Here is a 56,062-nt window from a genome sequence, read left to right on the forward strand (position 1 = left end):
TGGGTAAACAAATCGATATTATTAATCTTATTGCTGCGCATCTTTTCCTCTTTTTTGTTTATTCTCTTACAACGCTTTTCATTAAAAAGTTTTTAAATTCTGGATAATTTTTCAGAGGTTTCTTTTAAATAAATTAACGTATTATTCTAATAATAATTCAATCTACGGATTATTCTTCGAATGTAATCTTCAATTTTATAACTGCGCTTGATTGATTTATTCTTTATCCACGAAGTCTGTAAAAGGAAGTAAAAAACCACGATTATCTGAAATAGATTCAATTTTCTGAAAAATAGGTTCTACTATTTCTGAATTAATTTTTTTCATCTTTCATATCCTTTTATAATTATTGTCATATTTACTCTCTATTATTCTACAATGGATTGATATTTATTCACAAATTTTTTTTATGTCATTGAACTTATTAAATACATTAAATTAATATATAAAATACTTATTCTTCTAAGTACGAGGGAATATTAGGAGATAATTATAAACTTTATTTTTTTCATTTTTATGCCTATCTCGCCTTCCCGTTTCCCTTCTTATTTTTTTCCCTATTTATCACATATTCAGCAACTCCACTCAATCGAACTTGAGCTTACCTCACCTTCTAAATCCAGAGAACTAATTAAATGAAATTCTAACCGCTATAACACTCTATCTATTTTCTGCCTCCTATCTAAATCCACACTTCCCCAACCCCTTAACCACAAACTACGAACCTTAAACCACGAACCTTGAACCTTGAACAAAGAACCACGAACTTTGAACCTTGAACAAAGAACCACGAACCAAGAACTTCAAACTACGAACCTTGAACACCCCAACCCCTCTCCCCTAATCCCTAATCCCTAATCCCTAATCCCTAACCCCTAATCCCTAACCCCTAATCCCTAATACCGCGTATAATTACACACTTTGCTATAATAATTACTATATACAATAAAGATTTTCTTACAGAACTCATTTTATATTATTACGGGGGCTATAAATAGCCACAAATAAATCAAAAGGTCGGGAAAAAATTATTGTTAAAATATTACTCCTTCGTAAGGATAAACCCTCTTTTGTATTTAAACTTAAGTTCCAATAAAGTAAGAATTCCGCACTGCTCTTCTACTTTGTTAAGATTATTATTTAATCACTGTTAATCACGACAAAAATCGATTATTTAAAATATGAAATAGGTTAAATAACAGTACTCTTTAATTTTAATAAACGTTCAATTTTTTGCATTCGGTAGGAGTACAATTTTGAATGTATTAAACTATTCGCCACAAAATTCTATTATGCAAAAATTCATAATTAACGAACATATTAGAATTTATAAGTTGCTGACATAAAAGATCTTTACTAATCCTCCCAAAGGATACTAAGTACTGCATTATAATTAGTTAGATAAATATTCTGCTCATAAAGGAAATAATTTCTTCTATAAAATCTGTCCTGTAAAAACCAGGCATCAGCTAAAATTTTATTCACATCTGTATTCATAGTACCATTGTTAAAATAATCGTAGCAATAAGAATACTTATTAATTTGTGTGCCATGTGGTAACCATTTGAAAGTAAAATCTTTATTGATAACACTCCATTTTACTTTTTTATCCTGACTCAAAATTACCGCAGCTGGGTGTCTGCCAATTTCTGCATATCGAATGGCTGCAGAAAGCAGAGAAGTAGAGAAATATTCAGACATATCGATTATTAATTTTGCCCCTGGAATTTTTCCCCTGGTAAAATCCCATACCCATTCATCTTTCATTAATAGTTCTGCCGCAAAAACATTGGCATCTCTTTCCAATTCTTTTTTAGAATTCAGTCCCAACAGATCCTCTATAGAACAGCTGATTATATTTTTATTTCTTTCATTTTCAAAATGTCCAATTTCGTGCGCAATAACAAAATTTTTTTGTTTTTCATCCTTTATAGCAGAACTTATCTTAATTAATCCACAGTTTTCAGATTTATGTATTCTTGCGGCGTGTGATTTTATATCACATTCTTCAATAAAGATATTTTTATAGGCTGCTATTTTTTCCAGATCGATATGCTCCGGTTTTGTTATACTGCATTCGGCAAGTAATTTCCTTGCATTTGCACGAGCTAACTGGCTCATTCTTATTTAGAATCAATTATTTCTTTCAAGAATTTAAGTTTTTTCTCATCTTTAAGGATATCCTGGATATCCTGCTCTGTCAATGATTCTAATTTATTGAATTCAACTTGTAGTTTTTGCTCGATTTCACTATCACTAAGTTCAATATTTAATTTATCTTTAAGAGCAATTATGAGATCTTTATATTTATTTATTTTTTTCTGACTTTCTTGATAAATTAAATTTCTCTTTATATCGTCAATTTTATTTAATACTCTCTGCCTGAATTTTTCATAGTCAATTCCTGCCTCTTTTAGCTCTTTATCGATTTCTTCATCTGTAAGCTGGTCGGTATCGGCAAAAATTTCTGCGAGTATCTCGTACTCCCTTCGATGCATATTAACTCCTCTTTTTTTTCAATATTTAATTAATATCTAATTCTTCTTTGAAGATTTTTTTTAAGTATCTTCTAATACGTTTCTTTACTGCATCGACTTTTTCGGGGGGAATTCCATAGTCGGCTTCCATTTGTTTAGGAGTTCTTCCTTCGAGAATAAGTTCAAAAACAATGCCCATTTCGATATCATCTTTCAGAGCTTCCCTGCATCTTTCTATTAGATCCTTATTATCAAAATCTGATTCTATCTGTTCTTTGGTTCTGTCGTGTGCATTATCAAGTGCATCAGTTGTAATACCCAGTTTTTGATTTATTACTATATCATCTACCTTTTTACTATCCATTCCATTAGCAAGGTGCGAGATAATGCTTTTTATACAAGATTTTACAAATGCTTCTACATCTAATTTTTTAGTATCCCATTTACGTTTACCAATAATGGCGCTATATATTACTTCGTCAACAATATCCTCTGCTGTTTTATAATATTCTCTTTTAAAGATTCTATAGAACATTAATTGCCTCGTACAATAATAGAGCCACCTTTGAGGCGGTCCCCCTTCTTTTCTTAAGATCTCCTCAAATATTTTTAAAGCCTCATTGTTAATGTTCTCTTCTCTACTCAATATACCACCTTAATTTTATTTAACAATATATATACCGCTTAAAAGTCATTTTTCGCCATCTTAATTTTTAAAATTTTAGTCGGCGATTTTCTCACTTCCATCGGTATTTATTGTTAAAAATTCAAGGTACTTAAATGAAAACATTCTCAACGATAAATGATTTAGATATAAATCGTGAAATTGAATATCATTGTCTCGTTACAGAATCGTTACATACTTATATTAAAGTCGATTTAAAGTCGTTTAAAGGTCGTTTTTACTCACCTGTAGCACCGCTCACGGTTTGTTCCGAAATATCAAATAAGATAAAACAGAGAGCACCGCCTACTCATTATATTCGATATTCAATTTTCATTAGTCAATGTTCAATATTCACTTAATAATGAATGATCCGCTATGGCGGTGAAGTGAACAGCAATTTATTTGCCTTGAGAGCACTATTCGATCTATTGCCTCAAGGTACCTAACAGATTTATAAATCACAATGCTCAATTTGTTTAATCAATAAATCAATATTCACATAACTAATTGGAGGAAAATTATGGCACAGTTAGATAAAAGATTTTTCGGTAAACTTAAAGGCTCGCTTGGAGATATTGTATTTCGTTCGCGTAATGAAAAAAATTACATTGCTCACAAACCAGCATCATATACACCACCTGATACTCCAGAGTTCAGAGAACGCATTAGCAAATTCAGGATTGCAGTAAAGCTCGCTTCAGCAATCTATTCATTTCAGTCTCTCAAAAAAATATGGAAATCACTTGTCCCGGCGGGCACTTCACCCTTTTCTCATCTTGTTAAGATCAATTATCCATTTGTACTGGATAATGACATTACCAATATGATTATGATGACACCAAGATCATCTTTTGGTATAAAAGTGCAAAGTCTTAATATCAATAACAATGTTCTGAATATTGAACTGGCTCCTTTAACGAATCTCTCAAATGTTAATCCGGATATTGAAAAGAAAATTCAAATTCTGGCATTGATATTTCTTCAGCTACCTGTTAATTCAACTCTTCCAGCTTATGAATTTCTGCAGATATCCTCGCCTAAAACTTTAATAAATCTAACTGATCCGCTTGTATTCAATATCCCATTACTTACTGCTGATAGTGAATTGTTACCTAACTATACAAATAAAAAAGTGGTTTTTACTGCGATTACATTTGATGAGAATGAAGAAGAAGTCCAGTTTAGTTCAACCATTAATTATACACTTGTTTAATTTAAAGCTCTTTTAACTCTTAACTATACACCTTAACAATCCCTGCCCCAATCTTTATAGTGCGGGGCAGGAAATTTTCAGAAATTTTTTATTTCATGTATGCACGTTGCCAGTATATTACATCTCTCAAAACTTATTTAATGATATCGATTTCGACAGTACTTTATACTTAATTTCCGTGTTAAATATAGGATCATTAGTATTTTTTTCCTTGATCAACCAAACATCTGCATTAATAAATTACTTCAATTTTAGAACACTTAAAGAATCTTCGATTAGTTTATTTGCATTATTTATTTCAAGATCTTTTGTTTTGAGATTTTCGTTAAATTTGATGTCGGGAAGTATCCACGTTGTTTTTAATCAATCTGATTACCCATCAAACACCAACTAAACACTCGCTTAATATCCTCAGGAGAATAATTAGGTATATTTGTCAATGAGAATGTTAACTTAATCTATAATATGAAGTAGAATGGTTCGATAACTTCAGAGCTAAATTTTGTTTTATGCCTTACCTATCCCTCTGGAGAAAATTCATATTCAGAATTGGAAAATATAGATTCTTTACTTTGAATGATTTTGTAATCTCTTAATTGATTTACTGGCAAATGGGTTTAATTGTAAACTTACGATTGAGATATTTTATAATTTTATTGCAACTAATCAGTTATAGATTACAGTAATTTTTAATAATAGATAAAAATCTAGAAAAGTCAGAGAGTCTATTGTTTACTATATCGGTAAGAATGTTTAAGTCTAAGGACATATACTCGTGGCTAAGTCTATTTCTATATCCCGCCATTTTATTAAGTAATATTTTATCATCTTCACTTATAATATTATGATTATAGAGAAGTTCGCTTATATCAGTGTAATAATCCCATTTTTCATTAAAGTCAGCTGAAATAATGTGTGATAGCATGTCAAATAAATTTTGAATCAATAAATATATCCCTCTCTCTAATATCCATAATAAGTCTTTATCTTTTTTTAATTCGTCAACTGTAACATTTCGATGTTTTTTTAAATTCTCAAGATCCTCTATAAACGAAGAAATATGTTTTTCTATAATTTCTAGATCAGGCATTATTAATTTTTCTATTAAATAACGTCTTCTAATATTTCTTAAATTTGCAGCATCAATATAAATTTTACGTATGTAGTTTTCATAATAAATCCGTTTACGCTCACACTTGCTGAAGAGTAAAATTCCTTCATTAATAATTTTTTTTTGAATATAAAGTTCAGCATTATTCATTACAATAAAATCAATATTTTCTCTCACAAGAATATTAAGTTGACTGATCATTTCGCTTTCGTAGCCGTATGGAAACTTCATCAAATCATTTTTATCAAAATTATCAGCAAGATAAACAGCGACATCTACATCATGATAAAATTCTTTGTTAACAAACGAACCAAAAATGTAGGCAAAGATAACTTCCTCTCTTCCCCTTAAAAATTCTGTAACTTTCTTTTGAATTTGCTCTTTTTCCACAGCAATCTACTTGATTACTTTTTGAATATCGATATTATAATTACACTAAATTTTACAATATTTAATAGCCTTTTTCAAGTACTTTTAACAAGACCACCTGGATTATTCATTTAACCAATATTTTAATCTTTGTTTCAGCTTACAATTCTAAATTTTCTTTATTGTTAGCAGGAGTATCAACCAGAATGTCAACTTTTGTTAGTTGAAGTATGCTGGATTAATGTGATTATTTTTTCAATGTTCGTCGTTCAATGTTCAATGTATTTTGTTCTTTGTTCAATGTTCTTTGTTTAATGTTCTTTATCCACACTTCCCCAACCCCTTAACCACAAACCACGAACTTTGAACCAAGAACCAACCACCACGAACCACGAACTACGAACCTCGAACCTTGAACAAAGAACCAAGAACTAAGAACTTTGAACCACGAACTTTGAACCTTGAACTAAGAACTACGAACCAAGAACTTTAAACTACGAACCTTGAACACCCTAACCCCTATCCCCTAATCCCTCCTCCCTAACCCCTCATCCCTACCCCACTTCTTCTACCCTCCCATTTTCCAGCCTGTACTTTTTTCCGCTTTTAGGACATACAGCGAATCCACTTTTATCAAATTTTAGTTTAACTCCCGCTTCAGAAACCCAGCCGACTAACTTTGCTGGATTTCCTACAACCAGTCCATAATCAGGTACATCTTTTGTTACAACTGCGCCTGCACCAACAAATGCATAACGTCCAATTGTTATGCCGCATATTATTGTACAATTTGCACCCAGACTCGCACCTTCTTTAACAAGCGTTTTTATATAATACTCACTTCCTGCCTGAGGATATTTGCTTCGCGGATCCTTTATGTTCGTAAATACCATTGAAGGTCCGCAGAAAACATAATCTTCAAGTGTTACTCCCTCATAAACAGAAACGTTGTTTTGTATTTTTACATAATTACCAATTACTACATTATTCCCAACGTTCACATTTTGACCGAGTACACAATACTTACCAATTCTGGCTCCTGATTGTACATGAGTGAAATGCCAGATTTTTGTTCCCTCTCCAATTTCGACATTCTCGTCAATTACTGCATGTTCGTTGATGTAGTAGTTAGGCATTTGTTCTTTGTTCTTCGTTAAGTTACCTATTGTCAAAAGCTTATTTAAAAATCAATTTCATTTCTAATTCGATATGCAAGTTGAATTGAGGGACGTGCGTCGTTAATGCCATAACCATTTCCACTTATTATCTCTTTATATACTAAAGTATGTAAGTCCGTAAAACCTTCTGTAAATTCGAGTTCCTTTTCGTCAATTTTAATTGAACGGTAAGTTCTTTTTCCGATAGCTTTTATATTTTCTGGTAAGTCTTCGTAATTAATTGAAAGGCGCCATTTTACAAATGCATTTTCCAGTTCAAGTTCACCCTGCATGGAGCGTTTATTATTTTCAATAATTTGTGAATGGACTGGTTGACCAAAAATCCAGATTAACATGTCGAAAAAATGAATTCCAATATTTGTTGCCACTCCACCCGACTTTTCGATGATTCCTTTCCATGAAAAATCGTACCATAAACCTCGTGCAGTTATATAATCGAGACTTATATTGAATTTTTTTGATGGATTGCTTTTAAGTTCGGTGTCGACTTCGCTTTTTAATTTTATAATTGAAGGATGGACTCGCAATTGTAAAACTGTATAAACTTTTTTGCCGGTTTCTTTTTCAATTGTTTCAAGTGCATCAAGGTTCCATGGGTTGAGAACTATAGGTTTTTCACAAATAGCATTTGCACCAATTCTTAGAGCCAGTCTGATATGCGAATCGTGTAAAAAATTTGGCGAACAAATCGATAAATAATGCACGCGCTCTGAATCCGATTTTCTACGTAACAAATCGAGATGTCGTTCGAATCGTTCAAATTCAACAAAGAAACTGACTTCAGGGAAATAACTGTCCAATAGTCCAACTGAATCGTGTGGGTCTAACGCTGCAACAAGATTATTTCCTGTTTCTTTAATTGCCTTCAAATGTCTTGGAGCTATATAGCCCGCCACGCCTGTAATTGCGAAGTTCATGGGGTTATTTGTTCAATGTTCGTGGTTCAATGTTGGTGGTTCAATGTTCTTGGTTCAATGTTCTTGGTTCAATGTTCTTGGTTCAATGTTCAATGTTGGGAGTTCAATGTTCGTCGTTCAATGTTCAATGTTTGTGGTTTGTAGTTAATGGAATTTTAAGATGGTTAGTCAATACTTTTTAGATATTTGATGAAACCACCAAGCAAATTCTTAATCTTTTTAATGCGATTCTGAATCTGAATAAAATCTCCTTCTTCAATATAATTTAGATCTAATGCCAGATATATTAAAGATTCTACTTCTGATGACGACCTGTATGAATACTTAAGAAAATTAATAAATGATTTAGCTGAACCACTATCGAAACCTTCTGCAATATTACTCATTATTGAAATTGACGCTCTTTGTATTTGATCTTTTAATCCAAAGTCTTTACTGAATTTTGTCCCAGATGTTAATTTATAAATTTCGCTAACAAGTAACCTGGCTTCTTTCCAGGAATCAATATCAGTAAAATTATTTATCTTCATATAAACTTCAGCACTTCCGCACCTTGAACAAAATAACAAAATCACGCTTTAAACACATTCCCTTCACTTATACCTTTAGCTTTAAATGCGTTGCGAGTATCGAGAATTAGTCGGGCATGTTTACGTATGAAATCATAGTCATAATCGTCGTGGTCGGTTGCAAGTAAAACAAGGTCGTAAAGTCGTATTACATCTTTTGTTAATTCCACTGAATTCATATCAAAATTATATTTTCGTGTTGGAGGTAGCTTGGGCACATAGGGGTCGTTATAATCAACTTCGGCTCCTCGTTCTCGTAGTAATTCAATTAATTTGAGCGAAGGAGACTCTCTCATATCATCCACATTCTTTTTATATGCAACTCCAAGTATTAAAATCTTACTTCCTTTCATTGCCTTGTGTGCCTGGTTCAATACTTCGATAGCTCTTTCGACCACATAGTAAGGTTGAAATGTGTTTACTTCACCAGCAAGTTCAATAAACTTTGTGTTTACTTCATATTCACGTGCTTTCCAGGTCAGGTAAAACGGGTCAATTGGTATGCAGTGCCCACCAAGTCCTGGTCCCGGATAAAATGCCTGGAACCCGAAAGGCTTTGTTTTGGCTGCTTCAATCACTTCCCATATATCGATATTCATCCTTTCAAATACAACTTTCAATTCATTCACAAGCGCAATGTTAACAGAACGATAGATGTTTTCGAGTAATTTGGCAGCTTCAGCCACACGAGGCGAAGAAACCGGAACGGTAGTTTTTATTATTTTATTATAAAGAGCAACTGCTACTTCAGTACAATTTTCAGTAACCCCACCAATAATCTTAGGAATTGTAGAGGTCGTAAAATCTTTATTTCCGGGGTCCTCTCTTTCAGGACTGAAAGCAAGGAAGAAATCTTTACCTGGGGTGTAGGGATTAGGGATTAGGGATTGGGGATTAGTATTCAGGTATTGGGGATTAGTATTCAGGGATTGAGGATTAGTATTTTGAATTTGTGGTGCAGATTCGAATAATGGTAATAGTACTTCCTCCGTTGTCCCAGGATAAGTAGTACTTTCTAAAGTTATTAATTGACCTTTTTGTAAGTATTTTTGAATAGTAAGTGCTGTATCTTTAACAAATCTCAAGTCTGGTTCACGATGTTCGTCTAATGGAGTAGGAACACATATAATAATTGCATCACATTCTTTGAGTCTTGCAAAATCCGATGTTGCCTGAAATTTCTTTTTCTTTAAAATTTCTTTAATCAATTTTGAATCGATATGTTTAATGTAGCTTTTTCCTTCGTTTAATAAAGGAATTTTTTTCTCGTCAATATCAAAACCGATTACATTAAATCCATTATTAGCAAATGTAATTGTGAGCGGTAAACCGACATATCCCATTCCAATAACGCCCACAATGGCGCTTTTATTTTCGATCTTTTCGAGGAGATTTTTTTTGTAATTCATTTATGTCTCGAGTTAATTGGTTGATTTGTTGTCAGTTGAATAGTTATATGATAAGTTTACATTGCTTTGTTTTTTTATTACACCCAGGTTTATATTAGAGTTTGCTTCGCTCATTTCATTCGCTCGCAAAGACGTTTGTATCATTTGTTGAAAATACTGTCTCTTAATTGTTATGTCAAATCTCCTTACCATAGGCGGGGGACGACGCAATCTCATTTAGCTATAGTAAAGTGTGATTAAACTCACCGTGCGGTTGCTGAGTGCAAAGCAAATCAGAGCAACCGTAATTGTTATCTTCGTAAGTGGTAGTTTTGGGATTTCTTAGAGTTTGCTTCGCTCACTTCGTTCGCTCGCAAAGACAAGCGTGTGTATTGAGTTTGCTTCGCTCACTTCGTTCGCTCGCAAAGACAAGCGTGTGTAGTGAGTTTGCTTCGTTCGTTTCACTCTCTCGCAAAGACGTTTGTTACATTTGTTTGTAAAGACGAGGTTATGTGTTTTAAGTTTGCTTCGCTCACTTCGTTCGCTCGCAAAGACAAGCGTGTGTAGTGAGTTTGCTTCGCTCGTTTCACTCGCTCGCAAAGACGTCTGTATCACTTACTTTCAAAGACTGGTGTTTCAATCACATAAAAACCAAACCTTAAACATTCAACTCATAACCTTGAACGTTGAACATAGAACCATGAACCTTGAACAAAGAACGTTGAACTCCCTAACCCCTATTCCCTAATATCTACAGCTCCGCCACGTGAGTCACATGGCTCATAAATAGACACAGAGTAGAAAATTATGGGCTAATATTAAATCTTTTCTTTGGCTTTTGATAGTACTATAAATTCAATTTGATTGCGTTATATTGAATACGTTGCCCTAACTTACTTGCCCTAAAAAACGTGCACAAATATAGAAGTATTAAAATATCCTCGCAAGTAAAAAGTAATCATTAATTGATTACTTAATAAAAAAATAATAGTCGATAAATTTACTCGGAGCTACATGTCATTAAATTATACTCAAAGCATTACATCGGTCAATATTTTTTTGCTTTTCAAACTATATACAAACAACAGAATAACAATTAATTAAAGAGAGTTACTTATCAATTTTCAAAATAATATTTTCTTTTTTTCTTTTATCGAGGACATCCGATTTATACGTAGATTTGAACAAATCAAAGATATTAATTCCCTCTTTTCTTAACGTAGAATTAATCTTTTGTGATTCTTTATTTGCAACCGATTTTAAATCGATTTTATTCTTATCTACGGAGGGTTTATCTAATGATTGCTGAATTTCATTTTCTTCTTGAAGACTATTTAATTCATTGTCCAACTCGTGCTCTTTCGATTCTTCGTCCTTGAATGAAGGGTCGAGAGCAAAGATTGCGATTGCAAAGATTTTATCGTTTTGATTTTTTGCTTCGGAAGCGCGCATATCGAAGCTATAAATTTCTGTATAGTCATTTACCCTGCCGATATTGCTCAATCCTACCTGCTGGATCTTAAATCTAAATTGACTAAACGGCAAATTAAATTTCAAAAAAGCCAGATCTTTAATTGCATAAATTGGGTCGAAATAGATTAATTCCATTTCATTATCGATTTCGAGGAAGAAACCGTATTTTGTAGAATAAGCGTCGAGATGTGGATCATTAGTCAGTAGCCTGTAGACAATCATATTTTTAGCCACAGGCTCTTTGACTATATTGCAAACTTCCGTATAGCTTATCGGTCGGGGCTGTTTAATATTTTCCTGTTTATAAATGACTCTGAAATTATCTTCAAATCGGTTTTGTGAATAAATCAGAATATCTTTTCTACGGACATCGAGAGTTTCGAGATACATTTCTCAAGCCCATCTAATTAAACCGAGTTCAAACTGGTTAATCAATAAATCGTGTTTCGGGAGAATACGAAGAGTAAATCCGAATTGACCTGTATTCGTGCATTCGATTTCACCTTTATAGGTATATCTACCGTCTTTCGATTTTTTGGGAACGTATTTCATATTGACATTATTTTTCTCTTTGCCGCCGTTATCAATTTTACCGTAATAAATCTGAACGTCGACATCATCCGGCGTTAAATTTCCAAGTTCAACTTCGGCAGTAACGGGGTATTTATTACCTACTTTTAATTCCTTTCCTTTTAATTCTTCAGCAATACTAATAAACTTAACCTTATTCCAGTTATTATAGACGTTTTGTTTCCAGGCAGTGAATTCCTTTGCTTTTTTCCATTTATTACTCATTAACAAAAGACGTTTTTCATACGCTTTGAAATAGAATCGTTCGGCATATTCTCTTACCATTCGATGAGTGTTGAAAAAAGGACCGAGAGTACGCATCGAATTTTTCATCATATTAATCCATCCGCGCGGCAATTTATCTTCGCCCCGATTATAAAAGAGCGGAACAATTTCTTTTTCGATCGCTTCATAAATAAGTCGTGATTCAACCTCGTCCTGATATTCGAGATTTTCATACTCTTCGCCATTGCCAATTTTCCAGCCGACTTCGTGATTGTAAGCTTCGTCCCACCAGCCGTCGAGCACACTCAAATTCAAGCCTCCGTTTGCAATTACTTTCATGCCGGAAGTGCCGCTGGCTTCAAGGGGTCTACGTGGATTATTGAGCCATACATCACAGCCTTCAACCATATAGCGTGCCACGTTCATATCATAATTTTCGATAAATACAATTTTTTTTCGCAATGATGGTTCTTTAGTCATTGCAATTACTTCTTGAATCAACTTTTTCCCTTCTTCATCCTTAGGATGGGCTTTCCCAGCAAAGATTAATTGAACTGGATAGTCGGGATTGCAGAGAATACTTTCGAGACGTTCGATATCCCTGAATATGAGATTTGCCCTTTTGTACGTAGCAAAACGTCGTGCAAATCCGATTGTCAATGCCTGAGCATCCAGAACCTCTTTAGCGGCTTTTATTTCAGAAGCAGATCCACCACGTTGCATAATCTGCTTTTTCAAACGGTTACGTGCAAATGCCACAAGTCGTTCGCGTCTTCTTTCGTGTGTACGCCACAATTCTTCGTCTGGTATTTCATCAATTCTTTTCCAGACTTCTTCGTCTGAAGGGTCGCGATTAAATTTTTCACCTAAGTAACGGAACAATAATTCGTGCATATCATTCGATAAATGCGAATGAATATGAACGCCGTTTGTAATATGTTCAATTGGAATTTCGTCGAATGGAATATCAGGAAATCCACTCTGCCACATTTTTTTAGAAACATGACCGTGCAGTCTACTTACACCGTTAACGAATCCCGCCATATTCATAGCCAGATGCGCCATGTTGAAATTTGCAGGTTCTTTATCTTTTACGATTGTTCCGAGTTTATAGAAAGTCTTATCGTCGATTTGTAGTTCTTCTCTATAATATCTACCAAAATATTTTTCTATTAAATCATTAGGAAAAATATCAATACCTGCAGGCACGGGTGTATGTGTGGTAAATATGTTAGAATGATAATTGATATCTTTAGCCTCGTTAAAGGAGAGTCCATAAATTTTAATTAGTAGGCGTATTCTTTCAAGAGCAAGGAAAGCAGAATGTCCCTCGTTCATATGACAGACAAGAGGACTAATTTTCATTGCATGTAGAGCGCGAATGCCGCCAATACCCAGTACAATTTCCTGCTGAATCCTGGTTTCAATATTGCCCCCGTAGAGAGTGCGTGTAATCTTTCTATCTTCTTCCCGGTTCTCCGGTACATTGGTGTCAAGAAGATAAAGTGGTATTCTACCGATTTCAATTTTCCAGATCTGAAAATATACTTTCCTATCTGGAAAGTCGAGTTCGATTTTTAAAGGTGTATTACCACCATTTTCAGTAACTAAGTTCATCGGTTGGTTATAGAAATCGGTAATTTCGTATCTTTCCTGTTGCCAGCCATCATTGGTTAGATATTGCTGGAAGTAGCCTTCTTTGTAACAGAGTCCTACACCAACAAGTGGAATGCCGAGGTCGCTTGAAGATTTTAAATGGTCGCCCGATAAAACGCCGAGACCACCTGAATAAATTTGTAACGATTCTGTTAAACCATACTCAGCAGAAAAATATGCGATTACGTTTTCATTACCATAATTATAGTTTTTTTGATACCATGTTTTTTCTTCTTTATATACTTTGAGTTGAGTATAAACTCTTTCCATGTGAGCCAAGAAGCTGTCGTCGGCAGCCACATCGTTCAGTCTTTTTTGACTAATTTTTCCCAGCATTAATACGGGATTATGGTAAGTCTCTTCCCACAATTGTGGATCGAGTCTACGTAACAAATCAATTGCGTCGTAATTCCACGTCCAGAAAAGATTGTATACAATTTCTCTGAGTGGTTCGAGATTATCTGGTAAAGAAGGAACTACATTGAATCTGCCGATATAATTAATCATTTATTTTTTCCCTTTATTTTGCTTCTATAAAAAACGGTATTCAATTTAATAAAATTTTTTGTAACAACGATAATTGAAAAAATTGCAATAATATTTTTGCGTGTGTTAGAATTATTTAAGATGATGGATACTTTGAGAACGATTTTGATTTAACTCCGTCTTTGTGAGGGAGCAAATCGTATGTCTTTGCGAGAGAGCGAAGCGAACGAAGCAAACTCAAAAAAACAACCTCGTCTTTGCGAGCAAATAAAATGAGCGAAGCAAACTCAATACACACGCTTGTCTTTGCGAGCGAGTGAAACGAGCGAAGCAAACTCAAAAAAAAACAACCTCGTCTTTGCGAGCAAGTGTAACGAATATCTTTGTGGAAGAACAAAAAGTATGTCTTTGCGAGTGAGCGAAGCGAACGAAGCAAACTCAAAAAAAACACAACCTAGTCTTTGCGAGCGAACGAAGTGAGCGAAGCAAACTCTAAAGAATCCCAAAACTGCCACTTACTAAAATAACAATTACGGTTGCTTCGATTGCTTTGCACTCAGCAACCGTAGTATGAAGTTTATCACACTTTACTAAAGCTACATGAGATTGCTTCGTCAGCCCCGCCTAAGGCGGGGCTGACTCGCAATGACATGTGAAAGGCAGTCTCTGTGAGTGAGTGAAACGAACGTCTTTGCGAGCAAGTGTAACGAATATCTTTGTGGAAGAACAAAAAGTATGTCTTTGCGAGCGAGTGAAACGAGCGAAGCAAACTCAAAAAAAACAACCTCGTCTTTGCGAGGAATGAGCCAAAGGCTAATGATAAAGCAAATTCTGAACATCCCTTTCGTCTTTGCGAGTGAGCGAAGCGAACGAAGCAAACTCAAAAAAACAACCTCGTCTTTGCGAGCGAACGAAGCAAACTCTAAAGAATCCCAAATACTACCACCTACTAAGATAACATTGGCGGTTGCTTCGATTGCTTTGCTCTCAGCAACCGTAGTATGAAGTTTATCACACTTTACAAAGGCTACATGGGATTGCTTCGTCAGCCCCGCCTTAGGCGGGGCTGACTCGCAATGACATGTAAGAGACAGTCTTTGATTCTAACAAACTCCTCTGCTTGCCATAACACATAGTTTGATATATAAAAAAAAGTCCCGCCTGGAAGCGGGACTTTGAATTTTTAGAAGAGTGAAATTTATTAATACATATCACCCATACCATGCGGCATGGCAGGAGTAGCTTTTTCTTCTTCTTTTTTCTCGTAAACAACAGCTTCTGTAGTAATCAACAGAGAAGCTACCGAAGCAGCATTTTCGAGAGCAGTGCGAGTTACTTTTGTAGGATCGATAACGCCGGCTTTCATTAGATTTTCGTATGTTTCAGTCTGAGCGTTGAAACCGTAGTCATCCTTTCCTTCGAGAACTTTATTGAGAACCACTGCGCCTTCTAAACCGGCATTAGCAGCTATTTGTTTGAGAGGTTCTTCGAGAGCTTTTTGTACAATACGAACACCAGTTGTCTGGTCGTCGTTTTCACCTTTAACTTTGTCGAGTGATTTAATTGCACGAACCAGAGCAACGCCACCACCTGGAATAATACCTTCTTCAACTGCAGCTCTTGTAGCATGGAGAGCGTCTTCAACGCGTGCTTTCTTTTCTTTCATTTCAACTTCGGTAGCGGCACCAATTTTCAGAACTGCAACGCCACCTGATAATTTAGCCAGACGTTCCTGCAATTTTTCTCTGTCATAGTCCGAAGTAGTTTTTTCAATCTGAGCTTTAATTTCATTAATTCTCTTCTTAATATCGTCAGGATTACCAGCCCCTTCGACAATTGTTGTGTTATCCTTGTCAACGGTAATTCTTTTAGCTCTTCCAAGATATTCGAGAGTAGCGTTTTCGAGTTTGAATCCTCTTTCTTCGGAAATGACAGTACCATTTGTAAGGATTGCAATATCTTCGAGCATTGCTTTACGTCTGTCGCCAAATCCAGGAGCTTTAACAGCGCAAACCTTGAGGGTACCACGCAATTTATTTACAACAAGTGTTGCAAGAGCTTCGCCTTCGAGGTCTTCGGCAATGATTAAAAGACTTCTACCAGCTTGAGCAATTTTTTCGAGAATTGGCAGAAGGTCTTTCATAGCCGAAATTTTCTTGTCGTGAATCAAAATGTATGCATCTTCAAGAACTGCCTCCATAGTTTCCGAATTTGTTACGAAGTATGGAGAAATATAACCGCGGTCGAATTGCATACCTTCGACAACTTCAAGAGTAGTTTCAGCGGATTTACTTTCTTCGACAGTAATAACGCCGTCTTTGCCAACTTTTTCCATAGCATCTGCAATCAAATCGCCAATGGCCTTATCGTTATTAGCAGAAATTGCGCCGACCTGAGCAATTTCATCGCGACCGCCAACTTCTTTGCTAATCGATTTTAGATATTCGATAACTTTTGCAACAGCAATATCGATACCGCGTTTTAGATCCATTGGATTTGCGCCAGCAGTAACGTTTTTCAAGCCTTCGCGGAAAATAGCCTGAGCCAATACAGTTGCAGTTGTTGTACCGTCGCCGGCAACATCACTCGTTTTCGAAGCAACTTCGCGCACCATCTGAGCGCCCATATTTTCAATCGGATCTTCCAATTCGATTTCTTTGGCTACTGTAACGCCGTCTTTTGTAACAGTTGGAGCGCCGAATTTTTTATCTATAACTACATTGCGTCCTTTTGGACCCAGAGTAACTTTAACCGCATTTGCTAATTTATCAACGCCTACTTTAAGAGCACTTCTTGCATCAGTGCTGAATTCAATTACTTTTGCTGCCATAATAATCCTCCTTTTTTATCAAACTTTATTTTTGAACGATACCGTAAATGTCGCTTTCGCGCATAATCAGATATTCTTCGCCGTCAATTTTAACTTCTGTTCCGGAATATTTTCCGTACAAAACGGAATCTCCGACCTTAACGTGCATATTAATTAATTTTCCGTCTTCTGTAATTCTACCCTCACCGACGGCAACTACTGTGCCTTCGATCGGCTTTTCTTTTGCAGTATCTGGCAAAATAATTCCACCTTTTGTGGTTTCTTCGGCTTCTTTCGGTTTTACAATTACTCTGTCAGCCAAAGGTTTAATCTTGAATTCTGCCATATCTTTACCTCCTTTTAATTTTAAGTTTATTAGCACTCTTTTTTAACGAGTGCTAATATAAATTTATTGAATCATTTTGTCAAGTATTTTTCTTTGATTTTTGCATAAAATAAGCGTTTTTAGATAGGATTAAATATCTTTTTAATCTTTCTCCACGCTCCTTGCAAAAATATAATCGAGATTTGTCAGCATTTTTTCGGGATTAAAAACTTCCTCGATTTCTGCTTTCGATAGATATTTCAATGCGTCAGGGGATTTAAGAAGTTCGTCTTTCAGATTTGTCGATTTATCCTGCCAGACTTTCATGGAGCAGTCCTGTACGATTTTATAAGCTTCTTCTCGCGTAATTCCCTTTTCAACCAGCTTAAGCAAAATTTTCTGTGAGAAAATAAGTCCACGAGTTTTATTAAGATTTTCGAGCATATTTTCGGGATAGATGACCAAATTGTCGATCAATTTTATTGTAAGATTGAGCATATAATCGAGCGCAATACAACTATCGGGCAGAATAACGCGCTCGGCCGAAGAATGGGAAATATCGCGTTCATGCCAGAGAGGTACGTTTTCAAGAGCCGCAATTGAATTAGCTCTCAATATACGAGCCAGTCCACTTAGACGTTCACTAACAATCGGATTTCTCTTATGTGGCATTGCAGAAGAACCTTTTTGCCCTTTCGAAAAATATTCTTCGGCTTCGAGGACTTCAGTGCGTTGCAAATGCCTGATTTCAATGGCTATTTTATCGAGTGTGGTACCGATAATTGCAAGAGTGGTAAGAAACTCGGCGTGTCGGTCGCGTTGAACTACCTGAGTGGCAACCGGCTCGGCTTTCAAACCGAGATTTTTACACACATATTCTTCAACTTGCGGTGATAGATGATCGAAAGTTCCAACTGCTCCTGAAATTTTTCCAACGCTAACATTTTGAATTGCCCTTTCGAGTCGATCAATATTTCTCTTTGTTTCTTCGTACCAGAGAGCGAACTTTAATCCCATCGAATATGGTTCGGCATGAATTCCGTGACTGCGTCCCACACAAATAGTTCTTTTATGTTCGAGTGCTCTTTTTTTCAGCACTTTTTTTAATTCGTATAGACCCTTTAATAACAATTCGCCTGCAGTTTTAATTTGATAAGCAAGTGCAGTGTCGAGCACATCCGACGAGGTCATGCCGTAATGAATATGGCGCGACGCCGGTCCAACAAATTCAGCCACACAGGTCAGAAAAGCAATAACGTCGTGTTTGGTAGTTTCTTCAATTTCAAGAATTCGTTTTAAATCGAAATTAGCTTTTTCTTTTATCTCTTTAAAATCCTCGTCTGGAATTTCACCCATTTTATGACGAGCTTCGCAGGCTAAAATTTCCACTTTTAACCACGTTTCGAATTTGAATTGATCGCTCCAGATATGCCCCATTTCGGGACGGGTATAACGGGAAATCATTACTTCCTCTCCAGTTTCATTTTCTTGATAAGAATTTTATTATCCCTCATAATTTTAACGTCAATTACATCGCCGGGTCTGAATTCCTGCAGAATGCCGATTAATGTGTTTTCGTTATTGACCTTAAAATTATTTATTCCGAGAATGATGTCATAGACCTTAAAACCAGCTTTATCTGCTGGCGAATTTTTTATCACATTTGTGATTATTACTCCATGAGAACTTTTTAGATCGTAAGCTTTAGCAATGGAAGGATCGATAGTTTGAATACTCAGACCCGTCCAGAATTCGCGGTCGATTTTGCCGTTTTCTTTCAACTCTTTAATTACTTTTTTGATTTTATTCGAGGGAATTGCAAAACCAACGCCCACATTGCCGGATGAGCCTTGAGCAGTATAAATTAAAGTATTCATTCCGATTAATTGCCCGAATGCATTTACAAGAGGACCGCCACTGTTTCCTGAATTAATTGCTGCGTCGGTTTGAAGCATATCGACATAATATCGATTGTTTGCTGCGCCCAGATTCATTCCCTTAGCACTTATTACTCCTACAGTAACTGTCGGTTGATCGTTGATGTCAAAAAGACCAAAGGGATTTCCCAGAGCAATTACCCATTCTCCAATCAATATGCTGTCGGAATTACCGAATTCGATGTAAGGCAGATTTGTAGCGTCGATTTTAAGCAGGCAAATGTCCGAGACTGGATCGGTGCCGACTATTTCGGCTTCATACTGTGAACCGTCTGTTAATGTAACAATAGCTTCAACCGCATTACCCGCTACGTGATCGTTCGTTAAAATATATCCATCCGGCGATATAATTGTACCAGAACCTAAACTCCTGACCTGCTGATTATAAAAGCGGTCGCCAAAAAATTGTCGGAAAAACGGATCGATTGAAAAGATGTCTCTGTATTGTCTGATTTCGGTGACGTTAATGCCCACAACCGCTGAGCTCACTCTTTTTACTGTTTCAGTAATAATTGTATTTCGTGAGTTTGATATGCTATCATTCACCTGAATTGAGTTGGCGAACTTAGAATTTAGATTCGAAGATTCTAAAATTTTATCTAAATCATTTGAGCCGGGTTTTGCAACTACAAAGGCATAAAATAAAATCAGAATTGACGTGGTTATAGCAGAAGAAAGGAGTGCTAATTTAAGATTTTTCATTTTATTCACCTTTTTTACTTTTTGCAAGACTGGAAAAATATTCTTTAATAGGGAGAATATGTTTGGACAAAATAATCAGTAGCATTAAAGAAACCAGTATGCTGAAAATTAAAGTATCGGATGCCGAAGGCGAAGTATATTTATTAAGAATATCACCTGATGTAAATGAAAGCAAACCTGTCAACAAAGTTGCAGTAAAATTAGCAAAATGCACGTGGCGTCTGAACAAAAAAGCCACCAACCAGAGAATCACCCAGATACTCAGTACCGGTATCGAAATTAGCAAAGCGCCGCCTGCAGCGGTTGCCAATCCCCTTCCTCCTTTGAAATTTATCCAGAATGAATAGCAATGACTCAATACCGCACCAATGAGTGCAATCATCATAAATTCAAATTTATGCCCGAATAAATATTCAGCAATCCAGACGCTCAGGAATCCTTTCAGTGCATCGATAACAAAAACGATTAATCCAACCATTTTTGAATTAGTAACTTCATAAGAATTCATTGCACCCACATTGCCCGAGCCTGCTTTAGTAATGTCAATCTTCTTTGATTTTTTAAGAAGCAAATATGCCGTGGGAATAGAACCAAAGAGTATGCCTATTAATAAACTTAAAAGATAATTCATATAAAAACCGTTTTTATCATATTGCAAATCTACTAAAATTGAGCCTGCACAGAAAACCCGTCCTTCAACAAATTAAAATATTAATATGTTTCAACAGAGATGGTCTACTGAAGCGAGGACTATTGATTCTGCTTTAAAGCCTTTTTAAAATATTCGAGAGTTCGCTTTAACCCTTCCTGCCTGGAGATTTTGGGTTCCCAGCCGAGAATTTCTCTGGCTCGTGAGATATCGGGTCTTCTTACTTTTGGATCATCCTGCGGTAATTCTTTATAAATAATTTTGCTTTTTGAATTACACAATTCAATAACTTCTTCGGCAAACTGTTTCAAAGATACTTCGTCGGGATTGCCAATATTAACAGGATAAACTTCATTGGACATTAACAATTTGAAAACGCCATCTACAAGGTCGTCTACGTAGCAGAAACTACGGGTTTGCGAACCATCGCCAAATACTGTTAAATCTTCTCCTTTGAGGGCTTGCATAAAAAATGTGGGAAGTGCTCTGCCGTCGTCGATTCGCATGCGAGGACCGTATGTATTGAAGATTCTTACTATTCTTGTGCTTAGCCCATGATATCTGTGATAAGCCATCGTCATTGCTTCGGCAAATCGTTTAGCTTCGTCGTATACTCCGCGTGGCCCAACGGGATTAACATTACCCCAGTAATCTTCACTTTGTGGGTGTACGAGTGGATCGCCGTAAACTTCAGAAGTGGACGCCAATAGAAATAAAGCTTTTTTCTCTTTTGCAAGTCCAAGTGCTTTATGAGTTCCAAGCGAACCTACTTTAAGCGTTTGTATCGGAAGTTTGAGATAATCGATTGGACTGGCGGGTGAAGCAAAATGAAGCACATAATCGACGTCGTGTGGTACGTGGATATAGTTTGTAACGTCGAGCTTTATGAACTGGAAATTCTCATTGCCAAAGAGATGCTCAATATTTTCTATTCTGCCTGTTAGAAGATTATCCAGACAAATTACTTTAATTCCTTCTGAAATTAAACGGTCGCACAGGTGTGAGCCGAGGAACCCTGCGCCGCCTGTAATTACTGCAGTTTTCTTGAATGTCAATCTATTTTTACCTTACTCTTGTTTGAACCATTTGTTGGATTTGAATAATAGTAATAATATTTATAGTAAGAACCATATCCACTGCGATAGCTGAAGTTATTCAGGACAGTACCGATGAAAGTTGAATTATCGCGACGCAGCATTTCAACTGATTTTTCGAGTAAATCTATTTCTGTAAAGTTTGCTGATACAACCAGTATAGTAGCATCGACAATTTGAGAAAGTATTTCCGAGTCGGTAACTGCAATCAACGGCGGGGAATCGAAAACAACATAGTCATATTCTTCTTTAAGTTTCTTTATGAAATTAAGCATCTGGTCGGAGCCAAGGATTTCGGAAGGATTAGGAGGTATTGTTCCAGCACTGACATAACTCAGGTTGTTGACGTTTGTAGTCCTGATTATTTCTTCATAGGTCACCTGTCCGAAGAAGTAATCTGTAAAACCGGCAAATCTTTTATGACCAAAAATATTATGTAGTCTCGGTTTTCTGAGATCGGCATCGACGATAATTGTTTTAAAATTTGCATAAGCCAGACTTCCGGCTAAATTGACGGCCGTTGTTGTTTTTCCTTCCTGAGATCGGGGCGAAGTAATTAAGATCGTCCTGAGAGAATTCCTGTCGATCTTGGAAAATTTTATTCGAGTTCTCAGGGCTCTATAGGCTTCACTGGCGCTTGCATCGGGCTTCTTGGAAACAATAAATTCAAGTTCAGGATTGGTTTCAATTCCGTCAATGTGCGGTATCCAGGCAAGTATATTAATATTCCTGTTTTGAATATCTTCAGGAGTTTTGATTGTATTGTCAAAATTGTGCCGCAGAAATGCAAATCCCAGACCGAGTCCAACTCCAATTACCAATCCCACAAGAACTATCAGAATCCTGTTTGGTTTTGAAGGCACTGTGGGAATTATTGCCGGATCGACAATTAAAACATTACCGGGAACAGATTGCTCGTTTATAATTGCTTCCTGATATTTCTCTTCTACCTGAAGGTATAATTTTTCGTAGGCTTGTTTTTCTCTTGTAAGACGTGCAAGATCAATTGAACTTGTGGGAAGTCGATTCAACCTTTTATCGTATTCGGCTACAATATCGCTTAGTTTGTCGTATGAAGCTTTTAGAGACCGATACTTTACCTCTTCTTCGAGTACTTTTCTGGTTAGTTCTTTAATTTCTTCTGGACTAGAAGCAAGTATACCTGCACGATAAATTGTTAACTGATTATTAAGTTTTTCTTTTAAGTCGTTAATCTTGGCGTCGAATTCACGAATAATTTCAGAACGACGGGGTGAATCTTTATATGACGATAATGCTCTGTCCTTTTGAGTTTGAAGATCGGCTATCTGTAATTGAAGATTTTTAATGTATGGTTCTGTAGCAAAGCTTTCGATGTAATCGTTTATATTCGGATCCTGCTTGGCAAGTTCTGCTTTATATTGTTTGAGAGTATTTTCTGTTATAGTAAGGTCGATTTTAGTGGCATTCATTTTCGATTCGAAATCGGTCGTCTGTTCAATAAGCGCTTTTGCCTGTTCGGGCAGTTCCACAATTCCTTTCTCTTCCTGGTACAATCTCAGCGCTTCTTCTACCGCCGACAATTCCGCCAGCTTTTCCTCACGTTGCCGCGCCAGGAATTCTTTGATCGAAGTCAATTGCTGCCTGTTATATTTTAAATTAGTTTCTCTGTAAATATCCGCATAACAATTAGCAATTAATGACGCTTCATAAGGCGACCTGGATTCGACAGAAATTTCAATTATATCGAGTCCCCTCTTTTGCGATATATCGACATTCGATTCAAGAAGATCAATGATTTCTTCAACAGTAAGAAGGGAGGGTTTACTACTCCTATCCTCTTTACTAACTATAAGGGCAAATTTATTCTTGTCGCGGGATAATTTAAAAGAATCGATAAGAGATTGTGCCACCTGGTTGCGTAAGGAATAACTTTTGAGTATCTCAATTTCGTTTGCGATGAAACGGTCACTTCCAAAATCTTGAAATTCTGGAATTAAAGGAGCATCAAGAATATTGCCCTGAGGTTTTGTAATTTTTAATGCAGTAGTTGATTTATAAACGTTGGGCGCATTTAGAGCATAAACAATGGCTACGATGAGCGCAGTCAAACTTATGACTGTTATACTCCATATATTCAATCGAATCAGGTTAATATAATCTCGAAGCGAATTATTCTCCTGATAAAAATTATTATCGTTGTTATTCACGTTACCCTCACTAATTACCTGTTATATTTAATATAAGAATTGTCAAGGATATTAAAGCACTGAGAACGGAGACAATTATACTCACAGTTTCACGTGTATAAAGTCGTGGAGCGCCTGGAACAACCAGAACATCCCCCGCCTCAAGATGTGGTAGTTGAACCGACCTGGAATCGAGCTCCGATTCGTACATAATATCATTGTAGTTTACTTTAATCAGGCTTTGAGTTGAATCCGGATTAATACGGTATATTCTCAGATCGTCCAGATGAGCCGCATCGGTAGGTCCTCCAGCATACGATAAAAGATCCAAAACTGTCGTATAAACAGGCACAATATACTTCCCCGGATATTTTACGAATCCCCAGACCGCTACTTTAATATTGACAGATTCAGGATCTGATAGGTCAAAATAACCGGTCTGTTGATTATATCTTTGTAACATCGACGAACCTAATTCATAATCTTTAATTTGACTATAGGTATTCGATACAATGAATAACACTGTAATGAAAACAAAAATACTTTTCATGACCCTCACTTTCTTTTTTTAATCTGTTTGAAGGGACAACCGTTTAGATGAAATAAAGCTGCCCAATAATCCAAGAGAAATTCCGAGTATTAATATAAGTAAATAAATTACATTAAAAAACTTGACAAAATTAATATTATTTAAAATTTCATTCAACAGAAGCCCTAACAAATAGAGAATAAAAAGTGCCGATAAAGAAGAAAGAATTCCAACAAGAATGCCATAGAGGATAATCGGTATTTTCAATGTAACCAATTTTGCTCCAACGAGTTTCATCGTTTTATACAATTGATAATTAGCTTCAATCTGAAGCCGGCTATTGGTATAAACCAGATACACAGATAGGATAACAAGAGCCGCCGAAAAAAGATATATCAGAATCTGAAGCGAATCAAGATAATTGAATAGTTTCAGTACAAAATCATAATCGTAAATTACATCTGTCACACCGCTTATTTTTTTTATCCTTTCAATCTCCTTTTCAAAATTCAGTGGATTAATCCTGTCCGGATTAAATTTAACTACAAATGATCGTGGTAGTGGATTATCGCTCAGGATCTCTCTAAAATCTTCGCCCGTCTCCTTAATAAATTCCTCGGCAGCCTCGTCTTTGTCGATAAAACGTACCGAAGAAATTGAAGAGATATCATTCAAGAGCGATTTGATGTCATTTATCTGGCTTTCGTTTAGATAATCGTCGACAAAAACCGATACCTCAATGTTCCTCTTAATTTTATCTGCTAACTTCGATGAAAAATAGATCATACCCGCTGAAAAGCTGCACATGAGCACGGCTATTGTAGTGATTGAAACAATGACGATAGTTGCAAACGGAGAACGTTTGAAAATTTTAAAGGCTTCCTTAAAATAAAAAGAAATCATAATGAAAAATCCTAATAATTCGACTCATCTATCCAGCGATAGATTTGCCATTTGTTATTATTCTTAATGAGCTCAAGATTGACCTTACCATCAATATATTCGATATCAACTGGTGAAAATGCTACAGTCAAATTAAAACTTCTTACGATATGTGTTGAATCGCCGCTAATAATAATTATATTATTCCAGACAAGATCGAGCCTTTGAGTGTTCTGAAAAAGACCGTAAGTTGTTTTCATTTCCTCGTCTCTGCCCCAGCTGATGTCGTAACCTTTATCGTAATCGCGATAGGTAAAAATAAAATCGGGATGAAGCAATTGACTGTAGATCAAAGTATCTTTGAAAGTATATGCGTATTGAAAATTTTTAAATACTCCTTCAATATCGCTCTGGTTACTGATCAGGCGGTCGCCAGTACCGATCGACTCGTCTAATTTGGGTGCAAAAGGATTAACGCATGAGCTAAGCATAAGCAACAATATGTAAGCTATCGACTTATTAATTTGTTATTCTCCCTTTTAATTCGCTCCAACATTGAGAAGATTCACTTTTATAGTCCCGCCATTCAACAATAACCCACTGCTCGCGAGAATCTTTATAAACGCTCAGCTGAGAAGTTCCTTTATATTCTCCTGCGAGGGCTTTATTTGTTGTGTTAATTAGAAGCGTATAATCGAAGACGTAAATTGCGCTGTCGCTGAAACGGTTTTCGTTCAAGTTATTGAGTGATAAACTAATATTTTTCCCTTCGGATAAGTTAGCTTTCAAATTTTCCATAAAAAGGCGTTCGGAATTGAGATCCCAATTTAATAATGCCGGATTCGCTGCAACGGCCTGGCCAGCTGGAACAAATTTGTATTCTTTATCGAGAAAATTTTTGTCGACAAAACATGCCAGATAATTTTCGGTAATCTTTTCTTCAATTGATGATTCGAAATTTTGCAATAAAATTTCGGGTGAGGTAGCAGTTAAAAAACTTGAGCTCGGTTTTATCGGTTCTTCCGCTTCACGTGTAGTAATCAGATCGCATGACGTCAGTAGAATTAATATCGATATATATACGATGTATTTCATTTTTTGAAAAACATTATTAACCGAGGCGAATTGTCGGAGTAAGAACTTCCGTTATAATCGCCATATAAATTAACCAATTTGTACCCAAATTGCTCGAATTTCTTGATCAGTGTGTGTGAGCTGTAAAGTTTAACAGATTCGTAGAACGTTTTGATCTTATTTCCGTTATTAATTTCAATTTTTTTAATAACCCTTTTATTTCTGATCGACCGTTTTTCGGTAATTACCAGGCCGTTTATTTTCCTGATCGTTTCGGCTTCGAGATTTTTTTCAAGATATGTTTTATTTAAATAATCGAAAACGTACCATCCGTCGTTATTAAGAAATTTGTAGGACCTCTCGATAAAAGAAAAATTTTCCTCGTCGCTCTCAAAATATCCAAAACTCGTAAACAAATTCAAGATAAGATCGAATCGGACTTTGAAACAAACATATCTTATGTCTGTGCAAACCAATTTAAGATTCAAGCCCGATTTTACTGCTTGACTTCGGGCTTTGTCGAGGAATAATTTGCTCAGGTCAAATCCGATGACGTTGTATCCTTTCGATGCAAAAAAAAGAGCATGCCTTCCGAAACCGCACGCAGCGTCGAGGATAAGGGCATCTTCTTTCAGTTGTGTCTCTCTTAAAATTAAATTGCAGAGCAGACGCGCGTCATTTAAATCGCGATGATTATAAACGTTAAAGTATTCTTCAGACGAAAACCAATCTTTAAACCAGTTTTTCATTACAATTGAATTCTTCCGCTGAAAGCGCGTCCTATCGTTGCAGGGTCGGCAAACTCCAGATCGCCCCCTATCGGTAAGCCTCTTGCAATTCGACTGACTTTGATGGGATATTCTTTCAAAATTTTGGTTAAATAGAGCGATGTAGCATCTCCTTCGGCGTCGGGATTCAAAGCCAGAATTATTTCGTTTATTCCACCGGCTTCAATCCTTTTAATCAATTCTTCGATGTGGAGTTTGTCGGGTGTTATATCCGATAATGGATTTAACACTCCTCCCAGTACGTGATATACTCCGTTGTATTCGTTTGTCTTTTCAATAGCAATAACGTCACTTATATCTTCGACAACACACACAACAGAATGGTCACGTTTTGTACTTTTACAAATGTCACATTTTTCTTCAACAGAAAGATTGAAGCAAATTTCACAAAATCGGAGTTCTCTTTTTAGAGCGCCTATGGCATCAACAAGCGAGTCAACTGTAGCTTTGTCGCTCTTCAAGAGATGAAGCGCCAATCGTTGAGCAGTCTTCTTTCCAATTGAAGGGAGTTTGCTCAACTCGTCAATTACTCTTTGTAAAGGTTCGGCAATAAGCAATTTAGAATCCCGGTATATTCATTCCTGGTGGAATCATCCCTTTTGTAACGGAAGCTAATTCTTCTTCTGCCATTTTAGAAGCTGATTCCAGTGCTTTGTTGACCGCAGCGATAATCAGGTCTTCAATCATTTCTTTATCGTTGCTTTTAATGATTTCCTCATCTATATCGATCGAAATTATTTCTCTTTTCCCGTTGGCGGTTACTTTTACCATTCCGCCTCCGCTTTCTTCGGTCACGGTTTTATTGCCTAACTCTTCCTGCACTTTAGCCATTTCCGCCTGCATCTTTTGAATTTGCTTTAGCATGTTTTGCATGTTGAAATTCATCATTCCTCCTGTTTATAATATTCTTACCACAAAATTATCAAAAAAAATTAACACAAGAAATTAAGCAGATAAAATATTAGATTAGTATGGTTTATAAAAATCATTCTGATTAAATGATAACTAAATACGGGTTAAATACGTTCATCTTAATGGCGATAATTTCGTTGCTACTAATTATTGCTGGATTATTTGTTAATAATGGATGGATTAAGTACGGATTGATAATATTCGGTCTCTTTTTTTTGATATTCAATTTAAATTTTTTCCGTGACCCTGAGAGGACTCCACCGACCAGGGACGATGTAGTTGTGTCGCCTGCCGATGGAAAAGTATTATTTGTTAAGGAAGTCTACGAAAAAAGATTTATTGAGAGCGAAGCTATTCAGATTTCGATATTTATGTCGCCTCTGGATGTACATGTAAATCGAATCCCGATTGACGGCAAAGTTGAATACCTGAATTATGTTGAAGGAGATTATCTCATGGCATTTTACGATAAATCGGATTCGAGAAATGAACGTACTGAAATTGGGATCCAATCGAAATATGGCAAAGTACTTTTTACACAAGTGGCAGGTTTTATAGCCCGAAGAATCATCTACGAAATCAAAAAGGGCGACACTGTAAAAATGGGCGACCGTTTTGGTATGATTAAATTCGGCAGTCGTTCAGATATAATCGTGCCGAAAAAATTGACCCCTGTTGTAAAGCCAGGAGATAAAGTTAAAGCCGGCGAATCAATTTTATTTGAGTACAAAAATGATTAATTCAAAATCTTTTGTTGCCAATTTTGTGACCTCGCTCAATTTATTTTGTGGTTTCCTGTCGATTGTTAATACTTCGCACGGGAATTTTAAATTAGCTGCAATCTTCATTATTATGGCTGCAATTTTCGACACACTCGATGGAATTATTGCCCGACTTTTGAATACCTCAAGTAGATTTGGAGTAGAACTCGATTCACTTTCGGATGTTGTCAGTTTTGGAGCAGCACCGTCGTTTTTGATTTATAAAGCTTACACATACCAATTCGGACTACCGGGAATAATTGCCGGTTCACTTATACTGATTTTCGGAGCATTCAGGCTGGCGCGTTTTAACATTACAATCGGAGATCTAAACACAAAAGGAGATTTTACTGGATTGCCAATACCTCTTTCGGCATTAACAATTTCTACCTTAGTATTTTCTTATTCTTCCGATTCAGGCATGAACAAACCGTTCAACATTTTCATTATACCTCTGATATTGCTATTGTCATTTTTGATGGTTAGTAAAGTTCGATACAATGCTTTACCAAAATTGAAGGATAAGAAATTAAAAGAAAAACTCATTTTATTTTTCACATTGATTATTTCTTTAATTCTTGCATTTGCAACAAACGGAAGAATTTTGTTCTTCATTTTTCTATCTATAGTTCTCTTTGGTATATTTAGGCATCTTTATTTTTTCTTTTTTTCAAAAAATCAGATTTTAGAAACGACGCAGGAGAAGTAAAGTGTTCAAAGCAACTGTAATTGTTAAAAGAAGACCTACAATATTGGACCCTCAGGGTAAAGCTGTAGAACAGGGCGCCAGGTTACTCGGATTTAATAACGTAAAAAACACTCGCATTGGAAAATATATCGAATTTTATATCGACACAGACGACAGGGAAGCTGCAGAAAAAGAATTGAAAGAATACAGTGAAAAGCTGCTGTCGAATCCCATAATGGAAGATTTTGAATATCATTTAGAACAAGTAAACCTGAAAAATTAAAATGAAGATAAAATTTGGTGTTGTAGTTTTTCCAGGCGCTAATTGCGACCACGATGCTTATTATGCTGCAAAAAAAATACTCGGTTACGATGCCGAATTCTTGTGGCATAAGGAACCCGACTTGAAAGGTTCGAACGTTATACTTTTGCCGGGTGGTTTTTCATACGGCGATTACCTAAGAACCGGCGCAATTGCTCGCTTTTCCCCCATTATGGAAGAAGTGATTAAATTTGCAAAAAGTGGAGGAATAGTAATCGGGATCTGTAATGGATTTCAGATACTGCTGGAATCTGGTCTACTACCTGGCATTATGCAAAAGAATATCAATCTTAAATTTATTTGTAAGGATGTTTATTTAAAAGTAGAAAATAAGAATACTCTCTTTACAAAATTAGTTGACAAAGATGTAATAAAAATACCAATAGCGCATGGCGAAGGTAATTATTATGCCGACGAAAAAACACTGAACGAACTCGAAAAGAATAATCAAGTAGTATTCCGTTATTCCGACCGTAAAGGCGCTGTTACACCGGCGGCAAATCCAAATGGCTCGCTCAATAACATTGCAGGAATAATAAATAAGGAAGGGAATGTGCTCGGCATGATGCCACACCCGGAAAGGGCATGCGATACTGCTTTGTCCAGAACCGATGGAGCTCTAATTTTCAAATCGATTGCTGAAAGTATTTATAAATAAGGAGGAGGAATTATGTTTGGCAATTTAGGTGCATCTGAAATTATATTGATTGTGTTAGCAATACTTATACTTTTCGGCGCAAAAAAAATTCCAGAAGTAGCTCAGGGAATAGGTAAAGGAATGAGAGAATTCAAAAAAGCAATGCGAGAAGTGGAAGAAGATATTAAATCGATCGATAAAATCGATACAAAGAAAGAAACCGAAAAAGGAAAATCTGAAACTTCAAATTAATTACGGTGCTTAAATTGGCTCAATATAGAAATCATTTTGAGAAAATAGAATTAATTAAATCAGGAAAGATTTCCTTAAGAAAAAACATTGAAGAATTTTTGCATAAGGTTGAAGACAAAAAAGAACTCAACGCTTTTAATTTTGTTTTTGATGATGCTTTATTGCAAGCCGAAAAGGTCGAAGAAAAAATTAAGAAAGGTAGTGCAGGCAAACTTGCCGGCATGGTAATATCGATCAAAGACGTGCTCTCTATCAAGGGTCGCCCGATGACGTGTTCGTCGAAGATATTAAAAAATTACGAAGCAGTTTATACAGCCACAGCAGTTCAAAAATTACTTGATGAAGATGCAATAATTATTGGTAAGACAAACTGCGACGAATTTGCTATGGGTTCATCGAACGAGAACTCGGCATTCGGCGTCGTTCGTAATCCACACGATACGATGCGTGTACCCGGGGGCTCGAGTGGAGGTTCAGCCGTTTCGGTAGCTGCGAATTTGTGCGACGCCTCGCTTGGAACCGATACGGGCGGTTCGATACGTCAACCAGCTGCATTCTGCGGCGTATACGGCCTTAAACCTACTTATGGGCGAGTGTCAAGATACGGACTTACTGCATTTGCCTCTTCGTTTGACACTATCGGTCCTTTTGCTAAATCGATCGAGGATATTGCTTTGATAATGAGTGTTATTTCAGGAAAAGATCCGAAAGACTCCACAAGTCATGATATTGAAGTTCCAGAATTTACATTAAATGACGACACTGTAGAAAAATATCGTGTCGGGATACCGAAAGAATATCTCAATCCTTCAAGCGAGGGCGGGCTCGATTCGGAAATTAAAGAAGCCATCGAAAAACAAATCGGTCTTTTGAAAGAAAACGGCTACGAGATTAAGGAAATTTCACTCCCCCACACCGAATATGCAATTGCAACCTACTATATATTGACCACTGCCGAAGCTTCGTCCAATCTATCGCGTTTTGATGGTGCGCATTACGGTTTTCGTTCGGAAAAAGCCAATAACTTGTTCGATATGTACACCGAATCGCGAACCGAAGGATTTGGCAAAGAAGTTAAACGTAGAATTATGCTGGGAACCTATGTTCTTTCAGCTGGTTATTACGATGCTTACTATAGAAAAGCTCAGAAAGTACGTCGCCTGCTTAAAGAAGATTTCGATAAAGCATTTCAACAAGTTGATATTATATTGACTCCCACAACGCCTACAGTCGCTTTTAAAATTGGTGAAAAATCAGCTGACCCTCTTCAAATGTATTTGAGCGACATTTTTACAACGCCGGCCAACCTTGCAGGTATACCCGGAATCAATATTCCAGTTGGTAAGAACTCAGAAGGACTTCCTATTGGTCTACAACTGATGGCCAATCATTTTGAAGAATTAAAACTGCTGCGATTTGCCAAAAAGCTGGAGATGATGCAGTAAATTAAATCAATAAAATTCGGGTATATTTGAATTTCCTTTCTTAATTTTGTAAGAAATATAAACAAAATACGGGTAAAATTATGAGTATCCTTCTCGACAAAAGAACACGCGTTTTAGTACAGGGAATAACCGGTGGTGAAGGTTCGTTTCATACGCGACAAATGCTCGAATACAGAACCAGAGTTGTTGCCGGTGTAACTCCGGGCAAAGGCGGTCAGAAATTCGAAGATACCGACATTCCTATATTCAATACTGTCAAAGAAGCAGTTATCGAAACCAAAGCCACAGCGTCGGCTATTTTTGTACCCCCGGCATTTGCAGCCGATGCAATTTTAGAAGCGGCTGACGCTGGCATTAAATTGATCGTCTGTATAACCGAAGGAATTCCGGCGAGGGATATGGTTCAAGTCTATAATTCTTTGAAAGGAAAAGATGTACGTTTGATCGGTCCTAACTGTCCAGGCATTATATCGCCAGGCAAAGCTAAAATTGGTATTATGCCAGGCTTTATTCATAAAAAAGGAAAAGTTGGTATAGTTTCGAGAAGTGGAACTTTAACATACGAAGCAGTTAAGCAACTATCCGACCTCGGCATTGGTCAATCTACCTGTGTTGGTATTGGAGGCGATCCAGTAATCGGTTCTCGTTTTATCGATATTATTAAACTGATGAACGAAGACGAAGGAACAGAAGGAATTGTTATGATCGGAGAAATTGGAGGCACTGCCGAAGAAGAAGCAGCAGAGTATATCAAAAAATATGTGAAGAAACCTGTTGTCGGTTTTATTGCCGGTCGTACTGCTCCTCCAGGAAGACGGATGGGACATGCAGGAGCAATTATTTCTGGCGGAAAAGGTACAGCAGCCGAAAAAATGGCAGCTCTCAAAAAAGCTGGTATTTTTGTCGTTGAAAGCCCTGCTGAAATTGGAATTACAATGAAAAAGGCTTTAGAAAAAAAATTAAAAAAGAAATAAATAACGGAGGAATAAATTGAGCAGAACATTAGCTATTCTTAAACCGGATTGTGTTCGCAAAGAATTAATCGGAAAAGTAATTAGTCACATTCAAGAAGCAGGATTTAAAATTGCGGCAATGAAAATGGTTAAACTTACTGCTGATGCCGCAAAAGGATTTTATGAGGTACACAAAGACAGACCATTTTTTCAGGAATTAATTGCGTATATGACTTCAGGTCCGTGTGTACCAATTGTACTTGAGAAAGAAAATGCCGTTGAAGACTTCCGTAAATTGATTGGAGCCACCGACCCGTCTAAAGCCGAAGAAGGTACAATCAGAAAAATGTATGCCGAAAACATTCAGGAAAATATAGTACACGGCTCTGATTCAGACGAAAATGCTGCAAAAGAAATTTCTCACTTCTTTTCAAGAAAAGAACTTTTAGAAATTAACGGATGGGAAGAATAAAATGAAAAATATTTTAACCGCTCTGTTTCTCTTTGCACTGATTGCAGGATGTTCGGGCGAAAAGGAAAATAAACAAGAAGAAACAGAACTTAAACAGATCGATCTAAAAGGTCAGAATGTGACTATCGACTATAAATTCTCCAAAGGGGATGAGGTAAAATATAAACTGACTACAATTACAACAGCTAAAGAAACCATTCAAGCCGATACTCTCATTGAATCGCGATCGAATGAAAATACGGTTTACCAATTCGATATTAAAGTTATCGAAGTCGAACCCGACAACACTAGCGAACTGGACATTACAATTTCGTCATTAAAGATCAATGCGGATATCAACGGCCAGAAATTTGTCTACGATGCCAGCGCCAAGAACAATAAGGAACAGAATCAAAAATTCATTCAGTACTATGCAATTCATAATGTGCCATATCGTGCACGGGTTAGCAAAAAAGGTGAAGTGCTTGAAGTTTCACGTCTCGATAAAATGGTCGATAAAATGAATTCTTTACAACCTGAGAATCAGAAACTTACGACAGAACAAAAAGTTCAGCTTTCTAAAAGTATTGGTGATGCAATAATTCGTCCTCTTACTCAATTAATTTTCCGGGAGCTTCCGACTAAAAAACTGGCAAAAGACTCTACCTGGGTTAAGACCTACCCTTCTCAACTGAGTGTTTTTAACATCAACAACAATGTAAGATATAAAGTGGATGGTTTTGTTGAATATGATGGTAATCGTGCCATAAGTGTTAGCGCTAATTTAAAAACTACCTGGACGGGAAACAAAAGCGGCGAGGAAAACGGCATTAAGTACAATTTCGAAGATCCGAAAATTAACGGCGAAGGTAAAATCCTTTTCGATATCGACAGAGGTCTTTTGATTAAGTCGGAGACTGGAACTACAGTTGAATTAAAAGCAAATCTCGAAATGATGAATTCAATGCAAAAGAAAATAAAGACCGTACGAAAAGATATTACGACAAATAAGAATATTATAGAGTTGTTATAAAAAAGGGGCTGTCTAAAAATTAACTTATAAAAAAAGCCACTAATTCACGTATTATGACGAATTATTAATTGAGATTTTTAGACAGCCTTTAATTCAATTCTTTCTTTCCACAATTACTTTCATGCCTTCAACTGCTTTGACGATTATGGGGCTGTCCCGCTGTATATAATCGCCTTCTGAAATAACGTCCACTCTTTTGCCGTCAATTAATGCAGTGCCTGATGGTCTTAAATCGGTATAGGCAATCCCCTCTCGCCCAACTAAGTCTTTCAAAGCTGGCAGAGTTCCGTAGCCGGATTTTTGTTCCACTTTTTTATCCAGTACCAATTTAGTGACAACGCTTGTTTTCGGCAGGAATTTCAACATCAGCGTCATTATAACAAGAGTAGTAAAGAGGGTCAAAGCAAGTTGTATTATCGCAAATGAAATAATATCCCAATCGATCAAAGGGAAATCCGAAACAAGTCCCAGAAAAAGACTAATGATCATAAGAGCAATGCCGCTTACTCCAAAGACGCCGAATCCAGGGACAATAAAAATTTCGATAAGAAGGAGAATTATACCTGCAATAAAAAGAATTATTTCAAGAGCCGAAGCAAGTTCGAGAATATAGCCACTACCGAAAAAGAGAGCTAAGCTAATCAATCCAATTGTCCCAGGCAGTCCCCAGCCAGGAGTTTTAATCTCTGTATAAAGTCCTATTAATCCAATCATAATCAATAACGAAGATACAAGAGGATGGTTGAGAAACCTAATTAAATCCTCGGCCCAGTTCGATTCAACAGTAATTAAACTCACATTTTTATATCCGAAAGCTTCTTTAATTTCCTCGATAGAAGAAAGGATTGTATCAGCCATACCGAATTCAAGAGCTTCTTCAGCAGTTAAAGTGATCAATTTTGTGCTGTCGTCCTGCAGGTCGGCAACTACGATGGTTTCGTCAACCATTCCCTGAGCTATGTCTGTTCGCCTTCCGTTTTTTTCTGCAGTTGCTCTCATTTCCGAACGCATGTAGGACTGATATTTTTCAGATTGTTTTTGGCCAGTTTGATCGACTACTGTAGAAGCACCCATCGAAGCTCCGGGAGTCATTACAATTTTTTCGCACGAGAGGGCTATTAATGCTCCTGCGGAAATTGCTCGCTTGTCGATAAATGCTATAGTTTTCACTTTGCTATTGATAATGGCATCTTTAATTTGAGTGGCTGCATCAACCCTTCCACCGAAAGTATTAATACGGAAGATGATTGCATCTGCCGTATTCTGCTCGGCTTCTTGAACTATTCTTTTTACATAAGGCGCCAGTCCAAGATCGATATCGCCTTCTATATTTCCATAGTAAACTTTTTGTGCAGATATACTTGAAAGAAAAGTAAGAACCAGCAGTAGTATTTTTTTCAATTTACCCTCTCGCTCAAATTTATGTTACTCTTAAATAACCAAATAGAACGATTAATTCAATATCTATCTGCCGGTAAAAGCATAATTAAGTATTTTATAAACAAGTTTGGCTGCCACAAAATTTGATGCAGGATGATATTTCGAGGGCGCCAGTTCAACCACATCGAATCCGACAATATTTTTTTCGGCTCCAACAATTTTCAGTAAATTCATCGTTTCGTCCCAGAAGAGTCCACCAGGTTCCGGTGTACCAGTAGCTGGCAGCAGCGAAGGGTCAAATCCGTCGACGTCAAATGTAATGTAGACGTTTTCGGTTAAGTTATTTACAACCAATTCCTGCCAGTTTTCACCGTACATTCCGGATTTAATTTCTCTGGCGTAGAAAGTTTTTATACCATATTTTTTTCTTAAATCCACTTCTTCTTTGCACTGAGCGCGGATTCCCACCTGAATGATGTTTTTGTTGAATTCGGCAATGCGAGCCATTACAGAGGCATGCGAAAATTTACTGCCATTATAACTATCGCGCAGATCTGAATGCGCATCGATTTGAAGAATCGAAAGATTCGGGAAACGTTCACTAAAAGCCATTACAGGTGCCGAAGAAATTGAATGTTCACCACCCAACAAAACAACAAATTTACCGTTGTCAATTTGACGCGCGGTTTCTTTGTAAATTTTCTTGAGAGAGTTTTCGATCGATAAATTCTTAAATTCTAACGGCTCGAGCGTACAGATACCCTTTTCGAAACAGAGTTCACGCTTCATTTCTTCGTCATAAAATTCAACGTAATGGGAAGCTTTCAGAATCTCTTCTGGTCCAGCAGCAGTACCTCTGCCGTAGCTGACGGTTCTTTCGAAAGGCACCGAAAGGATAACAATTTCAGACTCATCATAATTCGAATATTCTTTTTCGATTGCGAGAAAATTTTTCTTGATGCCTAAAACTTTCATCCATCCTCCGTAAAAGAAATAAGTAAAGCCCCGTTTATATTCGGGGCATTCGATAATTATTTGTCGTCTCGTAATATGGTAGCAATTGCCGCGCGTTCGAATTTCATTTTGACATTATTGCCAACATCGATCAGAACGGTTTTCTCATCCAGGCCGGCAACTGTACCGTAGAGTCCGCTGCTTAAAATCACTTTATCGCCCTTTTGGACAGAGGAGAGTAATTTTTCCCTCTCTTTGGCTCTTTTTTGCTGCGGTCGAATTATCATGAAATAGAAGATTGCAAAGATGGCACCGAACATAATTAAAGTACTGATCAGTCCGCCCGATCCACCTTGTCCATTTGGAGGGGGAGCCATTGCTAATAATAAATCCATTTAATACTCCTTATTTAATTGTACATTTGTAGAAATAATTTCAACAATTTCTTTTTTCCATTCAACAAAACTTCCGTAGAGGATTTTTTCTCTGGCTGTTTTAACCAGATTTAGATAAAATGTCAAATTATGAATAGAAGACAACTCCAAAGCTAATATTTCTTTTGCATTAAATAAATGCCTTAAATATGACTTGCTAAAATTTTTGCACGTATAGCAATTGCATTGAGGGTCAAGCGGTGAAAAGTCGTATTTGTAAGCTGCGTTTCTTATCGACACGATGCCTTGAGAAGTAAAAAGATATGAGTTTCTGGCGTTGCGAGTAGGCATAACGCAGTCGAACATGTCCACGCCTCGTTCAATTGCTTCTAAAATATTTTCAGGACGACCAACGCCCATCAAATATCTCGGTTTATCTTCAGGCAAAAAATCGGTTGTGAAGTCAACCAATTCGTACATCATTTCAGTAGGTTCGCCAACGGCCAGTCCTCCGATAGCGTAACCGTCGAAATCCAATTTTAATAAATCCTTAGCTGACAATTCTCTTAAATCTTTATAAACGCTTCCCTGTATTATACCGAACAAAGACTGTGAATGACCATATAACGGCTGTGTCGATTCGAAAGCTTCCTTATTTAATATCGCCCATTTGCTTGTTAATTCAGTTGACTTTTTCGCATAATCATAGTCGCAAGGATACGGAGTACATTCATCCAGCGGCATCATAATATCCGAACCGATACTTCTTTGTATTTCAATTACTTTTCGCGGCGTAAAGTGGTGAATCGAACCGTCGAGGTGCGATCTGAATTCCACGCCGTCGCCTTTTAATTTTCTCAATTCTGTCAGGCTATAAACCTGGAATCCGCCACTGTCAGTAAGAATCGGCAACTCCCACGACATAAATCGATGCAATCCACCCGCTTGCTCCAATACATCAGTACCTGGACGTAAATATAAATGATATGTATTGGACAATATGATCTTTGCCTGAATTTCTTCTTTTAGAATTTTAGGCGAGACTGCTTTAACTGTGCCTTGAGTACCAACAGGCATAAAAATAGGTGTTTCGATTTCACCGTGCTCCGTGATTATCCTCCCTGCACGTGCTTTTGAGCCTTTATCCTTTTTTTCTAATTTGAAATCCATTATCCTCAAATATTTTTAGAGTCGAAATATATAAATATTTCTACCTCTTTTAATGAAAAATCAAATATAAATTTTGTGCAGATTTCAATTAAAGCCAAACTTAAGTACCCTCAATGAATAACAATTGTTTTTTCATTCATGCATTAACGACTACCTTATTTAATTTTTGCAAAGCAGTCGAAGAATATTCTAAAAAAGTCACTATATATTAACCTGAAATGATTATTAAATAAATCAGCGCAAGTCATTATATTTATTTAAGTTATATTTTCTTTTTTGATAATATTAATATCATTAAACTCATTATAAACTTCGGTCCATTTACTCACCATGACTTTGCAAGTCGATATAACTATGATCCCCAGTTAGGTCTGAAGTCCCCGCAATACTTCATAATTTTACCAGCTCATATAAATTAAACTGACTGAATACTGCTCTAATTTTTCGGAAAGGATTTAAATCAAAAAAATGATAAATATTTTTCAATTGTTGAAGTTATATGAGGTATATTCTTTTGGTATTTTATATAACTTCATTTTCATAGATAATGCCGTGCTCCCTTCGCAATCAAACAGATTTTTAACGTTTTTCTAATTTTCTTCTAAAAACCCTATATTTGAATCGAACGTCACAAATCTTCTTATAATTAAGATGTATGAGTTACATATTTTCTTGTAATATTCTCAATATGGAAGAATCTATAATTAGAATGGTGTCATCGATTAGATTACAAAAGCAAAACTTCACAATAGACTTACAAGTCATTATTATTCAATCAATTAGAATCTTTCACATAAAGTTTAACCAGGTCGATTTTCTTTTTATCCGATTTAAGAATCTGGATTGAAAAATTGTCGATGTTAAACGATTCATCTTTGCGAGGAATGCGACCAAGTTTTGTAGTTATATAACCCGCGAGGGTTTCGTAATCACCTTCTTCGATATTCAAATTAAATTCCTCGTTTAAGTAGTCTATTTCGACTTTCCCGCTCAGGATATAAGTTTGCTCCCCGATTTTTCTGGCAATAATTTCGTCGACGTCGTATTCGTCTCTAATTTCTCCAAAAAGTTCTTCTATCAAATCCTCAACAGTAATTATTCCGGCCGTGCCACCGAATTCATCGACAACCACAGCAAGTGAAAATTGTTTGCTTAAAAATTCATTCAGCATTTCAAGACTTTTTTTTGATTCGGGTACAAATGTCACATCACGCAATACAGACTTCAATTCTTCTGGCATTTTTAAAAAATCTTTAACGAGCACCATTCCTTTTATGTTATCGAGGTTTTCTTCATAAACAATCAATTTTGAATAACCCGATTCGATAAATGTCTCGAGCACTTCGTCAGTTGAAGAATTGATATCGACTCCCACGATATCCGTTCGTGGAGTCATGGCTTCGTAAACTTTCTGGTCACGGATTTCGATTATTTTATTGATTATATCGGACTGTTCTTCGTCTATTTTTTGTGCTTGACTGCTTTCAACAATTAAATTCTGGATATCGTCTCTGTCAATTTCATTAACTGCATCTTCTTCCTCTCTTGCATCAATTCGTTCAACAATTGAAGATATTCTGGAAGTAGCTGCAATGAAAGGAGAAAACAAAATTGACAAAATTCTTATTGGCACTGAGGACATAAGCGTCAGCGCGTCTGCCACTTCCCTACCGATATATTTGGGAATTAATTCACCAAAGAGTAACAAGAACAAAGTAGATATTATCAATATTTGGAATTCATTGTAACCAAAGTAATTCAACAAGAAATAAGATGAAATCGAAGCAAAGGAAATATTAACAATGTTGTCGGAAATTAAGATAGTAGAAAAAAATGCTGCAGGTTTCTGAACAAAATAAAATGCCGTTTTTGCATAATAATTTCCTTTCCTAGCCCGTATTTCAAGCTTAATTTTATTAGCGACGATATATGCAATCTCAGCCGAAGAAAAAAAAGCACTTGCAATTAATAATAAAATCAAAATCAGTAAATCATTTACCATAGATTAACCATAAATTATCACTATTACACATAAAATATACAAAATTGCGTTCAAAATAGTCGGAATATCAGACAATACAAGTTCGGCTGGGTCTTCTCCTCGGTTTTGTTTTATTGCCAGATAGAGATATCGGAAAACTCCATAGATAACGAATAATACTGTATACACGAGAGCTTTTGTGTCGAATTCTCGTAATGTATGTTCTGAAATTGAGTAGAGGGAGTAAGAAATAATTATTCCTCCGCCGGTTATTGCTATCAGTATATTGAAGAGTTCCATCGAATAATCGGCCAGAACTTTCCTCTTTAATTCTATTTTTTCATAAGTAGAATATTCAACCCTTCGCTTTATAACCGCCAGGAAGAGCGATATGAATACGGTAGCAAGTATCAGCCATCCAGACAATTCAACGTTGATTATTACAGCACCACCAGCCACTCTCAATAAAAATCCAAATGCTATTATCATCACATCCAGTATAACCATGTTTTTAAGGTAGAGTGTATATAAAAAATTTATGATAATATAGGTTGCAAGGATAAAAATAAATTGAGTATTAGAAGTGGATAAAATAAAAATCAACAGGATTAAAATTGTAGCTGCTATAAAAAGTGATTCTTTTATAGAGATTTTCCCGCAGGCAATTGGTCTGTCTTTTTTTACGGGATGTGAGCGGTCATATTCGACATCGAAAATGTCGTTTATGATATAAACAAATCCTGAAGCCAGTGAAAAAGAGAAAAATGCCATAAGCGCTAGCAATAAGCTGTTCGGGTCGAGTAAACTTTTCGAAAAAATTAACGGGACAAATACAAACAGATTTTTAATCCAGCTTTTGACCCGAACCAGTCTTAAGTATTGTACAAATTTATCCATAGTTAAAATACAGGTACGTCAGTATAAGTACCGAAATATTTTTTAAGTTCAGCGACCATTTCGCCGAGTGTAACATATTTTTCGGCTGCTTCGATTAACGGTGGCATAAGGTTCCTCCCGTCTTTAGCTGCGTTACCAATATTTTCGAGCGCTTTATTGACATCGTTTTGATTTCTGCTGTTTCTCAATTCTGCCAGTCGTTTCCTTTGCTCAATTTCTACTTCAGGTGGAATTTTGAGTATCGGAATATCGATACTCTCATCGGGATCGACAAATTCATTTACGCCTACAATTATTTTTTCTTTACTCTCGAGTTGAAGCTGATACCGATAAGCGGAATTGGCAATTTCTTTCTGGAAATACCCAGCTTCGATGGCTGGAATAACTCCACCGAGTGCGTCAATTTCTTGAAAAATTTTTTCGGCGCCGGCTTCCATTTCATCTGTAAGTTTTTCGATGAAATAACTGCCACCCAATGGATCAACTGTATTAATTACCCCGGTTTCGTAGGCGAGCATTTGCTGAGTTCTCAGGGCAATTTTCACAGCTTTTTCAGATGGGAGTGCTAAAGTCTCATCCATCGAATTTGTATGGAGTGACTGCGTGCCTCCGAGTACTGCAGCAAGCGCCTGATATGCTGTTCGGACGATATTATTTTCTGGCTGTTGTGCCGTTAATGTACAGCCAGCAGTTTGAGAATGGAATCGCAACCACCAAGAGCGTGGATTTTTGGCTTTATAGACTTCTTTCATACGTCGTGCATAAATTCTACGAGCAGCTCTAAATTTGGCAATCTCTTCAAAAAAGTCGAGGTGAGAATTAAAGAAAAACGAAAGTCTTGGAGCGAACGAATCGATATCCATACCCCGTTCAAGGCAAGCTTCGATATAAGCAAAGCCATCTGCTAAAGTGAAAGCCAATTCCTGAACAGCGGTTGAGCCGGCTTCTCGTATATGATATCCGCTTATTGAAATCGGATTCCATTTCGGTGTTTCTTTGCTACAATATTCGATCATATCGACAATTATTCGCATCGATGGCCGCGGCGGAAAGATAAATTCCTTTTGAGCAATGAATTCTTTCAATATATCGTTTTGAAGCGTGCCGCTGAGCGAGTCGAATCTCAATCCCTGCTTTTTTGCAACTGCAAGATAAAATGCAAATATCATTGCAGCGGGCGAGTTAATAGTCATCGAAGTCGAAACTTTGTCGAGTGGAATATCTTTGAATAGGATTTCCATATCGAGGAGAGATGATACAGAGACGCCACAAATTCCGACTTCTCCCCTGCTCATTTCAGCATCTGCATCCCACCCCATCAAAGTGGGGAGATCGAATGCAACTGACAAGCCCGTTTGACCTTTATCGAGGAGATACTTAAAACGTTGATTTGTATCTTCGGGCGTACCGAAACCAGCAAACTGGCGCATTGTCCAGATTTTACCCCTGTATCCTGTAGTATGAATTCCGCGAGTAAAGGGATACTCACCCGGAAAACCGATATCCGACAAATAATCTTTCCCTTCGATATCGTCGGGAAAGTAACATTCCTTTATGGGAAGGTCGGATACGGTTGAATATCTTCGAGGCACGGTCACCGATTCGGATAACCGGTCAAGATATCTTTCTTTTGCTTTTTTGTATTCGGATTCCATCGAAATCCTTTCTTTTTTTGTTAGGTTCTGCCGAAACGTTTATCGAATTCTTCGATCGGTATTTTAATTATTATCGGTCTGCCGTGTGGACAGACATACGGCATTGAAGTTGCAAAAAGTTTATCGACCAAGATGCGCATCTCTTTTTCATCGAGTTTATCGCCTGCCTTTATAGCTGCCTTACAGGAATATGATTTTGCAAGATTGTCTTTAACGTCGAGTATTTTCTCCTGCTGATTTTTTCTGTATTCGTGAAGAATTTCGAGGAGTGTATCGACTTCGTGTTCAGCTTTAAGATCCGAAGGGATGCCGATTATTTCTACACGATATTTTGGCTTGAATTTGAGTGTAAATCCAAGATTTGATAGATAAGGTTCAAGTTCTTTAGTTAGTTCATAATCCGCCGGATCCATATCAACTACCTGTGGAAAAAGGAGATGTTGTGAAAATGGGATATTTGCGTTAAATGAATTTAATGCCTGTTCGTAAAGGATCCTTTCGTGCGCCACATGCGCATCGATAATCATAAGTCCGCTTTTAATCTGAGAAAGAATATATTTGTTGTGAAGCAATACTATAAAGGGGGTTTCGCTTTCCCTTTCCTGAGTTGATTCGAATCTGTGGGTTATCTCCTTTTGCTGGGGTCTATTTTCAAACGGATGAGGTATCGATTCGGGGGCAGCGGCAGCATTAATCTCGTCGTCCATATGAAAGAGCCGCTTTAAGTCTTCTTCGCTATATTTTTTTGATTCCCTCTCAACTGCCGGTCGATCAGTAAAATCGTATCTTGCAATATTTCTAAAATTCTGAGGTCTTAACCTTTGTTCTAAAGTCCCGGTGTTATCTAAAGTAACCTGAGGCACAAGGTCATAACTACCGATTGTTTTTCTAATAACCGCATGAACGAACGCATAAATTTCTTTTTCGTCGTCAAATTTCACTTCGAGTTTGGAAGGGTGAACATTCACATCAACTTTTTTCGGATCGATTTCCATAAAAAGTACAAAGAAAGGATAGTCTCCTTTTTCGAGTATATTTTCGAATGCCGAAAAGACTGCATGATTAATTGTCTTATTAATCACGTAACGCTTATTCAAGAAAAAGTATTGTTCGCCTTTGCTCTTTCTGAGATAATTCGGTTTTGTAACATAGCCAGTAAGACCGATATAATCTGTAATTTCTTCGACTTCGAGCAGTGCCTCGTCGATATTGTCTGCAAAAACAGCTCTCATTCTGTCTATCAAATTCCCTTTTGGAAAATCAAACAACAGGTCATCATCGTTATAAAACTTGAATGAAATTTCTGGATGACTTAACGAAATGCGTTTAAAGGCCTCTATGATATGTTTCAATTCAGTAGCATTCGATTTTAAAAAATTTCTTCGGGCAGGTACATTGTAAAAAAGATTTTTAACTGTAACCGACGTACCTTTTTGAAATGCAATTTTTTCGACCAGCATTTCGCTGGAATCTGTAAATCTTATATAAGTTGCAAGCTGGTCTTCTTCACGTCTGGTTTTTATTTCGAGCTGGCTAACAGCAGCAATTGAAGCAAGGGCTTCGCCACGGAAACCATAAGTTGTAATTTTTTCGAGGTCGTCGATAGTACTAATTTTGCTGGTAGCATGACGCTGTGCACAAAGCTCAGCATCTTCTTGACTCATCCCATCGCCGTTGTCGATAACCTGAATGAGTGATTTTCCCGCATTTTTAATAATTACCTCAATTTCATTGGCACCTGCATCTATCGAATTTTCGAGCAGTTCTTTAACAACAGATTCGGGTCTGTTTACAACTTCGCCGGCAGCAATTTTATTGGCAATATTTTCCGGCAATATCTTTATTTTTTTAGATTTATTTCCCATTCGATCTTCACTTTAATTAATTCTAATATAATGATAAAGTAGGAAATCGTTAAACTCTTTTTTTGTCGTCGTCCATTCTTCCGGATGAAAAGGTGGGAATTGAGTATCCCCTTCAACATCAAATTTCATCTCCGATATGTACATTTCGCAAGCAATATCGATAAATGCTTCATAAACTTGCCTGCCGCCTATAATATAAATTTTCTCGTAACTATTGCAGTACTCCAAAACTTCATCTACATTATTTAACACAACCGTATTAACTATATTAATTTTATATTCCTTATTACGAGTTAACACAATATTGAGTCTGTTCTCGAGTGGCTTTGTAAGCGATTCCCACGTTTTGCGTCCCATTACAACGGGATGTCCATAAGTAATGTTTTTAAAGTGGTTTAACTCCTCTGAAGAATGCCAGGGTAATTTACCTTTATTGCCAATTATATTATTTCTCGATTTTGCAGTTATAATAATAATTTTCATGAAAAATAAAATTCATGCCCACGGTATTTGGATACCAAGCAAATTCAGTTTTTCTTCGAATTCGATTCTTTCTCTATTCCTTGCAAGACGGTTCTCGATTTTTTTAAGCCAGCCGTATTCTTCGGCCAGGCGTAAGACTTCATCCTTATCGCCTGAATTGATGGCTTTCAGAATGTTTAATTCAAGTGCTGAAAAATTAATACTGTTATAGATATAATCCATAAACGCTTCCCACGTTATTGGGCACCATCGGGCTACAATTTCCTTCCCGATAACCTCGGCATATTGACGGATCTCGTATTGTGCGTGCGAATCCATTCTTAAAGATATGAAGCGTAAAAGGTTGTGAAGGTCAATTTTCCAGTATGCTTCGGTGTATGTAGAAAGAGGCAAATCTTTACGGGCCTGTTCTCTTGCCACTCCTGCTTCTAATCTTTCTTTATAAATTTCACGTGCATAATTCTGAAATTGGATTTCTTTTTCCGAGAGAGTTTTACCAATTTCAGGGCTCAGAAAGCCATCGCTTCCCTGTTTATTATCTTTTGCCTGATATCTCCATTTATCTGGGTCAGTTCTTTGAGAAGCATCGATAGCAATTGAATACCGAGTGGAATATTCGTTAACGTTCGCAGTTCGATGTCGTATCCACTGGCGCCATGTATCCATCGGAACGCGCACGTGAAATTTAATTTCACACATTTCAAAGGGAGTGGTGTGGTGATTTCTTAAAAGATATCGAATTAGACCCCGATCTTCATTCACTTTCTTGGTACCCTTTCCATATGAAACACGAGCAGCCTGTACAATCGATTCGTCCGAACCCATATAATCAACCACTCGAATAAAGCCATCGTCTAAAACCGGGAATTTCTTTCCTAATATCAAATCCAGTTCTTTAACAGAAACTCGCTCTAAAATTTCATCTTTATTTTCCATCATAAATTCCGGTATTAATTTTTAATTGAAAATTGGTGCATAATTTCTTTCGATACAATTTTAGCCGCTATCAAAATCCCCTTCTCAATTTGTTCAATCGACTCTTCAAGAGTTTCGAAATATTCCGCCAGTTCAATTATATGAATATTTTCTTCTTCTGGTAAATCTCCTTCAGCTTCGCCGCACACGATGTAGACCGGAATTCCAGCACCGCTGAATTTATTCATTATTAAATACGCACCTTTTGAGTATTTACTCTGGAAATCGAATTTCCCCTCGCCTGTTAAAACTAAATCATAATGTTTGTCTTCTATATTGAGGTCTTCAAAAATAAAATTTTCAGCAGATTTTAATTTAGTGTCGAAGAACAATTGAAAAGCTGCAACCAGACCTCCACCAGCGCCATTGAGTTTTTCTTTCGTCTGTTCCTCGCAATTGAGTAGTTCAAGTATTTTTTCAAAACCTTTTTCTAAGACATTTAAGTCCCTCTCGGCAGCTCCCTTTTGACGAGCATATACCATCGTTGCACCTTCTTTGCCCAGAAGCGGATTGTTAACGTCGTGAACGATTGTAATTTTAAATGGGAATTCTTGTTTATTGTACTCAATTCTTTCCACTTTAAGAAAATTGGCTGGTATTGCTTCGAGCTTATTGTTATTTATATCGTAGAGTTCAAGTCCCAGGCAATTCATCATGCCAATCCCCATATCGTTCGTGGCAGTTCCACCAATACCAATTATCAATTCGTCTACATCAAGGAAACCATCATTCTTGCTTTCGATCAATTGTTCAATTAACTCGCCCATCCCTTTCGACGTAAGTAAAAGAGGATTCCTTTTATCGGCAGGCACTAAATTAAGTCCGAGAACCTGAGCAGATTCGATATAAACTTTTTTATCGAGAAGAGAATATCCGACGGGGCACAAAAATTTTTCGTCAGAATGAGGGAGTGTAATTTCGAAGTGAAGCAATTCCAGGCTAAAATAATTTTGTGCAACTTCCAAAAAGCCGTCGCCACCATCGCTTATTGGTTTATAATGAAACTCAATAACTTTTTTCAGGTCATCAGGAATAAGTCTATCAAATGCTGTTTGAAATAACGAAGCAATTTCGACGGAGTTAGCGCATTCTTTGAATGAATTGGGTGCAATTAAAATATTTTTTTTCATTTTGATTTCTTATTTCGAATTAGTTTTAAGTTTAGAATATGCTTCAATTAAATTCGACTTTGTATGGAGTAAATCCTGCGAAATTACTTTTACTTCACCGAGTACAGGGATAAAATTTGTATCGCCATTCCATCTTGGTACAATGTGAAAGTGGATATGCTCATCGATACCTGCACCAGCAGCTTTACCAAGATTTGCGCCAAAATTAAAACCATGCGGTTTCATTGCTAAATCGAGAGCTTTCATACTTAATTTAGTTACCTGCATAATGGTTTTCATCTCGTCGTCGGTTAAATCGTCGAAAGACGATAGATGTCGGTTCGGAATTACCATTATGTGTCCACTATTATACGGATACAGATTCAGCATTACATAGCATAAGTCAGTGCTAAAAACTTTCAGGGATTTTTCATCTTCGATTTTTTGATTTACGGCCTCGCAAAAAATGCATCGATTATCTTTCTTTTTATCCTTGAACGACTCGATATATTGCGAACGCCATGGCGACCACAGACGATCCATAAATCTCCTATAAATTTAATATAGAGGGAAAAAATAATTGACCCGTCAATCGGTAAAGTCGAATTGACGGGTCGTGAAATTGAGAACACCTTTGATTTATTATTCAGCCGCTTCTTCTTTATGTTTTTGATATTCTTCTATAATCTTAGCTTCCACTTCTTTTGGCACTTCTTCGTAGTGAGAGAAGCTCATCTTGAACATACCCCTGCCGGAAGTAAGACTGCGCAATTGGGTTGAATATTTATGCAGTTCAGCAAGTGGAACTTTTGCTTTTATAATCTGGAATGGAGATTCTGATTCCATTCCAAGTATTTTACCTCGTCGGCTCGAGATATCGCCCATAACGTCGCCCATATATTCTTCGGGAATTTTAACTTCCACATCATAAATTGGTTCGAGAATAACGGGTTTGGCTTCCATAAATCCTTTTTTGAAGGCCTGAGAAGCTGCAATCTTAAACGAAACTTCGTCGGAGTCTACAGTGTGATATGTGCCGTCGAACAAAGTAACTTTAACATCAACCACCTGGCTTCCTGTCAGAATTCCTTTCGACATAATTTCTTTCAAGCCTTTTTCGACCGCTGGCACAAATCTACCCGGGACCACACCACCTACGATAGCGTCAACAAATTCGAATCCCGCTCCTCGTGGCAGAGGTTCAAGTTTAAGGTGTACGTGACCATACTGACCCCTTCCACCCGATTGCTTTTTGTGTTTATATTCAGCGTCGTTGCAAACACCTTTTATTGTTTCACGGTAAGGAATTCTCGGTTCTACGAGGTCGACGTCAACACCATACCTATCTTTCAACAATTTTACAGCAAGATTTAATTGAAGCTCGCCCTGTCCGGCAATAATTGTCTGCGAAATTTCAGGGTCGTATTTCGAAATCAAAGTCGGTTCTTCTTCGTGTGCCGTATGCAAAGCAGCAGAAATTTTATCTTCATCGCCTTTAGCTTTCGGTTGAACCGCCATTCTTATTACCGGCTCCGGATATTCGATTTCCGGCAGAACAACCGTGAAATTCTTCGAACAAAGAGTGTCACCTGTATGACTGTCTTTCAGTTTAACGACAGCCCCGATATCACCAGCTTTAAGGCTACTTACTTCAGTTCTGTTGTGACCGTTCAAAATAAAGAGCTGCCCGATTCTTTCTGTTTTCTCTTTATGCGTATTAACAAGATCCATACCTTGTGTAACAGTACCTGAATAAACTTTGAAAATTGAAAGCTCGCCCACGTGTTGTTCGGAAAGAGATTTAAAGATAAACAATACTGTTTCGCCTTGCGGGTCGCATTTAATTTCAACCGGGGCACCGCTCTCTTTCATTTTAGCCTGGAATGGTTTTCTATCGGCCGGTGACGGAAAATACTTTTCAACAAAATCGAGGAATGTATTTGCGCCTACCCCTTTTGTAGCAGCCATAGGGAAGGCGGGAATCAGAGTTCCATTTATAATTGCTTTTTTAATTCCAACTACAAGATCTTCTTCGGATAATGTACCTTCCTCAAAAAACTTATTCATCAAATCTTCGTCGGATTCTGCAACTTTTTCGATTAATTCTTCTCTCAGTTTTTCTGCCTGTTCTTTTAGATTTCCAGGAATATCTTCCAGAGTAACCTTTTTCGAACCTGCATCGCCGTAGATGACAAGCTTCATTTTAATTAAATCGACAACAGTATTGAAATTTAGACCTTCGCTTGCTGGAAAAGCAACCACACTTACATCTGGCGAAAGTCTTTTCTTTGCAACTTCAATTGTTTCAAAGAACCTGGAGTGTTCATTATCAACTTTGTTAACAATTATTGCTGATGGAATATTATATTTTCTTGCGTACTCCCATGTCAATTCGGTACCGACTTCAATGCCTTCGGCACTTTTAATTACCGATACGGCAACGTCGGAAACATAAAGACTAGAAATTACCTGACCGATAAAATCGGGAAATCCGGGAGTATCGATCAAATTAATTTTTTTATTGTTCCACTCAATATGGAGTGGTGTAGCATAGATAGAAATTTGTTTTTCAATTTCATTCTGGTTAAAGTCAGATACAGTATTACCTTCTTCAATTTTACCAATTCTATTAATAGCGCCGGATGTAAAAAGGAGTAATTCGGAGATGGAAGTTTTACCGCTTCCGCCGTGTCCAATTAGTGTTATGTTTCGGATTGCATCTGGATTATACTCTTTCAAGATGAAGTCTCCTTATAATATTTATCAATCGAGAAATTTATTTTCGTGTAAGTGTAGACCAAAAAGCCCGAAGACCTTTCACAACGGCTCTTAAATTCGATATGAAATTAGCGGCTTTCTCTTCTTCTTTCAGAATTTTTGTCGTTTTAAATAAACTTACTTTTTCCTTGATCCTCTGAATTGACGAATCAATTTCCATCCAGTAGTCTTCAACATCTGTGATAATTTTTTTAGCTCTATCGACGGTATCGTTTAGATTGTCGACAGCTGGAATAGTCTTATCAATCAGCATCTCAATATCTTTACGAAGGGCTTTGAGATTTTCTGTAATTATCCTCAGATAGATAATCAAAAAAACGCACAAAGATATTGCCGCTAATATTAAAACACTCAATAAAATATCGATTAAAGTCATGATTAGCTATTAAGATTTCTTTTCTGAACGATAAGCATCTACACCTGCTTTAACGGCAGCTTTTAATTTATCGCTTTCTTGTTCCACTTTTTCAATGCCACTATGAACAACTTCGGAGGCTTTGGCTTTAGCGTCTGTCAAAACTTTTTCGGCCTCGTCTAAAAGCGCGTCTACTTTTTGTTTTGCTTCGGCCACCAATTTTTCGGACTTTTTCTTACCTTCATTTATCAACTGATTTGCCTTATCTTTTGCAACAGCCAGATACGATTCTGCGTCGTCCATCAAATCTTTTGACTTAAGGCGAATATCTTCTCTTAATTCTTTCCCACTTTTAGGTGCAAACAACAATCCCAACAATGAACCGATGGCTGCTCCAGCCAAAAGACCGATCAAAACTCCTTTTCCAAAACTTCTTGATTCGTCGTTATGCATATAATCCTCCTGTGTCTGTTTTTAAGTGTTGTAAAATAATAACAGACTTCTCTAAAATCAAGGTTTGAATGAGAATAGGGATCAATAATCAAAAAAAATAGTAATTGTAAAGCTCTATGAAAGCATCATTTAGCAATATCAAGAATTGCCCGATAAACTTTTGCAATTGGTAATCCAACTACATTATAATAACAGCCGTTTATTTTAGAAATAAAGAGGGCGCCGTAATCGTCCTGTATGCCATAAGCCCCAGCTTTATCCATAGGGCTACCACTTTCAATATAATTAATGATCTCTTTACGCTTTAATTTTCGAAACGTAACTCTGGTCTTTTCGTAATCAACAATTATACGTCCATTTGACAAATTCGCCACGACAAAACCTGTATAAACCGTGTGCGTCTTCCCGCTCAATTTCGAAAGTGTTTCAAATGCTTCCTTCTTTGTGCTGGGTTTACCGAGAATCTCTTTATTCAATACCACAATTGTATCTGCAGTAATTACAATTCCCTCATTTACTTTTTTTGAGGCAGCTCTGAATTTATCCAGAGCCAATCTTTTTACCGTTTGAACTGGATGTTCACCGTCTTTAACATTTTCTTTAACATCGACTGAGAACGACTTGAAATTAATATTAAGAAGCTTAAGAATTTTCCGCCTTCGCGGTGATTTTGAGGCAAGGTAAATAGGAATACTTTTAGGAATCATAGTGGACTTTTATCGGAACAATGCTTTAATACTGCCCCACGTACGTTTAACACTCGATACTCTATGAACTACATTATATGGAGCGCTGTAAGCCATTTGACCATCTTTGTCGACAATTTTCAGACGATAAGCATAAACGGCGTCAGTCGATTTAAATGCGGTCTGGTCGATATATTCATAACTCTTGTCGGGTTCTGGTTCAACTCTGGCAAGGAACATAAACTGACCACTTACCGTTCTACGTTCGATTTCGAAATGGCTAAGGTTGACTTCGCTTGAAGTTTTCCATGTAATTAGAACGTTATTATCCTGACTTTCTGCTTTAAATTCAAGGATGGTAGTCGGGGCATAGAGCAGGGTTGCGGAAAGCAATAGGGTCAATATGGTAAATTTTGTCTTCATATTTTCTTGTCAAATATATCGGAAGAGATTAAGATTGTCAAGTATTTATTTTTAATTGATTCTTGAAAGAACCTTTTAATGCTTTGAACTATTCTTCAATCATTATAATTGATCTTTTAATGAATATAAAAAACTACGAAAGTTAACCACGATCTTTAAGTATTTCATCGATAGCTTGCAAAGCTTCTGCTCGCCAGGAGTCACTGCCTCGTCTTTTCATCTTTTTCAGTTTATCTGTCGAATAATTGGAAAATTTATTCCTTAAGGATTCAATATCTTTCTCGTTTAAAATTGCCTTACCAATTTTTTTAGTTGTTTCCTCTTGACTATGAGATTCTCTTTCAATGATTGCGAGTTGAGAATTTATTTCATCCTCAGAAAATCGATGTCTACAAAAGGGGCATACTTTTGCTTCAAGTTTGATTATCTCTACACAATCAGGACACTTCTTAGTATGGAAAGAAATTTCATAGTGTGATTTAGTCCTATCCGATTTTTGGGTACTACATGCTTTGCTAAGTGGTGGTACTGCAATTAAAGATAGCAGAGCTATCAAACTGAAAACGAAACCCGACACAAACCAAGCAAAAGAATCACGTTTTTTTCCTTTTGCAATAAAAGAACAAAATGACCCAATAACTATTCATTGAAGAAAAAAATTATTATGGATTCCATTGTAATTTACTCCCTTTACAATCGTTAATTAGATGCAGCGAAACGCACAAATTGCAGCTTTTAAAAAACTTGTTTGTTAATGCTACTTAAATTCATGTGTCAGTTTAAAAAAACTTAGTTCTAACAGAACTATGATTTAGTAAACCTTGTAAAATCCTCATATTCACACCATTTTCACGCAGAACATTGCAAATGAATCTTCATACACATTGTAATATTTATGTGCTCTCACAGTTCAGGCATAATCTTTTTATTTGTGAAATAGTCAGATATGAAGAATTAATTACTATATAACCCTCCAGATAGATTACCTTATCAAAGGTAATTGATAAAGTTTTTTTTCCACGAAAAGTTTATCAATTTATTTTATTTATGTCAATAGCATAGCTTGATTTATTAAAAAAATTTAACTGCCACGTAATACCTAATATTACAGAAAAAAGCTTCTCATATAAGAAGAACATCTTATGGGTGATTTTGTTAAGGGGGAACCCAAAAAATTGATAGCTTTATGGAGCCTAAACTAATTAACCTCAGAAGAATCAGCAGTAAAATAAATATCAGTGTTAATAATCATAAAAGAGTAGCCGACATATAATGTATTAATAAGCAGCGGCAAAGATATTTTTTTATTGCACAGCTGGATATTCAATCATACTTTTTTATAAGTCTGCCAGTTACCGTACTTAAATTTAATGTAAATTATTCCCGCATACAGGATAACATAGAAAGGTAGAGCAAGCCACGCACCTATCAAACCCAATTTAAATACAACTCCAAGTAGATATGCAATGGGCACAAAGACCAACCAGTTTGAAATTACCTCAGCAACCATAACAAAAAATGTTTTACCTGATGCTTGCAATCCATTTGCAAGTACAACACCAAAAGAATAAAAAATCTGACCGAATCCAGCAATTCGAAGCGCTGGTATTGCGGTTTCAATTACATGGCTGTCATTTGTTGTTAGAATTAGAACTGCTCTTGGAAATGTTATAAATATTATACCCACAATTAAAGTATAAATAGCAGCAAGCTTACTGGTCTCGAAACCATAATGGCGAGAGCGTTCTATATCACCCCGCCCGAGATTATTCCCTACCAAAGTTTGCACTGCTATCCCAAATCCAAAACACGGCATTAACGAAATTAGAAGTGCCGTAAATACAACATTGCTTGCAGCCTGTTCCAGTGTACCAATTAACCCAGTAATCGATATAAAGCTTAAGAAACCGACGAGTATAAAAACGTTTTGAATAGAAACAGGCAACGAAATTTTTATAATCGATTTTGCTATTTGTGGTACAAAACTGAGATTTCTAAAATATTTATACGACCTTCTGTATGAAGGTAAAATTGAAACGCCAAAATAAAATAAGGCGTCGCACACGGTTGCTAATGTTGAGCCAAGCCCTGCGCCAGCCAGTCCCATTCCCTTAATTCCAAACATACCATATATAAAAATATAGTTGAAGATAATATTCAAAAAATTGGCTATAATCCCCGAATACATAAATATTTTCGTTTTGCCTATTCCGAAATAAAACCCTCTATAAGAAATAGTAATCAGGAAAAATGGAATCCCCATAAATCGATAATGAAGATATTCCCCGGCATAAAAAGCCACTTTGTTGTCCACAGCCAAAAAATTTGCAATTGTGTCTGCAAATATTATTACGAGTGAACTGATAAAAATACCAATCATCGTAGAGAGCACAAGCGAAGTATTTAGAACTTTTCCGCAACCCTCATAATTTTTTTCGCCGTATCGCCTGGCAATCATCACGTGTGTTCCTGTGGCAAGACTCGAGAAGAAACTGACTACAGCCCACGTTGCAAAAACTCCAATACCCATAGCTGCCAGATAATATTTGGCGTTAGGGAGTCGCCCTACCATAGCTGTGTCGACCATCGAAACAAGCATCTGAGTAGAAAGCCCAGCAATCGCCGGAAGGGCTATCTTGAGTATATATTTATCGTCTTCTGTAAAAGAAAGTAATTTCATGATTTCTAAAATATCGAAATAAGAATAACATTAAAAATATTTTATTTATTATTCCTTCGACACGGAACGTAAAAATAACCGGACTAATTAACTGGATCTGTACACAATAAGTATCTGAAAGAAAACATATAATAATATCTCGTTCTGGGTTCTCTTTAATATTCTACTATCTCGCAAAAATATCATCTCTTGGAGCTTCTAATTCCACCCGTTTTAAAAAAAGTAGATATAATTACATTACCCTACAAAGGCAAAAGAATCTAATATTCGATTAAATAACATGGGAGTAAGATTAATATCGACTCATAAATTTGATTAATCTCAAGATAGTGACAAATTTAGTATGTTCCCCCTTGCAATTTAAATATTAACTATTGTTGAAAATTTTACTATTTTGCAGACAAAACGATCCATATGAATGGACAGAAGAGAAGAAATATTAAATCTGATGAAGACGCTGGGAATTAGCATTAATAACCTGGCGAGTCAATTAGGTCTTCGAACCAATACACTCAACTATATACTTCACGATTCATCTGCACTTGACGACGAGTTATATACTCAAATCAAAGATGTTCTTAATAATTATCAATATGAATTAAGATTTTTCGACGAGACCGAAGATGATACACTTGATTTGTTCGACGAAGACGAGCAGCATCAATTCATTGGGGAAAGGATACGTTTGTTTGCACGAAGAAAATTTGGAACGTTGAAAAAACTCGCCGCAGCAATGGAAATTTCTCCGCAGCAATTACAGCAGTATATAAGCGGTAAAAGAGAACCTGGCTCCAGAATATTGATGAAATTTCTGAAGCTCGGTTGCGACTTAAACTGGCTGCTTGGCGGCAGAGAATCGAATGAATCTTACAGAATACAAAAACTCGAAACCCGAATTAAAGAATTTACAAAAGCACTTGAAGGGATATCGGAAAAAATCAATGATCTGCTAAGAAATCAAAATAGATAGATGAATTTAAATCCAATTTCCCCGCCATAGGCGTCGATTCGATTCATACAAATTTATACTTCACTAAACCTTATGCCACGCATCATCTTCCCGCCTATTTTATCACATTTAATTGTTAGCGGGATTTCGCTTCGCTCAACAATTCCATGGAGCCTGTCCCGCCG

The 56,062-nt window shown here is 36.6% G+C and carries 54 protein-coding genes; 11 read left to right on the forward strand and 43 right to left on the reverse strand.

What is annotated here, in order from left to right; all coding sequences use genetic code 11:
• Positions 1 to 1,356: 1,356 nt before the first annotated feature.
• The 3 genes from ACUN8G_RS13500 to ACUN8G_RS13510 are packed head-to-tail and all read right to left on the reverse strand — an operon-like array spanning position 1,357 to position 3,123.
• Positions 1,357 to 2,121 (reverse strand): ImmA/IrrE family metallo-endopeptidase, encoded by a 765-nt coding sequence (locus tag ACUN8G_RS13500; protein WP_437347353.1) that lies wholly within the window; start codon positions 2,119 to 2,121, stop codon positions 1,357 to 1,359.
• Positions 2,122 to 2,123: 2 nt separating this feature from the next.
• Complete coding sequence (locus tag ACUN8G_RS13505) at positions 2,124 to 2,498, reverse strand: hypothetical protein (RefSeq protein WP_437347352.1); 375 nt, start codon at positions 2,496 to 2,498, stop codon at positions 2,124 to 2,126.
• Positions 2,499 to 2,523: 25 nt separating this feature from the next.
• Entirely contained in the window at positions 2,524 to 3,123 is a 600-nt protein-coding gene (locus ACUN8G_RS13510; protein ID WP_437347351.1) for a sigma-70 RNA polymerase sigma factor region 4 domain-containing protein, read from the reverse strand.
• A gap of 541 nt (positions 3,124 to 3,664) precedes the next feature.
• On the opposite strand from ACUN8G_RS13510, the gene ACUN8G_RS13515 reads away from it, so the two are divergent.
• Positions 3,665 to 4,357: a hypothetical protein gene (locus ACUN8G_RS13515; RefSeq protein ID WP_437347350.1), complete on the forward strand. Its 693-nt coding sequence runs from the start codon at positions 3,665 to 3,667 to the stop codon at positions 4,355 to 4,357.
• A 670-nt stretch (positions 4,358 to 5,027) separates the two neighbouring features.
• Here ACUN8G_RS13515 and hepT read toward each other — a convergent pair.
• The 21 genes from hepT to ACUN8G_RS13620 all read right to left on the reverse strand — a co-directional run bounded on the left by hepT (position 5,028) and on the right by ACUN8G_RS13620 (position 28,141).
• On the reverse strand, positions 5,028 to 5,858 hold the full coding sequence (hepT, locus tag ACUN8G_RS13520; protein WP_437347349.1) for a type VII toxin-antitoxin system HepT family RNase toxin: 831 nt from the start codon (positions 5,856 to 5,858) through the stop codon (positions 5,028 to 5,030).
• A gap of 533 nt (positions 5,859 to 6,391) precedes the next feature.
• Entirely contained in the window at positions 6,392 to 6,973 is a 582-nt protein-coding gene (locus tag ACUN8G_RS13525) for an acyltransferase (RefSeq protein WP_437347348.1), read from the reverse strand.
• Between the two features lie 44 nt (positions 6,974 to 7,017).
• The gene (locus tag ACUN8G_RS13530; protein WP_437347347.1) at positions 7,018 to 7,932 is read right to left on the reverse strand and encodes a Gfo/Idh/MocA family oxidoreductase; all 915 of its coding nucleotides are present in this window, start codon (positions 7,930 to 7,932) and stop codon (positions 7,018 to 7,020) included.
• 164 nt (positions 7,933 to 8,096) lie between these two features.
• Entirely contained in the window at positions 8,097 to 8,462 is a 366-nt protein-coding gene (locus ACUN8G_RS13535; RefSeq protein WP_437347346.1) for a four helix bundle protein, read from the reverse strand.
• Between the two features lie 41 nt (positions 8,463 to 8,503).
• Entirely contained in the window at positions 8,504 to 9,910 is a 1,407-nt protein-coding gene (locus ACUN8G_RS13540; protein ID WP_437347345.1) for a nucleotide sugar dehydrogenase, read from the reverse strand.
• 1,089 nt (positions 9,911 to 10,999) lie between these two features.
• On the reverse strand, positions 11,000 to 11,752 hold the full coding sequence (locus ACUN8G_RS13545; protein WP_437347344.1) for a hypothetical protein: 753 nt from the start codon (positions 11,750 to 11,752) through the stop codon (positions 11,000 to 11,002).
• Positions 11,753 to 11,755: 3 nt separating this feature from the next.
• Complete coding sequence (gene glgP, locus ACUN8G_RS13550) at positions 11,756 to 14,320, reverse strand: alpha-glucan family phosphorylase (protein ID WP_437347343.1); 2,565 nt, start codon at positions 14,318 to 14,320, stop codon at positions 11,756 to 11,758.
• Positions 14,321 to 15,500: 1,180 nt separating this feature from the next.
• Positions 15,501 to 17,129, reverse strand: a complete 1,629-nt coding sequence (gene groL / locus ACUN8G_RS13555; RefSeq protein ID WP_437347342.1) for a chaperonin GroEL — start codon at positions 17,127 to 17,129, stop codon at positions 15,501 to 15,503.
• Between the two features lie 25 nt (positions 17,130 to 17,154).
• Positions 17,155 to 17,454 (reverse strand): co-chaperone GroES, encoded by a 300-nt coding sequence (gene groES, locus ACUN8G_RS13560; protein WP_437347341.1) that lies wholly within the window; start codon positions 17,452 to 17,454, stop codon positions 17,155 to 17,157.
• Positions 17,455 to 17,595: 141 nt separating this feature from the next.
• Positions 17,596 to 18,897 carry an adenylosuccinate lyase gene (gene purB / locus ACUN8G_RS13565; protein WP_437347340.1) on the reverse strand — a complete coding sequence of 434 codons (1,302 nt, stop codon included), beginning with the start codon at positions 18,895 to 18,897 and terminating at the stop codon, positions 17,596 to 17,598.
• Positions 18,897 to 20,072, reverse strand: coding sequence for a S1C family serine protease (locus ACUN8G_RS13570; protein WP_437347339.1), 1,176 nt, complete (start codon positions 20,070 to 20,072; stop codon positions 18,897 to 18,899). The genes purB and ACUN8G_RS13570 overlap by 1 nt, the downstream gene beginning before the upstream one ends.
• A 1-nt stretch (position 20,073) precedes the next feature.
• Positions 20,074 to 20,703, reverse strand: a complete 630-nt coding sequence (locus ACUN8G_RS13575) for a glycerol-3-phosphate acyltransferase (protein ID WP_437347338.1) — start codon at positions 20,701 to 20,703, stop codon at positions 20,074 to 20,076.
• 119 nt (positions 20,704 to 20,822) lie between these two features.
• Positions 20,823 to 21,776: a UDP-glucuronic acid decarboxylase family protein gene (locus ACUN8G_RS13580; RefSeq protein ID WP_437347337.1), complete on the reverse strand. Its 954-nt coding sequence runs from the start codon at positions 21,774 to 21,776 to the stop codon at positions 20,823 to 20,825.
• Positions 21,773 to 24,004 (reverse strand): GumC family protein, encoded by a 2,232-nt coding sequence (locus tag ACUN8G_RS13585; RefSeq protein ID WP_437347336.1) that lies wholly within the window; start codon positions 24,002 to 24,004, stop codon positions 21,773 to 21,775. Before ACUN8G_RS13585 ends, ACUN8G_RS13580 begins: the two co-directional genes overlap by 4 nt.
• 10 nt (positions 24,005 to 24,014) lie before the next feature.
• A complete protein-coding gene (locus tag ACUN8G_RS13590; protein WP_437347335.1) occupies positions 24,015 to 24,533 on the reverse strand; it encodes an SLBB domain-containing protein in 519 nt (172 codons plus the stop codon).
• 18 nt (positions 24,534 to 24,551) lie between these two features.
• On the reverse strand, positions 24,552 to 25,415 hold the full coding sequence (locus tag ACUN8G_RS13595) for a cell division protein FtsX (protein WP_437347334.1): 864 nt from the start codon (positions 25,413 to 25,415) through the stop codon (positions 24,552 to 24,554).
• An 11-nt stretch (positions 25,416 to 25,426) separates the two neighbouring features.
• Entirely contained in the window at positions 25,427 to 25,885 is a 459-nt protein-coding gene (locus ACUN8G_RS13600) for a nuclear transport factor 2 family protein (protein WP_437347333.1), read from the reverse strand.
• A gap of 28 nt (positions 25,886 to 25,913) precedes the next feature.
• Complete coding sequence (locus ACUN8G_RS13605; RefSeq protein WP_437347332.1) at positions 25,914 to 26,489, reverse strand: hypothetical protein; 576 nt, start codon at positions 26,487 to 26,489, stop codon at positions 25,914 to 25,916.
• Positions 26,486 to 27,217 (reverse strand): class I SAM-dependent methyltransferase, encoded by a 732-nt coding sequence (locus ACUN8G_RS13610; protein ID WP_437347331.1) that lies wholly within the window; start codon positions 27,215 to 27,217, stop codon positions 26,486 to 26,488. The genes ACUN8G_RS13605 and ACUN8G_RS13610 overlap by 4 nt, the downstream gene beginning before the upstream one ends.
• Positions 27,217 to 27,813, reverse strand: a complete 597-nt coding sequence (gene recR / locus ACUN8G_RS13615) for a recombination mediator RecR (RefSeq protein WP_437347330.1) — start codon at positions 27,811 to 27,813, stop codon at positions 27,217 to 27,219. The genes ACUN8G_RS13610 and recR overlap by 1 nt, the downstream gene beginning before the upstream one ends.
• A 1-nt stretch (position 27,814) precedes the next feature.
• A complete protein-coding gene (locus ACUN8G_RS13620) occupies positions 27,815 to 28,141 on the reverse strand; it encodes a YbaB/EbfC family nucleoid-associated protein (protein ID WP_437347357.1) in 327 nt (108 codons plus the stop codon).
• A gap of 113 nt (positions 28,142 to 28,254) precedes the next feature.
• On the opposite strand from ACUN8G_RS13620, the gene ACUN8G_RS13625 reads away from it, so the two are divergent.
• The 9 genes from ACUN8G_RS13625 (at position 28,255) to ACUN8G_RS13665 (ending at position 34,710) form a co-directional block, all read left to right on the forward strand.
• Complete coding sequence (locus ACUN8G_RS13625) at positions 28,255 to 28,908, forward strand: phosphatidylserine decarboxylase family protein (protein WP_437347329.1); 654 nt, start codon at positions 28,255 to 28,257, stop codon at positions 28,906 to 28,908.
• A complete protein-coding gene (pssA, locus tag ACUN8G_RS13630) occupies positions 28,901 to 29,638 on the forward strand; it encodes a CDP-diacylglycerol--serine O-phosphatidyltransferase (protein ID WP_437347328.1) in 738 nt (245 codons plus the stop codon). Before ACUN8G_RS13625 ends, pssA begins: the two co-directional genes overlap by 8 nt.
• A 1-nt stretch (position 29,639) precedes the next feature.
• Positions 29,640 to 29,900, forward strand: coding sequence for a phosphoribosylformylglycinamidine synthase subunit PurS (gene purS, locus ACUN8G_RS13635; protein WP_437347327.1), 261 nt, complete (start codon positions 29,640 to 29,642; stop codon positions 29,898 to 29,900).
• Position 29,901: 1 nt separating this feature from the next.
• Positions 29,902 to 30,597, forward strand: a complete 696-nt coding sequence (gene purQ, locus ACUN8G_RS13640) for a phosphoribosylformylglycinamidine synthase subunit PurQ (protein WP_437347326.1) — start codon at positions 29,902 to 29,904, stop codon at positions 30,595 to 30,597.
• A 12-nt stretch (positions 30,598 to 30,609) separates the two neighbouring features.
• On the forward strand, positions 30,610 to 30,828 hold the full coding sequence (locus ACUN8G_RS13645) for a Sec-independent protein translocase subunit TatA/TatB (protein WP_437347325.1): 219 nt from the start codon (positions 30,610 to 30,612) through the stop codon (positions 30,826 to 30,828).
• Positions 30,829 to 30,842: 14 nt separating this feature from the next.
• Positions 30,843 to 32,273: an Asp-tRNA(Asn)/Glu-tRNA(Gln) amidotransferase subunit GatA gene (gatA, locus tag ACUN8G_RS13650; RefSeq protein ID WP_437347324.1), complete on the forward strand. Its 1,431-nt coding sequence runs from the start codon at positions 30,843 to 30,845 to the stop codon at positions 32,271 to 32,273.
• 80 nt (positions 32,274 to 32,353) lie between these two features.
• A complete protein-coding gene (gene sucD / locus ACUN8G_RS13655; RefSeq protein ID WP_437347323.1) occupies positions 32,354 to 33,247 on the forward strand; it encodes a succinate--CoA ligase subunit alpha in 894 nt (297 codons plus the stop codon).
• Positions 33,248 to 33,263: 16 nt separating this feature from the next.
• Positions 33,264 to 33,698 carry a nucleoside-diphosphate kinase gene (ndk, locus tag ACUN8G_RS13660; protein ID WP_437347322.1) on the forward strand — a complete coding sequence of 145 codons (435 nt, stop codon included), beginning with the start codon at positions 33,264 to 33,266 and terminating at the stop codon, positions 33,696 to 33,698.
• Position 33,699: 1 nt separating this feature from the next.
• Positions 33,700 to 34,710 (forward strand): DUF6263 family protein, encoded by a 1,011-nt coding sequence (locus ACUN8G_RS13665; RefSeq protein WP_437347321.1) that lies wholly within the window; start codon positions 33,700 to 33,702, stop codon positions 34,708 to 34,710.
• A 93-nt stretch (positions 34,711 to 34,803) separates the two neighbouring features.
• On the opposite strand, the gene ACUN8G_RS13670 is transcribed toward ACUN8G_RS13665, so the two are convergent.
• The 19 genes from ACUN8G_RS13670 to ACUN8G_RS13760 form a co-directional block, all read right to left on the reverse strand.
• Positions 34,804 to 36,111: an NfeD family protein gene (locus ACUN8G_RS13670; protein WP_437347320.1), complete on the reverse strand. Its 1,308-nt coding sequence runs from the start codon at positions 36,109 to 36,111 to the stop codon at positions 34,804 to 34,806.
• Positions 36,112 to 36,174: 63 nt separating this feature from the next.
• Positions 36,175 to 37,065 carry an agmatinase gene (speB, locus tag ACUN8G_RS13675; RefSeq protein ID WP_437347319.1) on the reverse strand — a complete coding sequence of 297 codons (891 nt, stop codon included), beginning with the start codon at positions 37,063 to 37,065 and terminating at the stop codon, positions 36,175 to 36,177.
• A 56-nt stretch (positions 37,066 to 37,121) separates the two neighbouring features.
• Positions 37,122 to 37,439 (reverse strand): preprotein translocase subunit YajC, encoded by a 318-nt coding sequence (yajC, locus tag ACUN8G_RS13680; protein ID WP_437347318.1) that lies wholly within the window; start codon positions 37,437 to 37,439, stop codon positions 37,122 to 37,124.
• On the reverse strand, positions 37,440 to 38,588 hold the full coding sequence (gene tgt / locus ACUN8G_RS13685; protein WP_437347317.1) for a tRNA guanosine(34) transglycosylase Tgt: 1,149 nt from the start codon (positions 38,586 to 38,588) through the stop codon (positions 37,440 to 37,442).
• Positions 38,589 to 39,363: 775 nt separating this feature from the next.
• The gene (locus ACUN8G_RS13690) at positions 39,364 to 40,590 is read right to left on the reverse strand and encodes a hemolysin family protein (RefSeq protein WP_437347316.1); all 1,227 of its coding nucleotides are present in this window, start codon (positions 40,588 to 40,590) and stop codon (positions 39,364 to 39,366) included.
• 3 nt (positions 40,591 to 40,593) lie between these two features.
• Entirely contained in the window at positions 40,594 to 41,466 is an 873-nt protein-coding gene (locus tag ACUN8G_RS13695; protein ID WP_437347315.1) for a decaprenyl-phosphate phosphoribosyltransferase, read from the reverse strand.
• 2 nt (positions 41,467 to 41,468) lie between these two features.
• On the reverse strand, positions 41,469 to 43,121 hold the full coding sequence (locus ACUN8G_RS13700; RefSeq protein WP_437347314.1) for an acyl-CoA mutase large subunit family protein: 1,653 nt from the start codon (positions 43,119 to 43,121) through the stop codon (positions 41,469 to 41,471).
• Between the two features lie 20 nt (positions 43,122 to 43,141).
• Positions 43,142 to 44,986 carry a DNA mismatch repair endonuclease MutL gene (mutL, locus tag ACUN8G_RS13705; RefSeq protein ID WP_437347313.1) on the reverse strand — a complete coding sequence of 615 codons (1,845 nt, stop codon included), beginning with the start codon at positions 44,984 to 44,986 and terminating at the stop codon, positions 43,142 to 43,144.
• 12 nt (positions 44,987 to 44,998) lie between these two features.
• A complete protein-coding gene (locus ACUN8G_RS13710; protein WP_437347312.1) occupies positions 44,999 to 45,469 on the reverse strand; it encodes a dihydrofolate reductase in 471 nt (156 codons plus the stop codon).
• Positions 45,470 to 45,481: 12 nt separating this feature from the next.
• On the reverse strand, positions 45,482 to 46,408 hold the full coding sequence (gene thyX, locus ACUN8G_RS13715) for an FAD-dependent thymidylate synthase (protein ID WP_437347311.1): 927 nt from the start codon (positions 46,406 to 46,408) through the stop codon (positions 45,482 to 45,484).
• An 11-nt stretch (positions 46,409 to 46,419) separates the two neighbouring features.
• Entirely contained in the window at positions 46,420 to 47,574 is a 1,155-nt protein-coding gene (locus ACUN8G_RS13720; RefSeq protein ID WP_437347310.1) for a glycerate kinase family protein, read from the reverse strand.
• A 9-nt stretch (positions 47,575 to 47,583) separates the two neighbouring features.
• Entirely contained in the window at positions 47,584 to 48,096 is a 513-nt protein-coding gene (locus ACUN8G_RS13725) for an HIT family protein (RefSeq protein ID WP_437347309.1), read from the reverse strand.
• A 99-nt stretch (positions 48,097 to 48,195) separates the two neighbouring features.
• Positions 48,196 to 50,292 carry an elongation factor G gene (fusA, locus tag ACUN8G_RS13730; RefSeq protein WP_437347308.1) on the reverse strand — a complete coding sequence of 699 codons (2,097 nt, stop codon included), beginning with the start codon at positions 50,290 to 50,292 and terminating at the stop codon, positions 48,196 to 48,198.
• Positions 50,293 to 50,329: 37 nt separating this feature from the next.
• Positions 50,330 to 50,644: a hypothetical protein gene (locus tag ACUN8G_RS13735; RefSeq protein ID WP_445480954.1), complete on the reverse strand. Its 315-nt coding sequence runs from the start codon at positions 50,642 to 50,644 to the stop codon at positions 50,330 to 50,332.
• A gap of 72 nt (positions 50,645 to 50,716) precedes the next feature.
• Positions 50,717 to 51,139 carry a YtxH domain-containing protein gene (locus tag ACUN8G_RS13740; RefSeq protein ID WP_437347306.1) on the reverse strand — a complete coding sequence of 141 codons (423 nt, stop codon included), beginning with the start codon at positions 51,137 to 51,139 and terminating at the stop codon, positions 50,717 to 50,719.
• A 125-nt stretch (positions 51,140 to 51,264) separates the two neighbouring features.
• On the reverse strand, positions 51,265 to 51,846 hold the full coding sequence (locus tag ACUN8G_RS13745; RefSeq protein ID WP_437347305.1) for a Maf family protein: 582 nt from the start codon (positions 51,844 to 51,846) through the stop codon (positions 51,265 to 51,267).
• 9 nt (positions 51,847 to 51,855) lie between these two features.
• The gene (locus ACUN8G_RS13750) at positions 51,856 to 52,248 is read right to left on the reverse strand and encodes a hypothetical protein (protein WP_437347304.1); all 393 of its coding nucleotides are present in this window, start codon (positions 52,246 to 52,248) and stop codon (positions 51,856 to 51,858) included.
• A 142-nt stretch (positions 52,249 to 52,390) separates the two neighbouring features.
• Positions 52,391 to 52,825: a zinc ribbon domain-containing protein gene (locus ACUN8G_RS13755; RefSeq protein ID WP_437347303.1), complete on the reverse strand. Its 435-nt coding sequence runs from the start codon at positions 52,823 to 52,825 to the stop codon at positions 52,391 to 52,393.
• A 750-nt stretch (positions 52,826 to 53,575) separates the two neighbouring features.
• Positions 53,576 to 54,928: an MATE family efflux transporter gene (locus ACUN8G_RS13760; protein ID WP_437347302.1), complete on the reverse strand. Its 1,353-nt coding sequence runs from the start codon at positions 54,926 to 54,928 to the stop codon at positions 53,576 to 53,578.
• Positions 54,929 to 55,346: 418 nt separating this feature from the next.
• Between ACUN8G_RS13760 and ACUN8G_RS13765 the strand changes: the two genes are divergently transcribed.
• On the forward strand, positions 55,347 to 55,898 hold the full coding sequence (locus ACUN8G_RS13765) for a helix-turn-helix domain-containing protein (RefSeq protein ID WP_437347301.1): 552 nt from the start codon (positions 55,347 to 55,349) through the stop codon (positions 55,896 to 55,898).
• Positions 55,899 to 56,062: the final 164 nt, after the last annotated feature.

The organism is Melioribacter sulfuriphilus (genome assembly GCF_052656625.1).

Excerpts from the sequence above, each read along its gene's own strand:
- ACUN8G_RS13500 (WP_437347353.1), bottom strand. The coding sequence starts at position 2,121 with ATGAGCCAGTTAGCTCGTGCAAATGCAAGGAAATTACTTGCCGAATGC.
- ACUN8G_RS13505 (WP_437347352.1), bottom strand. The coding sequence starts at position 2,498 with ATGCATCGAAGGGAGTACGAGATACTCGCAGAAATTTTTGCCGATACC.
- ACUN8G_RS13515 (WP_437347350.1), top strand. The coding sequence starts at position 3,665 with ATGGCACAGTTAGATAAAAGATTTTTCGGTAAACTTAAAGGCTCGCTT.
- ACUN8G_RS13525 (WP_437347348.1), bottom strand. The coding sequence starts at position 6,973 with ATGCCTAACTACTACATCAACGAACATGCAGTAATTGACGAGAATGTC.
- ACUN8G_RS13530 (WP_437347347.1), bottom strand. The coding sequence starts at position 7,932 with ATGAACTTCGCAATTACAGGCGTGGCGGGCTATATAGCTCCAAGACAT.
- ACUN8G_RS13535 (WP_437347346.1), bottom strand. The coding sequence starts at position 8,462 with ATGAAGATAAATAATTTTACTGATATTGATTCCTGGAAAGAAGCCAGG.
- ACUN8G_RS13540 (WP_437347345.1), bottom strand. The coding sequence starts at position 9,910 with ATGAATTACAAAAAAAATCTCCTCGAAAAGATCGAAAATAAAAGCGCC.
- ACUN8G_RS13545 (WP_437347344.1), bottom strand. The coding sequence starts at position 11,752 with ATGTATCTCGAAACTCTCGATGTCCGTAGAAAAGATATTCTGATTTAT.
- glgP (WP_437347343.1), bottom strand. The coding sequence starts at position 14,320 with ATGATTAATTATATCGGCAGATTCAATGTAGTTCCTTCTTTACCAGAT.
- groL (WP_437347342.1), bottom strand. The coding sequence starts at position 17,129 with ATGGCAGCAAAAGTAATTGAATTCAGCACTGATGCAAGAAGTGCTCTT.
- groES (WP_437347341.1), bottom strand. The coding sequence starts at position 17,454 with ATGGCAGAATTCAAGATTAAACCTTTGGCTGACAGAGTAATTGTAAAA.
- purB (WP_437347340.1), bottom strand. The coding sequence starts at position 18,897 with ATGATTTCCCGTTATACCCGTCCCGAAATGGGGCATATCTGGAGCGAT.
- ACUN8G_RS13570 (WP_437347339.1), bottom strand. The coding sequence starts at position 20,072 with ATGAAAAATCTTAAATTAGCACTCCTTTCTTCTGCTATAACCACGTCA.
- ACUN8G_RS13575 (WP_437347338.1), bottom strand. The coding sequence starts at position 20,703 with ATGAATTATCTTTTAAGTTTATTAATAGGCATACTCTTTGGTTCTATT.
- ACUN8G_RS13590 (WP_437347335.1), bottom strand. The coding sequence starts at position 24,533 with ATGAAAAGTATTTTTGTTTTCATTACAGTGTTATTCATTGTATCGAAT.
- ACUN8G_RS13595 (WP_437347334.1), bottom strand. The coding sequence starts at position 25,415 with ATGATTTCTTTTTATTTTAAGGAAGCCTTTAAAATTTTCAAACGTTCT.
- ACUN8G_RS13600 (WP_437347333.1), bottom strand. The coding sequence starts at position 25,885 with ATGCTTAGCTCATGCGTTAATCCTTTTGCACCCAAATTAGACGAGTCG.
- ACUN8G_RS13605 (WP_437347332.1), bottom strand. The coding sequence starts at position 26,489 with ATGAAATACATCGTATATATATCGATATTAATTCTACTGACGTCATGC.
- ACUN8G_RS13610 (WP_437347331.1), bottom strand. The coding sequence starts at position 27,217 with ATGAAAAACTGGTTTAAAGATTGGTTTTCGTCTGAAGAATACTTTAAC.
- ACUN8G_RS13620 (WP_437347357.1), bottom strand. The coding sequence starts at position 28,141 with ATGAATTTCAACATGCAAAACATGCTAAAGCAAATTCAAAAGATGCAG.
- ACUN8G_RS13625 (WP_437347329.1), top strand. The coding sequence starts at position 28,255 with ATGATAACTAAATACGGGTTAAATACGTTCATCTTAATGGCGATAATT.
- pssA (WP_437347328.1), top strand. The coding sequence starts at position 28,901 with ATGATTAATTCAAAATCTTTTGTTGCCAATTTTGTGACCTCGCTCAAT.
- purQ (WP_437347326.1), top strand. The coding sequence starts at position 29,902 with ATGAAGATAAAATTTGGTGTTGTAGTTTTTCCAGGCGCTAATTGCGAC.
- ACUN8G_RS13645 (WP_437347325.1), top strand. The coding sequence starts at position 30,610 with ATGTTTGGCAATTTAGGTGCATCTGAAATTATATTGATTGTGTTAGCA.
- sucD (WP_437347323.1), top strand. The coding sequence starts at position 32,354 with ATGAGTATCCTTCTCGACAAAAGAACACGCGTTTTAGTACAGGGAATA.
- ACUN8G_RS13665 (WP_437347321.1), top strand. The coding sequence starts at position 33,700 with ATGAAAAATATTTTAACCGCTCTGTTTCTCTTTGCACTGATTGCAGGA.
- speB (WP_437347319.1), bottom strand. The coding sequence starts at position 37,065 with ATGAAAGTTTTAGGCATCAAGAAAAATTTTCTCGCAATCGAAAAAGAA.
- yajC (WP_437347318.1), bottom strand. The coding sequence starts at position 37,439 with ATGGATTTATTATTAGCAATGGCTCCCCCTCCAAATGGACAAGGTGGA.
- tgt (WP_437347317.1), bottom strand. The coding sequence starts at position 38,588 with ATGGATTTCAAATTAGAAAAAAAGGATAAAGGCTCAAAAGCACGTGCA.
- ACUN8G_RS13690 (WP_437347316.1), bottom strand. The coding sequence starts at position 40,590 with ATGGTAAATGATTTACTGATTTTGATTTTATTATTAATTGCAAGTGCT.
- ACUN8G_RS13695 (WP_437347315.1), bottom strand. The coding sequence starts at position 41,466 with ATGGATAAATTTGTACAATACTTAAGACTGGTTCGGGTCAAAAGCTGG.
- ACUN8G_RS13700 (WP_437347314.1), bottom strand. The coding sequence starts at position 43,121 with ATGGAATCCGAATACAAAAAAGCAAAAGAAAGATATCTTGACCGGTTA.
- mutL (WP_437347313.1), bottom strand. The coding sequence starts at position 44,986 with ATGGGAAATAAATCTAAAAAAATAAAGATATTGCCGGAAAATATTGCC.
- ACUN8G_RS13710 (WP_437347312.1), bottom strand. The coding sequence starts at position 45,469 with ATGAAAATTATTATTATAACTGCAAAATCGAGAAATAATATAATTGGC.
- thyX (WP_437347311.1), bottom strand. The coding sequence starts at position 46,408 with ATGATGGAAAATAAAGATGAAATTTTAGAGCGAGTTTCTGTTAAAGAA.
- ACUN8G_RS13720 (WP_437347310.1), bottom strand. The coding sequence starts at position 47,574 with ATGAAAAAAAATATTTTAATTGCACCCAATTCATTCAAAGAATGCGCT.
- ACUN8G_RS13725 (WP_437347309.1), bottom strand. The coding sequence starts at position 48,096 with ATGGATCGTCTGTGGTCGCCATGGCGTTCGCAATATATCGAGTCGTTC.
- ACUN8G_RS13740 (WP_437347306.1), bottom strand. The coding sequence starts at position 51,139 with ATGCATAACGACGAATCAAGAAGTTTTGGAAAAGGAGTTTTGATCGGT.
- ACUN8G_RS13745 (WP_437347305.1), bottom strand. The coding sequence starts at position 51,846 with ATGATTCCTAAAAGTATTCCTATTTACCTTGCCTCAAAATCACCGCGA.
- ACUN8G_RS13750 (WP_437347304.1), bottom strand. The coding sequence starts at position 52,248 with ATGAAGACAAAATTTACCATATTGACCCTATTGCTTTCCGCAACCCTG.
- ACUN8G_RS13760 (WP_437347302.1), bottom strand. The coding sequence starts at position 54,928 with ATGAAATTACTTTCTTTTACAGAAGACGATAAATATATACTCAAGATA.
- ACUN8G_RS13765 (WP_437347301.1), top strand. The coding sequence starts at position 55,347 with ATGGACAGAAGAGAAGAAATATTAAATCTGATGAAGACGCTGGGAATT.